Source organism: Azospirillum sp. (genome assembly GCF_050789165.1).
The window spans coordinates 1-52,606 of record NZ_JBOZRT010000093.1 but is presented as its reverse complement, the minus strand read 5'-3'; the positions used below and the strand labels follow the sequence as shown (position 1 = coordinate 52,606).

The 52,606-nt window shown below is 69.9% G+C and carries 59 protein-coding genes (1 of these 59 cut by a window edge); 33 read left to right on the top strand and 26 right to left on the bottom strand.

The window, feature by feature from the left end; all coding sequences use genetic code 11:
- The 9 genes from ACRWK7_RS20325 to mnhG all read left to right on the top strand — a co-directional run.
- Positions 1-136, top strand: the end of a protein-coding gene (locus tag ACRWK7_RS20325) for a universal stress protein (protein ID WP_431858095.1). Its footprint begins 719 nt before the window's first position; 136 of the gene's 855 nt are visible here — the last part of the coding sequence; the start codon falls outside the window, past its left edge; the stop codon is at positions 134-136.
- Positions 137-211: 75 nt separating this feature from the next.
- A complete protein-coding gene (locus tag ACRWK7_RS20320) occupies positions 212-388 on the top strand; it encodes a hypothetical protein (protein WP_431858094.1) in 177 nt (58 codons plus the stop codon).
- 51 nt (positions 389-439) lie between these two features.
- Complete coding sequence (locus ACRWK7_RS20315) at positions 440-928, top strand: PTS sugar transporter subunit IIA (protein WP_431858093.1); 489 nt, start codon at positions 440-442, stop codon at positions 926-928.
- A 46-nt stretch (positions 929-974) separates the two neighbouring features.
- Entirely contained in the window at positions 975-3,932 is a 2,958-nt protein-coding gene (locus ACRWK7_RS20310; RefSeq protein ID WP_431858092.1) for a monovalent cation/H+ antiporter subunit A, read from the top strand.
- Positions 3,932-4,276 (top strand): Na+/H+ antiporter subunit C, encoded by a 345-nt coding sequence (locus ACRWK7_RS20305; RefSeq protein ID WP_431858091.1) that lies wholly within the window; start codon positions 3,932-3,934, stop codon positions 4,274-4,276. The genes ACRWK7_RS20310 and ACRWK7_RS20305 overlap by 1 nt, the downstream gene beginning before the upstream one ends.
- Complete coding sequence (locus tag ACRWK7_RS20300) at positions 4,273-5,901, top strand: monovalent cation/H+ antiporter subunit D (protein WP_431858090.1); 1,629 nt, start codon at positions 4,273-4,275, stop codon at positions 5,899-5,901. The genes ACRWK7_RS20305 and ACRWK7_RS20300 overlap by 4 nt, the downstream gene beginning before the upstream one ends.
- Positions 5,898-6,386, top strand: a complete 489-nt coding sequence (locus ACRWK7_RS20295; protein ID WP_431858089.1) for a Na+/H+ antiporter subunit E — start codon at positions 5,898-5,900, stop codon at positions 6,384-6,386. Before ACRWK7_RS20300 ends, ACRWK7_RS20295 begins: the two co-directional genes overlap by 4 nt.
- Positions 6,383-6,664, top strand: a complete 282-nt coding sequence (locus ACRWK7_RS20290; RefSeq protein WP_431858088.1) for a K+/H+ antiporter subunit F — start codon at positions 6,383-6,385, stop codon at positions 6,662-6,664. The genes ACRWK7_RS20295 and ACRWK7_RS20290 overlap by 4 nt, the downstream gene beginning before the upstream one ends.
- A complete protein-coding gene (mnhG, locus tag ACRWK7_RS20285) occupies positions 6,661-7,005 on the top strand; it encodes a monovalent cation/H(+) antiporter subunit G (RefSeq protein WP_431858087.1) in 345 nt (114 codons plus the stop codon). Before ACRWK7_RS20290 ends, mnhG begins: the two co-directional genes overlap by 4 nt.
- Positions 7,006-7,068: 63 nt before the next feature.
- Here the strand turns inward: mnhG and rnk are convergent, their stop codons facing one another.
- Both rnk and ACRWK7_RS20275 read right to left on the bottom strand, forming a co-directional pair.
- The gene (gene rnk, locus ACRWK7_RS20280; protein WP_431858086.1) at positions 7,069-7,467 is read right to left on the bottom strand and encodes a nucleoside diphosphate kinase regulator; all 399 of its coding nucleotides are present in this window, start codon (positions 7,465-7,467) and stop codon (positions 7,069-7,071) included.
- A gap of 34 nt (positions 7,468-7,501) precedes the next feature.
- On the bottom strand, positions 7,502-7,894 hold the full coding sequence (locus tag ACRWK7_RS20275) for a GreA/GreB family elongation factor (RefSeq protein WP_431858085.1): 393 nt from the start codon (positions 7,892-7,894) through the stop codon (positions 7,502-7,504).
- A 293-nt stretch (positions 7,895-8,187) separates the two neighbouring features.
- Between ACRWK7_RS20275 and ACRWK7_RS20270 the strand changes: the two genes are divergently transcribed.
- The 5 genes from ACRWK7_RS20270 to ACRWK7_RS20250 all read left to right on the top strand — a co-directional run bounded on the left by ACRWK7_RS20270 (position 8,188) and on the right by ACRWK7_RS20250 (position 15,105).
- Complete coding sequence (locus tag ACRWK7_RS20270; protein WP_431858084.1) at positions 8,188-9,447, top strand: Glu/Leu/Phe/Val family dehydrogenase; 1,260 nt, start codon at positions 8,188-8,190, stop codon at positions 9,445-9,447.
- 118 nt (positions 9,448-9,565) lie between these two features.
- The gene (locus ACRWK7_RS20265) at positions 9,566-11,215 is read left to right on the top strand and encodes an ATP-binding protein (RefSeq protein ID WP_431858083.1); all 1,650 of its coding nucleotides are present in this window, start codon (positions 9,566-9,568) and stop codon (positions 11,213-11,215) included.
- Entirely contained in the window at positions 11,212-11,841 is a 630-nt protein-coding gene (locus ACRWK7_RS20260) for a response regulator transcription factor (protein ID WP_431858082.1), read from the top strand. Before ACRWK7_RS20265 ends, ACRWK7_RS20260 begins: the two co-directional genes overlap by 4 nt.
- A gap of 115 nt (positions 11,842-11,956) precedes the next feature.
- Complete coding sequence (locus ACRWK7_RS20255; RefSeq protein WP_431858081.1) at positions 11,957-13,999, top strand: hypothetical protein; 2,043 nt, start codon at positions 11,957-11,959, stop codon at positions 13,997-13,999.
- Between the two features lie 185 nt (positions 14,000-14,184).
- Positions 14,185-15,105, top strand: coding sequence for a L,D-transpeptidase family protein (locus tag ACRWK7_RS20250; RefSeq protein ID WP_431858080.1), 921 nt, complete (start codon positions 14,185-14,187; stop codon positions 15,103-15,105).
- A 22-nt stretch (positions 15,106-15,127) separates the two neighbouring features.
- On the opposite strand, the gene ACRWK7_RS20245 is transcribed toward ACRWK7_RS20250, so the two are convergent.
- Positions 15,128-15,367 (bottom strand): hypothetical protein, encoded by a 240-nt coding sequence (locus ACRWK7_RS20245; protein WP_431858079.1) that lies wholly within the window; start codon positions 15,365-15,367, stop codon positions 15,128-15,130.
- A gap of 201 nt (positions 15,368-15,568) precedes the next feature.
- Positions 15,569-17,257, bottom strand: a complete 1,689-nt coding sequence (glgP, locus tag ACRWK7_RS20240) for an alpha-glucan family phosphorylase (RefSeq protein ID WP_431858078.1) — start codon at positions 17,255-17,257, stop codon at positions 15,569-15,571.
- Between the two features lie 383 nt (positions 17,258-17,640).
- On the opposite strand from glgP, the gene ACRWK7_RS20235 reads away from it, so the two are divergent.
- The 4 genes from ACRWK7_RS20235 to ACRWK7_RS20220 all read left to right on the top strand — a co-directional run bounded on the left by ACRWK7_RS20235 (position 17,641) and on the right by ACRWK7_RS20220 (position 19,657).
- Entirely contained in the window at positions 17,641-18,483 is an 843-nt protein-coding gene (locus ACRWK7_RS20235; RefSeq protein WP_431858077.1) for a Crp/Fnr family transcriptional regulator, read from the top strand.
- Between the two features lie 69 nt (positions 18,484-18,552).
- A complete protein-coding gene (locus ACRWK7_RS20230; protein ID WP_431858076.1) occupies positions 18,553-18,828 on the top strand; it encodes a hypothetical protein in 276 nt (91 codons plus the stop codon).
- A 12-nt stretch (positions 18,829-18,840) separates the two neighbouring features.
- Positions 18,841-19,140, top strand: coding sequence for a c-type cytochrome (locus ACRWK7_RS20225; RefSeq protein ID WP_431858075.1), 300 nt, complete (start codon positions 18,841-18,843; stop codon positions 19,138-19,140).
- A gap of 94 nt (positions 19,141-19,234) precedes the next feature.
- A complete protein-coding gene (locus ACRWK7_RS20220; protein ID WP_431858074.1) occupies positions 19,235-19,657 on the top strand; it encodes a host attachment protein in 423 nt (140 codons plus the stop codon).
- Between the two features lie 57 nt (positions 19,658-19,714).
- On the opposite strand, the gene ACRWK7_RS20215 is transcribed toward ACRWK7_RS20220, so the two are convergent.
- Positions 19,715-20,110: a hypothetical protein gene (locus ACRWK7_RS20215; protein WP_431858073.1), complete on the bottom strand. Its 396-nt coding sequence runs from the start codon at positions 20,108-20,110 to the stop codon at positions 19,715-19,717.
- A gap of 2 nt (positions 20,111-20,112) precedes the next feature.
- Positions 20,113-21,825: a long-chain-fatty-acid--CoA ligase gene (locus ACRWK7_RS20210; protein WP_431858072.1), complete on the bottom strand. Its 1,713-nt coding sequence runs from the start codon at positions 21,823-21,825 to the stop codon at positions 20,113-20,115.
- 159 nt (positions 21,826-21,984) lie between these two features.
- On the opposite strand from ACRWK7_RS20210, the gene ACRWK7_RS20205 reads away from it, so the two are divergent.
- The 3 genes from ACRWK7_RS20205 to ACRWK7_RS20195 all read left to right on the top strand — a co-directional run bounded on the left by ACRWK7_RS20205 (position 21,985) and on the right by ACRWK7_RS20195 (position 23,941).
- Positions 21,985-22,566, top strand: a complete 582-nt coding sequence (locus ACRWK7_RS20205; protein ID WP_431858071.1) for an HPF/RaiA family ribosome-associated protein — start codon at positions 21,985-21,987, stop codon at positions 22,564-22,566.
- 19 nt (positions 22,567-22,585) lie between these two features.
- Positions 22,586-23,023, top strand: a complete 438-nt coding sequence (locus ACRWK7_RS20200; RefSeq protein WP_431858070.1) for a YbhB/YbcL family Raf kinase inhibitor-like protein — start codon at positions 22,586-22,588, stop codon at positions 23,021-23,023.
- A gap of 63 nt (positions 23,024-23,086) precedes the next feature.
- Complete coding sequence (locus ACRWK7_RS20195) at positions 23,087-23,941, top strand: fumarylacetoacetate hydrolase family protein (RefSeq protein WP_431858069.1); 855 nt, start codon at positions 23,087-23,089, stop codon at positions 23,939-23,941.
- Positions 23,942-24,004: 63 nt separating this feature from the next.
- Here ACRWK7_RS20195 and ACRWK7_RS20190 read toward each other — a convergent pair whose 3' ends face one another.
- Together ACRWK7_RS20190 and ACRWK7_RS20185 are read right to left on the bottom strand one after the other, a co-directional pair.
- A complete protein-coding gene (locus tag ACRWK7_RS20190; RefSeq protein ID WP_431858068.1) occupies positions 24,005-24,652 on the bottom strand; it encodes a hypothetical protein in 648 nt (215 codons plus the stop codon).
- Positions 24,653-24,806: 154 nt separating this feature from the next.
- Positions 24,807-25,538, bottom strand: coding sequence for a Crp/Fnr family transcriptional regulator (locus tag ACRWK7_RS20185; RefSeq protein ID WP_431858067.1), 732 nt, complete (start codon positions 25,536-25,538; stop codon positions 24,807-24,809).
- 227 nt (positions 25,539-25,765) lie between these two features.
- On the opposite strand from ACRWK7_RS20185, the gene ACRWK7_RS20180 reads away from it, so the two are divergent.
- Entirely contained in the window at positions 25,766-26,458 is a 693-nt protein-coding gene (locus tag ACRWK7_RS20180) for a PAS domain-containing protein (RefSeq protein WP_431858066.1), read from the top strand.
- A 4-nt stretch (positions 26,459-26,462) separates the two neighbouring features.
- Here ACRWK7_RS20180 and ACRWK7_RS20175 read toward each other — a convergent pair whose 3' ends face one another.
- Positions 26,463-26,999, bottom strand: coding sequence for a BCAM0308 family protein (locus tag ACRWK7_RS20175; protein ID WP_431858065.1), 537 nt, complete (start codon positions 26,997-26,999; stop codon positions 26,463-26,465).
- A gap of 283 nt (positions 27,000-27,282) precedes the next feature.
- Here ACRWK7_RS20175 and ACRWK7_RS20170 point away from each other — a divergent pair, with 283 nt between their 5' ends.
- Both ACRWK7_RS20170 and ACRWK7_RS20165 read left to right on the top strand, forming a co-directional pair.
- Positions 27,283-28,149, top strand: coding sequence for a universal stress protein (locus ACRWK7_RS20170; protein ID WP_431858064.1), 867 nt, complete (start codon positions 27,283-27,285; stop codon positions 28,147-28,149).
- A gap of 184 nt (positions 28,150-28,333) precedes the next feature.
- On the top strand, positions 28,334-28,780 hold the full coding sequence (locus ACRWK7_RS20165) for a c-type cytochrome (RefSeq protein ID WP_431858063.1): 447 nt from the start codon (positions 28,334-28,336) through the stop codon (positions 28,778-28,780).
- 154 nt (positions 28,781-28,934) lie between these two features.
- Here the strand turns inward: ACRWK7_RS20165 and ACRWK7_RS20160 are convergent, their stop codons facing one another.
- Complete coding sequence (locus ACRWK7_RS20160; RefSeq protein WP_431858062.1) at positions 28,935-30,791, bottom strand: PHA/PHB synthase family protein; 1,857 nt, start codon at positions 30,789-30,791, stop codon at positions 28,935-28,937.
- 150 nt (positions 30,792-30,941) lie between these two features.
- Between ACRWK7_RS20160 and ACRWK7_RS20155 the strand changes: the two genes are divergently transcribed.
- A complete protein-coding gene (locus ACRWK7_RS20155) occupies positions 30,942-31,391 on the top strand; it encodes a c-type cytochrome (protein WP_431858061.1) in 450 nt (149 codons plus the stop codon).
- 12 nt (positions 31,392-31,403) lie between these two features.
- On the opposite strand, the gene ACRWK7_RS20150 is transcribed toward ACRWK7_RS20155, so the two are convergent.
- The 3 genes from ACRWK7_RS20150 to ACRWK7_RS20140 are packed head-to-tail and all read right to left on the bottom strand — an operon-like array spanning position 31,404 to position 33,175.
- On the bottom strand, positions 31,404-32,057 hold the full coding sequence (locus tag ACRWK7_RS20150) for a phosphoribosyltransferase (protein ID WP_431858060.1): 654 nt from the start codon (positions 32,055-32,057) through the stop codon (positions 31,404-31,406).
- Positions 32,054-32,896: a trypsin-like peptidase domain-containing protein gene (locus ACRWK7_RS20145; RefSeq protein ID WP_431858059.1), complete on the bottom strand. Its 843-nt coding sequence runs from the start codon at positions 32,894-32,896 to the stop codon at positions 32,054-32,056. The genes ACRWK7_RS20150 and ACRWK7_RS20145 overlap by 4 nt, the downstream gene beginning before the upstream one ends.
- A 27-nt stretch (positions 32,897-32,923) precedes the next feature.
- Positions 32,924-33,175: a hypothetical protein gene (locus ACRWK7_RS20140; protein WP_431858058.1), complete on the bottom strand. Its 252-nt coding sequence runs from the start codon at positions 33,173-33,175 to the stop codon at positions 32,924-32,926.
- A gap of 164 nt (positions 33,176-33,339) precedes the next feature.
- Between ACRWK7_RS20140 and groL the strand changes: the two genes are divergently transcribed.
- Complete coding sequence (gene groL / locus ACRWK7_RS20135; protein WP_431858057.1) at positions 33,340-34,959, top strand: chaperonin GroEL; 1,620 nt, start codon at positions 33,340-33,342, stop codon at positions 34,957-34,959.
- A 17-nt stretch (positions 34,960-34,976) separates the two neighbouring features.
- Here the strand turns inward: groL and ACRWK7_RS20130 are convergent, their stop codons facing one another.
- The 5 genes from ACRWK7_RS20130 to ACRWK7_RS20110 form a co-directional block, all read right to left on the bottom strand.
- On the bottom strand, positions 34,977-35,963 hold the full coding sequence (locus ACRWK7_RS20130; protein WP_431858056.1) for a zinc-dependent alcohol dehydrogenase family protein: 987 nt from the start codon (positions 35,961-35,963) through the stop codon (positions 34,977-34,979).
- Between the two features lie 27 nt (positions 35,964-35,990).
- Positions 35,991-38,627, bottom strand: coding sequence for a cation-translocating P-type ATPase (locus tag ACRWK7_RS20125; protein ID WP_431858055.1), 2,637 nt, complete (start codon positions 38,625-38,627; stop codon positions 35,991-35,993).
- A gap of 42 nt (positions 38,628-38,669) precedes the next feature.
- A complete protein-coding gene (locus tag ACRWK7_RS20120; RefSeq protein ID WP_431858054.1) occupies positions 38,670-40,259 on the bottom strand; it encodes an MBL fold metallo-hydrolase in 1,590 nt (529 codons plus the stop codon).
- A 28-nt stretch (positions 40,260-40,287) separates the two neighbouring features.
- Entirely contained in the window at positions 40,288-41,781 is a 1,494-nt protein-coding gene (locus ACRWK7_RS20115) for a thymidine phosphorylase family protein (RefSeq protein WP_431858053.1), read from the bottom strand.
- Between the two features lie 178 nt (positions 41,782-41,959).
- Positions 41,960-42,274 carry a YgaP family membrane protein gene (locus tag ACRWK7_RS20110; RefSeq protein ID WP_431858052.1) on the bottom strand — a complete coding sequence of 105 codons (315 nt, stop codon included), beginning with the start codon at positions 42,272-42,274 and terminating at the stop codon, positions 41,960-41,962.
- 125 nt (positions 42,275-42,399) lie between these two features.
- Between ACRWK7_RS20110 and ACRWK7_RS20105 the strand changes: the two genes are divergently transcribed.
- Positions 42,400-42,675, top strand: coding sequence for a hypothetical protein (locus ACRWK7_RS20105; protein WP_431858051.1), 276 nt, complete (start codon positions 42,400-42,402; stop codon positions 42,673-42,675).
- Positions 42,676-42,765: 90 nt separating this feature from the next.
- Here the strand turns inward: ACRWK7_RS20105 and ACRWK7_RS20100 are convergent, their stop codons facing one another.
- The 5 genes from ACRWK7_RS20100 to ACRWK7_RS20080 all read right to left on the bottom strand — a co-directional run bounded on the left by ACRWK7_RS20100 (position 42,766) and on the right by ACRWK7_RS20080 (position 45,606).
- On the bottom strand, positions 42,766-43,557 hold the full coding sequence (locus ACRWK7_RS20100; protein WP_431858050.1) for a tellurite resistance TerB family protein: 792 nt from the start codon (positions 43,555-43,557) through the stop codon (positions 42,766-42,768).
- A 137-nt stretch (positions 43,558-43,694) separates the two neighbouring features.
- Positions 43,695-43,892 (bottom strand): hypothetical protein, encoded by a 198-nt coding sequence (locus ACRWK7_RS20095; RefSeq protein ID WP_431858049.1) that lies wholly within the window; start codon positions 43,890-43,892, stop codon positions 43,695-43,697.
- Between the two features lie 58 nt (positions 43,893-43,950).
- On the bottom strand, positions 43,951-44,211 hold the full coding sequence (locus ACRWK7_RS20090; RefSeq protein ID WP_431858048.1) for a GlsB/YeaQ/YmgE family stress response membrane protein: 261 nt from the start codon (positions 44,209-44,211) through the stop codon (positions 43,951-43,953).
- Between the two features lie 425 nt (positions 44,212-44,636).
- Positions 44,637-44,759, bottom strand: a complete 123-nt coding sequence (locus tag ACRWK7_RS20085; protein WP_431858047.1) for a hypothetical protein — start codon at positions 44,757-44,759, stop codon at positions 44,637-44,639.
- Between the two features lie 103 nt (positions 44,760-44,862).
- Positions 44,863-45,606 (bottom strand): phosphatase PAP2 family protein, encoded by a 744-nt coding sequence (locus ACRWK7_RS20080; RefSeq protein ID WP_431858046.1) that lies wholly within the window; start codon positions 45,604-45,606, stop codon positions 44,863-44,865.
- Positions 45,607-45,747: 141 nt separating this feature from the next.
- Between ACRWK7_RS20080 and ACRWK7_RS20075 the strand changes: the two genes are divergently transcribed.
- The 3 genes from ACRWK7_RS20075 to ACRWK7_RS20065 all read left to right on the top strand — a co-directional run bounded on the left by ACRWK7_RS20075 (position 45,748) and on the right by ACRWK7_RS20065 (position 47,344).
- Complete coding sequence (locus tag ACRWK7_RS20075; RefSeq protein WP_431858044.1) at positions 45,748-45,924, top strand: CsbD family protein; 177 nt, start codon at positions 45,748-45,750, stop codon at positions 45,922-45,924.
- A gap of 127 nt (positions 45,925-46,051) precedes the next feature.
- Positions 46,052-46,702 (top strand): DedA family protein, encoded by a 651-nt coding sequence (locus ACRWK7_RS20070; RefSeq protein ID WP_431858042.1) that lies wholly within the window; start codon positions 46,052-46,054, stop codon positions 46,700-46,702.
- 102 nt (positions 46,703-46,804) lie between these two features.
- On the top strand, positions 46,805-47,344 hold the full coding sequence (locus tag ACRWK7_RS20065) for a ComEA family DNA-binding protein (protein ID WP_431858041.1): 540 nt from the start codon (positions 46,805-46,807) through the stop codon (positions 47,342-47,344).
- A 268-nt stretch (positions 47,345-47,612) separates the two neighbouring features.
- Here ACRWK7_RS20065 and ACRWK7_RS20060 read toward each other — a convergent pair whose 3' ends face one another.
- Positions 47,613-48,896 carry an NAD(P)/FAD-dependent oxidoreductase gene (locus ACRWK7_RS20060; protein WP_431858040.1) on the bottom strand — a complete coding sequence of 428 codons (1,284 nt, stop codon included), beginning with the start codon at positions 48,894-48,896 and terminating at the stop codon, positions 47,613-47,615.
- Between the two features lie 142 nt (positions 48,897-49,038).
- Here ACRWK7_RS20060 and gcvA point away from each other — a divergent pair, with 142 nt between their 5' ends.
- Positions 49,039-49,929, top strand: a complete 891-nt coding sequence (gene gcvA / locus ACRWK7_RS20055; protein ID WP_431858039.1) for a transcriptional regulator GcvA — start codon at positions 49,039-49,041, stop codon at positions 49,927-49,929.
- Positions 49,930-49,941: 12 nt separating this feature from the next.
- Here gcvA and ACRWK7_RS20050 read toward each other — a convergent pair whose 3' ends face one another.
- The gene (locus tag ACRWK7_RS20050) at positions 49,942-50,220 is read right to left on the bottom strand and encodes a hypothetical protein (protein WP_431858038.1); all 279 of its coding nucleotides are present in this window, start codon (positions 50,218-50,220) and stop codon (positions 49,942-49,944) included.
- A gap of 184 nt (positions 50,221-50,404) precedes the next feature.
- Here ACRWK7_RS20050 and ACRWK7_RS20045 point away from each other — a divergent pair, with 184 nt between their 5' ends.
- Entirely contained in the window at positions 50,405-50,815 is a 411-nt protein-coding gene (locus ACRWK7_RS20045) for a hypothetical protein (RefSeq protein ID WP_431858037.1), read from the top strand.
- Between the two features lie 29 nt (positions 50,816-50,844).
- Here ACRWK7_RS20045 and ACRWK7_RS20040 read toward each other — a convergent pair whose 3' ends face one another.
- Positions 50,845-52,032 (bottom strand): GGDEF domain-containing protein, encoded by a 1,188-nt coding sequence (locus ACRWK7_RS20040; protein ID WP_431858036.1) that lies wholly within the window; start codon positions 52,030-52,032, stop codon positions 50,845-50,847.
- A 402-nt stretch (positions 52,033-52,434) separates the two neighbouring features.
- Between ACRWK7_RS20040 and ACRWK7_RS20035 the strand changes: the two genes are divergently transcribed.
- On the top strand, positions 52,435-52,606 hold a 172-nt coding region (locus ACRWK7_RS20035; RefSeq protein ID WP_431858275.1), incomplete at its 3' end, for a PAS domain S-box protein.

Sequence of the window (52,606 nt, the reverse complement as noted above, 5' to 3'; positions counted from 1 at the left end):
TCTGGTGGTGATGGGATCGGCGCGGCGCGACGGCCTGATGCGCACCCTGCTGGGCAGCGTCACCCAGGACGTGCTCGCGGACGTTCCCTGCGATGTCCTGATGGCGGGCGGTCCGGTCGAGGACGATGCGCGTTGAGGGGCGTGCCCCTATCCCCTTGGACGTCCCGTCTTGCACCCCAGTTTGCTTCCGTCACGGCCGGTCGCGTCGGCCATGGGCATGAACACCGGAGATGAAGCGATGGACATGGATTGTGAACGCTTGCCGGAGCGGGCGGCTGCGCCGTGCAACACCGTTTTCGAGCCGTTCGCCGGCAACGCCGCCGAGAAGACGGTCATGGGCGACGCACTGGCCATCCGGGAGCCGCCCGATGCCGGCGCAAGGGCCTGAAAGAGGGGCCCCAGTGGAAACCGCAGACAGTCCACCGCGATGGAGACGGGGATGAGCATCCCGGAGCTTTTTTCGACGGCCAACGTCCTTCTTGACGCCGAGGCGGGCAACAAGGCGGCCCTGCTCGACCTTCTGGCGGCGGAGGCCGGACATCGGCTCGGGCTTCCCCAGCAGGAGGTTCTCGGCGCGCTTCAGGCTCGGGAGAAGATCGGCTCCACGGCGCTTGGCCGCGGCGTTGCGCTTCCCCACGCCGAGATCCGCGATGCCCCGGCCCCGCTCGTGCTGTTCGCCCGGCTTCGCCGCGCCGTCAACTTCGACGCCCGCGACGAGGAGGCGGTCGATCTCGTCTTCCTGGTGCTCTGGCCCGCCGCAGCCCGCAAGGGCCTGCTGCCCACCATGTCGGAGATCTGTCGCGCCCTGCGCGAGCCGCAGACCCTGCGCCGGCTGCGCGCCGCGGAGACGCCGGAGGACGTGGTCCGGCTCGTGCTTCAGGCGGTTCCCCCCGACGCGGCCCGGGACGACGCGCTGGACGGGGAATGACCGCCGCCGACCGCCGCGCTGCAAAGACGATCAAGTGTAGAAACGTATGCCCGACGCCCTGCTGCTCCTGACCCTCGTCGGTCTTCCCTTCCTCAGCGCGATCGGCGCCGGGCTCCTGCCGACGCACGCGCGCAACGCCGCGGCGTGGCTGGCCGGCATGACCGCCGTGGCCGGGATCGCCCTGCTGTTGGCGGCTTACCCGACGGTGGAGGCGGGCGGCGTGCTCCGCCACGAGGTCGCCTGGATGCCGTCCCTCGGGCTCAATCTCGTCCTGAGGATGGACGGCTTCGCCTGGCTGTTCGCGGGGATGGTGTCCGGCGTCGGCGTGCTCGTGATCGTCTACGCGCGGTACTACATGTCGGCCGACGATCCGGTGCCGCGCTTCTTCGCCTTCCTGCTCGCCTTCATGGGCTCCATGACGGGCGTGGTCATCGCCGGCAACCTGATCCAGATCGCCTTCTTCTGGGAGCTGACCAGCCTCTTCTCCTTCCTGCTGATCGGCTATTGGCATCATCTGGCGGCGGCTCGTGACGGCGCGCGCATGGCGCTGACCATCACCGCCACCGGCGGGCTGTGCCTGTTCGCCGGCGTGCTGGTGCTCGGCCATATCGTCGGCAGCTACGACCTCGACGCCGTGCTGGCCGCGGGCGACCGGATCCGGGCCCACCCGCTCTATCTGCCGGCGCTGGTCCTCATCCTCCTGGGCGCCCTGACCAAGAGCGCGCAGTTCCCCTTCCACTTCTGGCTGCCGCACGCCATGGCGGCGCCCACCCCGGTTTCCGCCTACCTGCATTCGGCGACGCTGGTGAAGGCGGGGGTGTTCCTGATGGCGCGGCTCTGGCCGGTGCTGGCGGGGACCGACGCCTGGTTCTGGATCGTCGGCACGGCCGGCCTCGCCACGCTGCTGATCGGCGCCTACATCGCCATCTTCCAGCATGATCTGAAGGGCCTGCTGGCCTACTCGACCATCAGCCATCTCGGGCTGATCACGCTTCTGCTCGGCCTGAACAGCGAACTCGCCATGGTGGCGGCGATCTTTCACATCATCAACCATGCAACGTTCAAAGCGTCGCTGTTCATGGCCGCGGGCATCATCGACCACGAGACCGGCACGCGCGACATCCGGCGCCTGTCCGGCCTGAACCGCTTCATGCCGTTCACCGCGCGCCTCGCCATGGTCGCGGCGGCGGCCATGGCCGGCGTGCCGCTGCTCAACGGCTTCCTGTCCAAGGAGATGTTCTTCGCCGAGGCGCTGTCGGCCGAGGGGCCGCTGCCGTTGCTCCTCGACATCCTTCCGGTCGCGGCCACGGTGGCGAGCGCCTTCAGCGTGGCGTACTCGCTGCGCTTCATCCACGGCACCTTCTTCGGCCCCGACCCGGTGGACCTACCGCTCACGCCGCACGAGCCGCCGACGTGGATGCGTTTCCCGGTGGAGATCCTGGTGCTGGCCTGCATCATCGTCGGCCTCTTCCCGGCGGCCACCGTGGGGCCGTACCTGGACATGGCGGCGCACGCCGCGTTGGGGGCGGCCACGCCGGAGTACAGTCTCGCGGTCTGGCACGGCTTCAACCGTCCCCTGCTGATGAGCTTGGTCGCCCTGGTCGCCGGCGTCTCGCTCTACCTCCTGCTCCAGCAGCATCTGAAGAAGGGCATCGAGGGGGCGCCGTTGATCGGCAGCCTGCAAGGCCAGCGCATGTTCGAGCGGGCCATGGTCTTTCTGTCCTGGCGCCTGGCACGGACCCTCGAGGGGCTGTTCGGCACCCGCCGCCTGCAACCCCAGTTGCGGCTGGTGGTGAGCGTGGCGGTCCTGGCCGCGGGCTGGACCATCTATCTGCGCGGGCTCGGCCCCGGCAACCTCACCCCTTCCGGCATCGACCCCGTGCTTGCGCTGCTCTGGGCGATCGGTGCGGTCTGCGCCCTTGGCGCCGCGTCGCAGGCCAAGTACCACCGGCTCGCCGCCCTGATCCTGCTTGGCGGCACCGGGCTGGTCACCTGCGTGACCTTCGTCTGGTTCTCGGCACCCGACCTCGCCTTGACGCAGCTGCTGGTCGAGGTCGTCACCACCATTCTCCTCCTGCTCGGGCTGCGCTGGCTGCCCAAGCGCCTGGAAGTGCCCGGCGCGCGTCCGTCGGAGGTGATCACCACGACGCGCCGCCTGCGCGATCTCGGCATTGCCGTCACCGCCGGCGTCGGCATGGCGGGGCTGGCCTTCGGCGTGATGACCCGCTTCCCGCCCGAGATCCTGGCGGAGCACTTCCTGGAGCGCGCCTACACGGAAGGCGGAGGCACCAACGTCGTCAACGTCATTCTCGTGGACTTCCGCGGCTTCGACACGCTGGGCGAGATCACCGTGCTGGGGGTGGTGGCGCTCACCGCCTATGCGCTGTTGCGGCGCTTCCGCCCGGCGCCCGACAGCGTCGACGTCCCGGAGCAGCAGCGCGACCAGAGCGCTTATGACATCTCACGACCGGGACGGCGGGAGGGCGACACCGTTGCCGACTGGCTGCTGATCCCCTCGGTGATCGCGCGCTTGCTGTTCCCGGTGATCGGCTTGGTTGCGGTGTACCTGCTGCTGCGCGGCCACGACCTTCCCGGCGGAGGCTTCGCGGCGGGCCTGACCGCGTCGATCGCGCTGATCCTGCAGTACATGCTCGGGGGCACCCAGTGGGTCGAAGCGCGCCTGCGGGTGCTTCCGCTGCGCTGGATGGGCGTCGGTCTCCTGCTGGCCACGGGCACCGGCCTGGCCGCCTGGGCGTTCGGCCGGCCCTTCCTGACGTCCTATTTCGCCTACGCGAAGTTGCCCCTCATCGGTTCGATGCCGTTGGCGAGCGCCCTGGTCTTCGACATCGGCGTCTTCGCTCTGGTCGTCGGCGCCACGATGCTGACGCTGATCGCGCTCGCCCACCAATCCGTTCGCGGTCACCGCGCCGCCGCGCCACGCCCGTCCGACGAGCCCGCCGCCCCCGCGACGGCGCCAGCCGCGACCGCGATGGGAGACGACTGATGGAACTCATCCTCGCCCTTGGGATCGGCGTGCTGACGGGGTCGGGCGTGTGGCTGTTGCTGCGGCCACGGACCTTCCAGGTGATCGTCGGCCTCGCGTTGCTTTCCTACGCCGTCAATCTGTTCATCTTTTCGACGGGCGGGCTCCGCACGGGCGCCGCACCGGTGCTCGAACGCGGAGCGGTGGGCCACCTCGCCACCAACGCCGACCCGGTGCCCCAGGCGCTGGTGCTCACCGCCATCGTCATCAGCTTCGCCACCACGGCCCTGTTCCTTGTCCTGCTGCTCGCCGCGCGCGGCCTGACCGGGACCGACCACGTGGATGGCCGGGAGAAGGACCGATGACCGGCTGGATGGACCACCTGACGATCGCGCCGATCATCGTCCCGCTTCTGGTCGGGACGCTGTTGATGCTGATCGACGAGCGGCAGCGCACGCTCAAGGCCGTCCTCGGCGTCGCGTCGGCCCTGGCGATGCTCGTCCTCGCGATCCTTCTGCTGCGGCTGGCCGACGGCGTGCCCGTGGGCGGCAGCGGCGCCGCCGTGCGTGTGTACAGGCTGGGCGACTGGCCGTCGCTCTTCGGCATCGTGCTGGTGCTGGATCGTCTTTCCGCGCTGATGCTGCTGCTGACCGCCATCATCGGGCTTGCCGCGCTGGTGTTCTCGCTGGCGCGCTGGCAGCACGCGGGGGCGCATTTCCATTCGCTGTTCCAGTTCCAGATGATGGGGCTGAACGGCGCCTTCCTGACCGGCGATCTCTTCAACCTGTTCGTGTTCTTCGAGATCATGCTGGCCGCCTCGTACGGCTTGGCGCTGCACGGCTCCGGCCTGGCCCGCGTCCGGGCCGGGCTGCATTACCTCGTGATCAACCTTGCGGCCTCCCTGCTCTTCCTGATCGGGGTGAGCATCATCTACGGCGTCTCCGGCACGCTCAACATGGCCGAGCTGGCGAACCGCGTCGCGGTCGTCGCCGGCGAGGACCGGGCGTTGCTGGAGGCGGGCGCGGCGATCCTGGGCATCGCCTTCCTGATCAAGGCGGGCATGTGGCCTCTCGGCTTCTGGTTGCCGAACACCTACTCCACCGTCGGTGCGGCCTCCGCCGGCATCATGTCGATCCTCAGCAAGGTCGGCATCTACGCCGTGCTGCGGCTGTGGCTGCTGATGTTCGGCGAGAGCGCGGGGGCCTCGGCGGGCTTCGGCGGCCCATGGCTGCTGGTCGGCGGGCTCCTGACCATCGCCTTCGGGTCCGTGGCGGTGATGGCGACGCAGAACATGGCGCGGCTGGCCGGCGCGAGCGTGCTGGTCTCCTCCGGCACTCTGCTGGCCGCGGTGGGGGCGGGACAGGTCGCGGTCACCGGGGGCGCGTTGTTCTACCTGACCAGTTCCGTCCTGGGCATCGCCGGCTTCTTCCTGCTGATCGAACTGGTCGAACGCGGTCGCGAGGTCGGCGCCGACGTGCTGGCCGTGACGCGCGAGGCGTTCGGCGGGGACGAGGAAATGGATGAGGACGACGAGGTCGGCGTCCCCATTCCGGCGACGATGGCCATCCTCGGGGCCAGCTTCATCGCGTGCGCCGTTCTCCTGGCGGGGCTGCCGCCGCTGTCGGGATTCCTCGCCAAGTTCGCCATGCTCAGCCCCTTGCTGTCCCGGGGCGGCGCCGACGTGCCGGCGACGACCTGGGCGCTGGTGGCCGCGCTGGTCCTGTCCGGGTTGGCGACGGTCGTCGCTATGACCCGCACCGGCATCGACGTCTTCTGGGCGTCGCCGGAAGGCGCCGTCCCGCGGGTGCGCGTCGTCGAATTCGCTCCGGTCATGCTGCTCCTGGCGCTGTGCGTGGCGCTCTCCGTGCAGGCTGGACCGGTGATGCGCTACATGGAGGCCACGGCCCGGTCGATGCACGCGCCGCAAGGCTACGTCGGCGGCGTGATGCCGACGCCCTGGCCGTCGAACCCGGACGGAGGCAACCGATGACGCGCTGGCTGCCGTTTCCCCTTCTGACCGCGGCGCTGCTGGGCGTGTGGCTGATTCTGAACGAGAGCGTTTCGCCGGGCACGGTCATCCTGGGCTGCGCGCTGTCGGTCGGCGCCGTCCGTGTGCTGACGGCGCTCGACCCGCCCGAGGGCCGCTTCCGGCGGCCGCTGGTGGCGCTGACGCTCGCCCTGGTGGTCCTGGGCGACATCGTCCGTTCCAACATGGCGGTCGCCCGGATCATCCTGAACCCGGCGGCTGGGAACCGGACGCCGGGCTTCGTGCGCATTCCGCTCGATCTGCGCGCGCCCTATGGCTTGGCGACGCTCGCCTGCATCATCACGGCCACGCCCGGCACGATCTGGGTGGAGTACGAGTCCGCCGGGAACAGCGTCCTCCTCCACATCCTCGACCTGGTCGATGACCAGGTGTGGATCGACACCATCAAGGACCGTTACGAGAAGCGCCTGATGGAGGTGTTCGAATGATCACGGATGTCCTGGTCTGGTCCATCTTCCTGGCGCAGATCCTCCTGGTCCTCGCCATGGCCTGCGCGGTGTTCCGCATCCTGCGGGGGCCGCGGGCGCAGGACCGCGTGCTCGGGCTCGACACCCTGTACGTCAACGCCACGATGCTGCTGCTGATCTTCGGCATCCGCACGACGAGCACGCTGTATTTCGAGGCGGCCCTGATCATCGCCCTGCTCGGGTTCGTCTCGACGGCGGCGCTCGCAAAGTTCCTCATGCGCGGAGAGGTGATCGAATGACGCACTTTGCCGAACTCCCGTCGTGGGCAGCGCTGCTGACCGCGCTGCTCCTCGTGCTCGGCGCCGCCCTGGCGTTGATCGGTTCGTTCGGGTTGCTGCGCTTCGGCAGCTTCTACGAGCGAATCCACGCGCCGACGCTGGGCTCGACGCTGGGCGTCGGCTTCGTGCTGATCGCGTCGATGCTCTTCTTCTCCGTGCTGCAATCGCGGCCCGTGCTGCACGAGGTGCTGATCACGGCCCTGATGGTCGTCACGACCCCCATCACCCTGATGCTGCTGGCGCGTGCGGCGCTGTATCGCGACCGCACCGAAGGCAACGACGATGTGCCGCCGTCGGCGTGAGGACGCCCTTGGAGGCGCCCGGCAGGCTCGACGGCGGTTGTCCGGTGCGCGCCTCGTGCACGGTTAATGCACGCTCTCCACCTTCAGTTGGCGCCACGCTCCCATGCGGTTCTTCCAGCCGATGCTCTGGCCGGCGCGCAGGCCGACCAGCGCGGCGCCCACCGGCGTCATGATGGACAGCCGATAGTGCATCACGTCTTCCTCCATGGGCCACACCAGGGTGACGGTGTGCCGCTGCTTGGTGTCGCAGTCCACGAAGGTGACGCGCGAGCCGATGGTGACGGTGGCCGGCGGCAGGTCGTCGTCCGGCACCACGCAGGCGCGGTCCAGCTCGCGTTCCAGGAACTCCGCCAGTTCGGGCAGCCGGTTCCCGGCGGCGACGGCGAGTTCCGACAGCCGCTCCTGGACGGTGTGCGTCAACGTGATGGCCGGCAACTGGCCGTGGGACGGCGTTGTGGTCATGATCCAATCCTGTGGGCAAAGAAGGGGAGCCGGCTCAGGCCGGCAGAACGCGTGCGACCGAGAGCCAGCGTTGGGTTCCGTCCGCATCGACGTAGGGCATCCGGGCGCCTTCGCGCAGGCCGAGCAGCGCCACGCCGAGGGGTGAGGCGATGGTGATCCGCCCGTCCTCGGGCGCCTGGTCCGGATACGCCAGTTCGCCCCATTCGAACGGCATGCCGTCGGCACGGCGGAACAGGACGCGGCTGCGCATGCGCACGATCATCGGGGGCAGGTCGCCCTCGGGGCGGACGATGGCACGGTTCAACTCCCCGGACAGGAGCGCCGACACCTCGGGAGCCCGCGCGGCCAACCAGTCCACGGCCCGCAGCAGACGTCCGTAGTCCGAACGCCCGATCCAGATCAGTGGTCTGTCAGCTCCCTCGGTCATGGGCACATCCTCGACTGCGCGGCGGCTGCGGTGCAGGCCAGGGCGAAGTCTCGCCCACATGCACAGCCGGGCGCCATCCGTATGATTACGGAAAATAGGGCGCACGTCCTTCAGACAGAAAATATTATTCAATTCCAACGACTTGCGTCTGCTCCGTAATGTTACGGATATTACGGTCCGGAATTTTCCCGAGTACAAGAACGGCCCTATGCCTGAGGTGCGGCAAGCGGAACCTTCCCCATGCTTGCGGTCCGCCTTCGGCGCTCCTGACCGAGACGACAAGGGACGAAACGATGGACGATCTGCTTTCGGGGGCACTGAGCCGCCTGGACGAGGCCGCGAAGCATGTGGACGTGGATTCCGAGGTCCTTGAGAAGCTGAAATATCCCAAGGAAACCCTGAGCGTCCGCCTGTCCGTGCGCATGGACGACGGGTCGCGCCGTTCGTTTCCCGCCTGGCGCTGCCGCTACGACGACACCCGCGGCCCGACCAAGGGCGGCATCCGCTTCCATCCCAGCTCCAACGTGGAGGAGGTGACCACGCTGGCGTTCTGGATGACGTTCAAGTGCGCGGTGATGAACCTGCCCTACGGCGGCGGCAAGGGCGCGGTGAAGGTGGACCCGCACAGCCTCTCCAAGTCCGAGCTGGAGCGCCTGTCCCGGGCCTACGTGCAGGCCTTCGCCGGCATGATCGGGCCCGACCGCGACATCCCCGCCCCGGACGTCTACACCAACGCCATGATCATGGGATGGATGGCTGACGAGTACAGCTCCATCGTCCGCCAGCCGAGCCCGGCCGTCATCACCGGCAAGCCCCTGCCGCTCGGCGGCTCCCTGGGGCGCGACGACGCGACGGCGCGGGGCGGCTTCTACCTGCTCAAGCATCTGGAAGCCGACCTGGGCCTGGACGGCACGGCCAAGCGCGTGGTGGTCCAGGGCTACGGCAACGCGGGCTTCCACATCGCCCGGCTGCTGCACGCGGACGGCTATCGCATCGTCGGCCTGTCGGATTCGCGGGGGGCCATCGTCTGCGAGAACGGGCTGGACCCGCACGCGGTGCAGGCGGCGAAGGAACTCGGCGGCTCGGTGACCGCCTACACCGAGGGCGGTGCGCGCGCCGTGTCCGAGACGGACCTGCTGGGCACGCCCTGCGACGTGCTGGTCCCCGCGGCCCTGGAGGACCAGATCCACAAGGACAACGCCGGCCATATCAAGGCCCGCATCGTCCTTGAACTCGCCAACGGCCCGATCACCCCGGACGCCGACCGCATCCTGGAGAAGGCGGGCGTCATCGTCCTGCCCGACATCCTGGCGAACGCCGGCGGCGTGACGGTGTCCTACTTCGAGTGGGTGCAGAACCGCCAGGGCTACTACTGGAACCTGGAGGAGATCCACGACCGCCTCCGCGCGATCATGGAGACCGAAGGGCGCCGGGTGTGGAACATGCGCACGGGCAAGGGCATCTCCATGCGCACGGCGGCCTACGCCCACGCGCTGGAGCGGCTGTCGAGCGCCATCGCCGCGCACGGCACGCAGCCGTTCTTCATCGGCTGACCGGCACTGCCCTGGGAAGGGGGCCGACGGGCTCCCTTCCGTGCAGTGGGCGAGCGCCCCCGCGCGGCGGTATAGTCCAGGCCTGTCCACCCGTTCCGCCCGAAAGACCGTCCTGGAAATGCCCCTTCCGTTCGCCAGCAGAGCCCTGGGTGCGCCGTTCCCGGCCATGCCGACCGGCCGCGACATGCTCGTGCTGTCGGTCGCCTTCCTGGCGGCCTACCTGCCCATCGACTGGCTGACCTTCATTCACGCGCGGCCGAGCCTGAACATCACCCCGTGGAATCCGCCGGCCGGGCTGTACATGGCCCTGCTGCTGTGGGCCGGGGTGCGCGGCGCGCCGATGGTCTTCGCCATGCTGGTGCTGGCCGACGTGGTGGTGCGCGGGCACCCGGCGTCGACCGCGTCGCTGCTGCTCTCGAACCTCGTCATCGTCGCCGGGTACGGCGCCGCGGCCCACATCCTGCGCCACCGGGTGTCGATCGATCTGGCGCTGAACCGGGTGCGCGACGTCGGTCGGCTGGTCGGCGTCACCTTTCTGAGCGCCGCCGCGGTGGCGCCCGCCTTCGTCGGCGTGTTCGTCCTGGACGGCGCCCTCGCGGCGGCCGACCTGCCGATGCTGGCCTTCCAGTACTGGCTGGGCGACGTGATCGCCATCGCCGTGGTCACGCCGTTCCTGCTCCTCCTCTACGGGCCGGAGCGCACGCCCGCCTGGGGGCTGCCGACGGCGCCCTCCGCGGCCCAGACGGCCGCCATCGCGGCGGCCCTGGTGATCGTCTTCCTGCCCATCGGCACTGACCAGTTCAACCTGTTCTACGTCCTGTTCCTGCCCCTGGTCTGGGTCGCCGTCTCGCACGGGCTGTCGGGAGCGGTTCTGGCCGCCCTGACCATCCAGATCGGCCTGATCGCCGGCCTGCAGGTCATCGGGTTCCCCTTGCACGCCGTCGTCTATCACCAGACCCTGATGCTGGCGCTGGCCATCACCGCCCTGTTCCTCGGCGCCCTGGTCAGCGAGCGGCGCGCGGTCGAGGCGCGGCTGCGCGAGCACGAGGCCGAACTGGCCCACGCCGCCCGGCTGGCGGTGACCGGCGAGATGGCGTCCGCCCTGGCCCATGAACTGAATCAGCCGCTGCTGGCGGCCATCAGCTACGCGCGCGCCGCTCAGCGCGTGCTGGAGGGCAGCGACCTCCCACCGCGCGCCCAGGACCTCATCGACAAGGCGGTCGGTCAGGCGGAGCGGGCCGGCGAGGTCATCCGGGGCCTGCGCACCTTCCTGCGCAAGGGCACACCGCAGCTGGCGCCAGAGCCGGCGGCCGACGTGGTGCGCGAGGCCCTGGCGCTGGTGCGGGCGGATGCCTCCTACAACCGGGTGACGCTGCGGGTCGACATGGCCGAGCCGCTGCCGCCGGTTCTGTGCGACCGCGTCCAGATCGAGCAGGTGCTCCTCAACCTCGTGCACAACAGCATCGAAGCCATCGCCGCGGCTGGCAGCCCGGTCCGCGAGGTCATCCTGCGTGTCCGGGCCGAAGCTCCCGGCGGCCTCGTCTTCGAGGTCGAGGACACCGGCCCCGGCGTCGCCGCCGACATGGTCGAGCGCCTGTATTCCCCGTTCGCGACCACCAAGTCGGCGGGCATGGGCCTCGGCCTGCCGATCTGCCGCTCCATCGTCGAAGGGCATGGCGGCTGGCTGCGGCTGGCCCGCACCTCGGCGCGCGGCTCCGTCTTCCAGGTGTTCCTCCCCGTGGCATCGGAAAGCCCGTCCGCCCCATGACCGAAGCCACCGATCCCGCCGCCGTGGAGCCCGTCGTCTTCATCATCGACGACGACGAGGCCGTGCGCGATGCCCTGGCCGCCCTGATCGAAGTGGCCGGCCTGTCCGCGCGCACCTTCGCCAGCGCGCTGGAGTTCCTGCACCGCTACGGCCCGGAGCAGCCGGGCTGCGTCGTGGCCGATCTGCGCATGCCGTTCATGGACGGCCTGGAGCTTCAGGAGGAGCTGTCGCGGCGCGGCATCAGCCTTCCGCTCATCATCATCACCGCGCACGGCGAGGTGAGTTCCGCCGTCACCGCCCTGCGGGCCGGAGCGGTCGACTTCCTGGAGAAGCCGTTCGACGACGAAGTCTTCCTGCGCCGCGTGCACGAGGCCCTGCAGCGCGACATCAACCAGCGCCGCGACCGCTCCGCGGCAGCCTGCGCCCTGGCGAAGCTGTCGCGCCTGAGCCCCCGCGAACGCGACGTCGCCGGGCTGATGGTCGAAGGCTATGCCAACAAGGCGATTGCGAACCGTCTGGGCATCGGCGTCCGCACGGTGGAAACACACCGCGCGAACATCCTCAGCAAACTCGACATACGCACGGTCCCGGAACTCCTGCGTCTCTGGATGGCTTCGTCAGGGTAGCGGTGGGGGGCCGCAGGCGCCGCGCCCGGATTTTGACACAGCACGCCTCCGCCCGATCCCTTAGCCTCCCACAAAGAAGATCCAACAGGACGTTCAGGGGCGGTCGGGGGTTAGCATGCTGCGGCTCAGAACCAACGATGAGACGCTGCTGCCGGATTCCGCGGCGCTGGTCCCGGTGGATCCGGCGCTGCTCGACCGCCTGCGCCGTGCCGCCGCCGGCAACGCCCATGCGCCGGAGGGCGTCGTCCTGTCGGACGTCGCGCACCGGGAGGTCGTGGTGTCCGCGCAGCTGACCGTGGACGTGGCCTGGGTGACCGATGTGGAAACCCGCGCCGGGACGGTGACCCTCCGCGGCGCCACGCTCTGCCGGAACGTGGCCGAACTCGACGCGGTTCTGGCGCGCGATCTCGACGCGGAAACCGCGTCCGTCGAGGCCGCCCGCCGCCTCGCGGCCGTGATCGGCGTGCCGGAGCACGCCTTCGCCGAAGAGGACGCCCTGCCGACGGTGCCGTCCATGCGCGGCCCCTATTACGTGCATGAGGATTGCCGGGCCTGCCGTGGCGGCGGTGTGCGTGGCTGCGGCGGGTGCCGGGGCGGCAAGGTGCCGTGCCCCCAGTGCAATGGGGATCCGGCGGTTGGGTGCGACGCGTGCGGCGGCAAGGGGATGCAGGCCTGTCCGGCCTGCGCCGGCACCGCCGTCGTGGCGTGCGAGGACTGCGCCGGTGTCGGACGCTTCACCCACATCCATCGCCCGCGCTTGGTCGGCAGGCCATCGCGGAGCCTCGTGGTTCCGCCCGACGCGCCGGATACGGTGCAGGCGGCGCTCACCGCCGCGGGATACGAGCGCTTCGAGGAGGTTGCGGCGGTGCAGCCGTGGACCGTGCGGCATTCCGGCACGCAACTGCTGTACGAGCGCGTCGGCACGATGCCCGTGATCACCCTGTCCTGCGTGTGTGACGGTGTGGCCTTCGCGGTGGAGAGCGCCGGGCCGGAAGCCCGGGTGCCCGCCTTCCTCGACGGCGTGCTGGCGCCGGTCCTGGAGGGGATCGAGGCCGCCACCGCGACCGACGCCTTCGCCATCGCCCGGACGACGCGGGTGACCCGCGCCATCGCCGACGCAATTCTGGCCGGAACCGCGCTGGACCTGGACGCCATCGTCGCGGAGCACGGCCACTGCGTCAGCCGCACCGTGGTGGCGCGGGCCGCCCAGGCGCTCCAGCGCCGGTATGATGCCGTCCGCATCCACGCGATGCGGCGTGCGTGGCAGCAAGGGGCCGCGATCCTCGCGGCGGTCGTGCCTCTGGTGGCGGCCGTGGACCTGCCAGGGTTCTTGGCTGGCGCGACGGCGGAGGACCCCGCCCCGCTGACGCTGCGCCTGCTCTGGGACGTCGGCGTTCCCGCCCTGACCGGAGCCGCCGTCTGGCGCTTTGCGGGCAACCGGCTGCGGCAGGCGATGCGGGCGACCTTCGGCACCGCCCGTCCGGCGACCCAGGGGGCTTGGCCGCTTCTGGTCCTCGGCACCATGGCGGTGCTGCATCTGGGCGTGATGGGCGCGTGGCGCGGCGGCATCGCGACCGACCGGCTGGCCGAAGCGCCGGTCGCGGTCGAGGAGTCCGTCATCGGCGCGCCCGCCGCGCCGCCGCGCGTCCTGTCGCCGGCCGAACGCATCGCGGCGGCGCAGCGCGCCCTGGCCCGCCTCGGCCGCTATGAGGGCGCGATCGATGGCAAAATGGGGAGCGGGACGCGGAGCGGACTGGAGAGCCTCGCCGCGCTGGTGACGGAGGCGCCGGGCGACCCGCTCGATCTCGCGGTCGCCATCGCCTCCGATCGCATCGCGATCCGCCTCCGGACGCCCGAGCTGCTGGTCGGCGCGGGCTGGAGCAACGCCACCCGGCTGCGGCTGACAGCCGAGGATCAGGAGCGGATCGCCGCCGCTTTCCAGGGCGCCGTCGCCGCGGCCGGCGCGCCGCGGGACTGGACCTCGGAGGATGCGATGCGGTCCGGCGCGCTCACGGTGACCGGCCGGGTGGAGGATCCTGCAAAGCGGCAGCGCGCCTGCGCGTCGTTCACGCACGTCGTCACGACGGCGGCCGGTCGCGATGCCGGCACCCCGGCCCTGGCCTGCCACACGGGCGGGCGGTGGCTCCTGGAGGAATAGGGCGTTCCCCTCCGGTCCCGACGTCGGCACAATATCGGTCAGCAGCGAGGCGACGCGGGCCGTGGCGGCTGCGGCATTCTGGCGCAACCGGATGGTCTGCCGTGGGGACCGTGGAGAAGGGCGTATCATAGGGTATCGCTGGGTCCCGGCGCCGGCCGGCCCGGCAAACCCCACCGGGGTGCCCCATGCGCGCGAAGAGCCTTCTGCTGGCAGGCGTGCTCGCCGTGATCGGCTGGACCGGTGTTGCCGGCGCGCCCGCCGACGACGTGATCGGCGCGGTGCCGTTCGGCATCCATTTCACGGACCCTGACGACACGCTGCCGGACATCGCCGTGGCGTACGACCTCGGCTACACCGAGCTGGTGGTCGCCAATCCGCACGCCGACCCGTGGCTGCCGGGGGCGGGCACGCTGCTCTGGGTGCCCACCGCGCACGTGCTGCCCGACGCGCCGCGGCGGGGCATCGTCATCAACCTCGCCGAACAGCGCCTCTACGTCTTCCCGCCCGGCAAGCCGGCGATGACCTTTCCCATCGGCATCGGCACCGAAGGCGCCGGCATCCGCACCGGCCAGACCCGCGTGCGGGGTAAGCGCCCCAACCCCACCTGGGTTCCCACGGCGAGCGAACGGCAGGAAATGCCCGAGCTGCCGGCCTCGGTGCCGCCGGGGCCCGACAACCCGCTGGGCCCGCTGGCGCTGGACCTGGAGTGGACGAGCATCGTCATCCACGGCACCAACCGTCCCTACGGCATCGGACGGCGCGTCAGCCACGGCTGCTTCCGCCTGTACAACGAGGATATCCGGGTCCTGTACGCGCTGGTGCCGGTCGGCACGCCGGTCACGGTGGTGGACCAGCCCGCCAAGCTCGGCTGGCATGACGGCGACCTCTATCTGGAGGTGCACCCGACCGTCGCGCAGGCGGACGAGTTGGAGGAGCGGGGCAGCATCACGCCCGACGCGCTTCCCGGCCTCGACGAACGGATCCTGAAGGCGACCGGCGCGCGCGCCGCGGACGTCGATTGGGACGCCGTGCGCAAGAGCGAACGGGAGCGCACCGGGCTGCCGGTGCGCATCCTGTTCGGCACCCCCGCGACGCCGCCGGGGTGAGCCGGCGGCGCGTGGGCTGACGTCACTGCACCTTCCGTTGCGAGCGGGCGAACATGCGGTCGGCCTTCTCGCTGGCGGCCTTCGCTTCGGCGGCAGCCGACTGCGCGGCGGCGGCCGAACGCGCGGCCTCGGCCTTCGCGTCGCGGGCATCCGCCTGGGCCTGCTGGATCAGGGCCCGATCCTCCGGGCTCAGATGGGTGCTGCACCCTCCGAGCAGGACGGGAGCGGCGAGGGCGGTGAGGATGACGACGAGACGACGCATGCTACCCTCCATGAAGAAGGCCCGGTGCGTGCGGGTGTGTGATCGCCGTCGTGGGGACGGTGCGCGCGACCGGACCTGGGAAAGCGGTGATCGCCGTGCGCGGCTGCGGCCATGGTGCGCCCATGGTCGGCCGGGCGGCAAGGGTGGGCGGCGCGGCACGATGCCTCAGCGGGAATGGCCGGTGTGTCGTGCGGCATGGCCTCACCGCAGATAGGCTTCGGATGCGTAGCGGCGCATCATGCGCTGGCTGTTGAAGCACGATGCGATCTTGCTGATCGACTGCTTCATCATCCACGCCCAGCGGGTGCGGTCGCCGTGGTAGAGCGGCAGCACCCGCTGCTCGAGGGCCGCGTAGAGCTCCTCGGCGTCATCGTCGGCGGTGCCGAGATCGGCATCGCCGATCGCCCATCCGGTGGTTCCGTCGATGCACGCCTCGATCCACCACCCGTCGAGCACGCTGAGGTTCAGCACGCCGTTGAGGGCGGCCTTCATGCCGCTGGTGCCCGACGCCTCCAGCGGGGGTAGGGGCGTGTTCAGCCAGACGTCGCAGCCCGCGGTCAACAGCTTTGCCATCGCCATGTCGTAGTCGGGCAGGAACACCACCGGCACGATGTCCGCAAGCGCCGCCGCGTGCCTGTGGATGGCCTCGATGAGGCGCTTGCCGTCGTCGTCGTCCGGATGCGCCTTGCCGGCGACCAGCACCTGGAAGGGGTGGCGTCCGGCGAGCCGCCGCAGCCGGTCGGGATCGGTGAACAGCAGGTCCGGGCGTTTGTAGCCGGTCATCCGGCGGGCGAAGCCGAGGACGGGCGCATCGATGGACAGCGAGCATCCGCTCCACTCCCGCACGGCCGCGATCAGCGCCGCCTTGGCGGCCTGATGGGCGGCCCAGAGTTCCCCGTCGTCCAGCTGGTCGGCGCGCACCAGCAGCTCCGGTTCGTGCTGCCAGTTCGGCACGCAGCGCTGGAAGAGGGCGGCCATGCTCGGGCAGGTCCAGGTCTCGACGTGGACGCCGTTGGTGATGGCGTGGATGCGGAAGCCGGGATACATCCGTCGGGAGATCTCGGCGTGGCGCTTGGCCACGCCGTTGACGTAGCCGCTGAGCGCCAGCCCCAGCCGGGTCATGTTCAATCCATCGGTCCCCGCGAACGCGGCGAGGTCGGCGGTGTCCAGGAAGCCGGTGAGCACACGCTCCACGAGGTCATAGGGGAAGCGGTCGTGCCCGGCCTCGACCGGCGTGTGCGTGGTGAAGACGCAGCGTTCGCGCACCCACTCGGCGTCGTAGGAAGGCGCGCCGCCGTTGCCGTTGCGCGGCCGGCGGCGGGTGCGCAGCAGTTCCAGGGCGAGCAGGGCCGCGTGCCCCTCGTTCATGTGGAAGGTGCCGATCTCGAACCCCAGGGCGCGCAGCAGCCGCACGCCGCCGATGCCGAGGACGATCTCCTGACGCAGGCGGTGACCCTGGTCGCCGCCGTAGAGGACGCGGGTGACGGCGCGGTCCGCGTCGTCGTTCTCGTCGAGGTCGGTGTCGAGCAGGATGACGGGCACCGCGTAATCGGGGCCGCCGTGATGGATGTACAGCCAGGGGCGGACCCACACCTCCCGCCCGCCGATCTCGACGGCGACCTTCGCGCCCAGAGGCTGGGCCCAGCGCGCGGGCGTCCAGGGGTCGGGCTCCTCCGTCTGGCGCCCTTCCGCGTCGATGACCTGCTTCAGATAGCCGTCCTGGCTGAGCAGCGTGACGAAGACCACCGGCAGCTCCAGGTCGCTGCAGGACCGCATGGTGTCCCCGGCCAGGATGCCGAGCCCACCCGCGTAGGTGTGGATGGCGGGCTGGAGAGCGATCTCCATCGAGAAGTAGGCGATCTTGGTGCGGCGGATGAAGTCTTCGAGCATGGGGCGCCGTCCAATGGTCCAGTCGGTGACCACTGTGGGCGTCTCGGCGGTCGGGGCGTTAACCTGGATCAAGCGTGACGGGCACGCCGGCTCCCGGCGTGGATTGCACCAAAGGATGGCTATCCACGGCGGAATTCTTCGGATTGCTTAGTCAATTCAAGAGGCTGGGACCGGCGTTTCGCGGTCTACCCCCTATGAAGAATGGACGGCCGCGGCCACTCGCATCTAGAGTTTATTATATAAGACGGAGAAGATATTTTCCGGCTTCCACAGTCATTCATTGAAGCGTTGAAAGACACGGACGACGCAAGCCGTCGCTTCGGCCGGCGTCGTGCGGGGTCGTGAAAGCGTCACGCAACCACACAGCCGTCACGGGGGGAACCATGGCGGACGGACCCAAGCTGGTGTCGAGGGGCGCTGACCCTCTCCGGATCGATCATGCCTCGACGGGCGGTATGGTGGGAGCGGCGTCTTCGACGCCCTCCGGCGCATCGTGCGACCGTTGCGCGGTGCGGGGCCAAGGCGTTTGCTGGCGCTTGAGCGGGAAGGACTTTCAGCGTCTGTTCCCCTTCGGCACGCGGATCCAGGCCCGGCACGCCGGAACCGCGCTCTTCCATCAGGGGGAAGCGTTCGATTACGTGCTCATCGTGCGGAGCGGGTGGGTGGCGACCTACAAGGTTTTCGAGGACGGGCAGCGCCAGATCATCCGCTTCGCCCTGCCGGGGGACCTGGTGGGGTTCGAGGGCAATGCCGTCTCCGGCATGGCCTACGGGGCGGAGGCGATCACCGACGTGACGCTCTGCGGGATCAAGCGCTCGCTCTTCTTCCGGGTGTGCGCCGGGTCGCCGCAGCTCGCCATGAGTTTCGCCAGCACGCTCGCGCGCGAAGCGCTGTCGGCCTGGAACCACGTCGGCGCACTGGGCCAGCAGGGTGCGCTGGGACGGGTCGCCAACCTTCTGCTCGACCTGCACCGCCGTGTGGTGGTGCGCGAGGGATCGGAAGGGGGCGCCGTGCATCTTCCCATCAGCCAGATCCACATCGGCGACGCGACCGGCCTCACCTCCGTGCACGTCTGCCGCACGCTGAAGCTGATGCGGCAACAGGGGCTTCTGGACTTCCGGAAGGAACGGCTGATCCTGCTCGACCCGCAGCGGCTGGCGGAGATCGCGCAGCTCGATCCCGAGGTCACCTTCGAGGACCAGACCCCCACCTTCGTCGTCGTGTGACGGTTAATCCAGGTTAAGCCGTGCTCCCGACAAATCCCTAGAATATGGGGAAACGGGAGACGCACCATCATGATCACCATCGAAGACTGCATCGGCCTGAGCGGGCTGACGAAGGACGAGGTCGACGCGATCGCCGTGCACGAGCATCTGCCGGAGATCGTCGCCGCCGAGCTGGGCAGCTATCTGGTCGCCACCGACGCAGGGCAGGGCGAGATCCGCCGCATGATCGAGGACGACATCGCCGAGGCGAAGGCACACAGCCAGCATGAACGCGCTGCGGTGCTCAAGCTCGCCCTGTGCCACTTTCTGCAGGAGCACGCGGCCGCCCGGATCGTCAATCCCTGAACGGAGGGTGCCATGGCCGGGCGTTCGTTGCTCGTCATCGTTCTGCTTCTCTTGGCCGGCGCGGCCCGGGCGGGCGACCCCGCCGAGGGACGCCGGCTGGCGGAACGCTGGTGTTCGAACTGCCATGTGGTCGAGAGCCGGGGTGGAACGGACGCGGTTCCGACGCTGGACAGCATCGCCCGGGACCGGAGCCGCGGGCCCGAATGGGTGCGCCAGTGGCTGAGCGCACCGCACCCGCCGATGCCCGATCCCAACCTGACCGCCGCGGAGATCGAGGACGTGGTCGCCTACCTCGCGAGCCTGCCCCGGTAAGCCCCCAGTGGGCCGGCGTACGGGGACAGGGACCGGGGTGAGACAGGATGGTGCGCCCGTTGGTCCGGTGCTCCCGCATGATCGAGGACAGCCGATGCGCAGGCGCAAGATATGGATCGTGCTGGCCGGTGAGGCCGGTCTCCGCGTTCTCCAGCACAGGACGTGGTTGCCGGGCCGCTTCGACGAGCTGGCACGGGAGGAAACCGCAGCCGCGCGCCAGCCTGCGTGCGAGCTGGCGGTCGATGCCGCCGGGCAGGCTGGCGACGCATGCGCGTTCCGCCCTGCGGCGGTCGACCCGGGGGTCGAACGCGGCGTCGCCGATCTCGTCAACCAAGCCGCCGCGCAGGGGCTGTTCGACGGCCTCATGCTGGTGGCGCCGCCCCGCGCGCTCGGCGCTCTGCGGCGGGCGCTGGGGCCCGCCGCCGCCGGGCTGCTGATCCGGGAAGAGGGCAGGGATCTTCTCGATCTTCCGGAACACGCGCGGTCGGCCCGCCTGATGGCGATGCTGCGCCGGTAGAGCGCTTTCGGGATGGGGGCGCAGCCCCACTCGTTCCCCGGGGGAAAGGGCGAGGACCTATCCCTGTGGCTTCGCCGGAATGTCCGGGCGCCCGGCGATGTTGCCCTCCATCTCCTTGACCGTGTCTTCCACCTCGTGAATCGCCTGTTCGGCCCCCGCGGTGTGGCCGTGCGCCTGCTCGACCGAGCGGGACAGGCGGCCGAGTTGCTCGCCAAGCGTCGCGAGGTTGTGGCGCATGGTCTCCCGCGTCGCGGCCAGCTGGTCGCGGGCGGTGTTCGGCGTGGAGCCCCTGTGGCCGTAATGATGCTCGACCACCGTTGACAGCCAGCGCTCGACCCATTGGGGAACGGTGACGTGCTCGCCGGCGGCGATCTCGGTGATCCGCTGGACCAGCGCTCCCTTGGGATCGAGGCCCGGCAGAACCCATGCTGTGGAGGGTTTGGTGGCGTTCATGGTCATTTCCTGACGGGTGGCGCGTGCGCCTCGGCCGCGCCTTGCAGGTCGCGCTTGAGGATCTTGCCGAGGGTCGAGGTCGGCAGCACCGTCCGGAACTCGATCCTGGACGGCCGTTCGAACCGGGAGAGGCGGTGGCTCAGAAACGCGCGCAGATCCGGTTCGGTGAGCGCGGCGCCGGGGGCGCGGACGATGAACGCCTTGATCACCTTCCCGCGCACCGGATCGGGCTCTCCGACCACGGCCACGTCGCCGACCGCCGGATGCTCGCGGATCGCGGCTTCGACGACGCGCGGGTAGACGTGCTGTCCGCCGACGACGACGAGATCCTTCAGCCGGTCCACAATGTGCAGATAGCCATCCTCGTCGAGGAATCCGAGATCGCCGGTGTGGAGATGGCCGTCGGCCATGGCCCGGGCCGTCGCGCCGTCGTCGTTCCAATAGCCGGCCATGACCTGGGGGCCGCTCACGCAGATCTCTCCGACCCGGCCGGCCGGCTGCGGCGTTCGGCCGTCCTCCATGGACACGATGTCGATGAGCGTGCCCGGCAGCGGCAGTCCGGCGGAACCGGGTTTGGTGATGCCTTCATAGGGCGTGCAGGTGACGACGGGCGACGCTTCGGTCAGGCCGTAGCCTTCCACCAGCCGGCTGCCGGTCAGCGTCTGGAAGCGCTCCTGAACCAGTGGCGGCAGGCTGTCGCCGCCCGAGACGCAGAGCCGCAGCGACGACAAGTCGTAGCGACCCACCGTGGGGAAATCGATGATCGCCTGGAACAGGCGGGGGACTCCGGTCATCAGGCTCGGGCGCTTGTCCTGGATGGTGGCCAGGATCTCGCGGACATCGACCCGCGGCAGCAGAAGCAGCTCGGCGCCGAGCGCGATGGCGAAGTTCATCACCGCGGTCATGCCGAACACGTGAAAGAACGGCAGCACGGCGAGGAGACGTTCCCGTCCGGGCTCGGTCCCGGTGAACCATTCCTGGCATTGCCGGGCGTTCACGTAGAGCCCGCCGTGCGTGAGAAGCGTTCCCTTGGGCACGCCGGTGGTGCCGCCGGTGTACTGGATCACCGCCGGCGTCCGGGCCGGATCGACGGCAACCGGACGGTACCCGCCATCGTTGGCGAGCAGGGCGGAGAACGGGATGTGCCGTCCGTCGTCGGGAAAACGCGCGATCTCGTTGCGGTGGAGCAGGGGATACAGCCAGCTCTTCGGGAACGGCAGGCTCGCCGCCAGCGAGGCGACGACGATCAGGCACAGCCGCCCCGGCCATCCGACCGCCGCCAGCGTGTCGCGGAACCGCGGCATGTCGAGCGTGATCAGGACCTCCGTGCCGGAATCCACGATCTGCCGCTCGATCTCGCACTCGGCGCTCAACGGGTTGGCGTTGACCACCGTTCCGCCGGCCTTGAGGACGGCATAGAAGGCGATGACGTAGGTCGGGCAGTTGGGCAGCAGCAGCATGACCCGCGTATCCCTGCCGACGCCGAAGTCCTGAAGCCCCCTGGCGGCCCGCTCGATCAGCCGCAGCGTCTCGCCGTAACGGTGCCGCCGGCCGTAGAAGTCCATGCACGGCCGGTCCCCATAGGCCGCAGCCGCCTCGTCGATCAGAGCGGGCAGTGGCCGTGCGGGCGGCGGGCGATGCCAGTCCAGCCCCGGGGGATAGCTGTGTTCCCAGGGATAGGGGCTCGTTCCGGTGTCCACCGTGGTGCGCGTCATGGGCGTGGTTCCGCCGGCCAGACCGTCGGGTACAGCCTGACGGGCGCCGCCGCCGCGGCCCTTAACGCAGGTTAAGGCCCGCCGACGGAATCGCTCGTATCCGCTGGGACCGGCGCCACCGCGCCCGCCGATCACGACGCGCGCACCAGGGAGATGAACATGAAGCTGCCGCTGCAGATCTCCTTCCAGGGCATGGACCCCTCACCGGGGCTGGAGACGCTCATCCGCGAACACGCCGAGAAGCTGGATCGGTTTTGCGGCGACATCATGGGCTGCCACGTGGTGCTCTCCGCACCGCACCGCCACCAGCGCCATGGCAAGCTGTACGAGGTTACGATCGACCTGACCGTTCCGCAGGGCGAACTGGTGGTGTCCCGCTCCGGGCCTGCCGACCACGCGCACGAAGACGCGCGGGTCGCCGTGCGCGACGCGTTCGACGCCGTCCGGCGCGAACTGGAGGATTACGTCCGCCGTCGCCGCGGCGACGTGAAGCCCCACCACGGGCCGGCGCACGGAACCGTGATTCGCCTGTTCCCCGAACTGGGATACGGGTTCGTCCGGACCAGCGACGGGCAGGAGGTCTACTTCCACCGCAACGCGGTGGCCGACGACGGGTTCGAAACGCTCGGCGCAGGCCAGGAGGTGCGCCTCGTGATCGCCGAGCGGGAGAGCGCCCACGGCTGGCAGGCGAGCACCGTCACACCGGTCGGCAAGCATCACCCGGTGGATCCGGTGCCATGAGGAGCGCAGGAGGACGGCCATGCTGCACCTGACGAGCCCCGCCGTCGCGTCGGGCGGGCGGATTCCCGAGCGCCACACCTGCGACGGCAGGAACGAGGAACTGCCGCTCGTCTGGGGTGGCGTCCCGGCCGGGGCGAAGAGCCTGGCGCTGGTGTGCTCGGACCCCGACGCGCCGCGCGGCACCTTCCATCACTGGGCGGTCTACGACATTCCGCCCGATGCGATCGGGCTTCCGGCCCGTGGAGCGCACGAGGCGGTGAACGACTTCGGCCAGCCGGGATACGGCGGTCCCTGCCCGCCGCGGGGGCACGGGCCGCACCATTACCATTTCCGCCTCTACGCGCTCGACGTGCCGACCCTGTCGCTGGGACCGCGGACGCGTTGCGCCGACGTCGAGCAGGCGGCCCGCCGACACGCGATCGCCGAGGCCGACCTCGTCGCCCTCTACAGCCGCTGACCGGCGCCGTTTCGATGATCGAGGATGGGTGAGCGATCCTTGCCCGCGTGCGTGGAGGCGATCATGCATCTGCTGCGCTATGGCCCCGCCGGTGCCGAACGGCCGGGCCTGCTCTATCCCGGCTGGAGCGGGCGCATCCGCGACCTGTCCGGCGCCATCGACGACTTCGGCCCGATGACCCTGGACGACGAGACGCTGGACCGGCTGCGCGCCCTCGACGCCGAGGCCCTGCCGCTGGTGGAGGGAAGCCCGCGGATCGGCCCATGCGTCGGCGGCGTGGGCAAGATCATCGGCGTCGGGCTGAACTACGCGGAGCACGCCGCCGAACGCGGCATGCCGGTGCCGGACGAGCCCATCCTGTTCCTGAAGTCGGCGACCGCGGTCTGCGGCCCGAACGACGACCTGGTGCTGCCGCCGGGGGAGGTGCAGGTCGATTGGGGGTGCGAGCTGGGCATCGTGATCGGGCGTACCGGACACTACATCGACATCGACCGCGCCCTGCACCACGTCGCCGGCTACTGCGTGATCGATGACGTGACCGAGCGGGTGAGGCAATCGGCCGCGGAAGGCCAGTGGACGCGGGGAAAGTCGGCCGACACCTTCGCCCCCCTCGGGCCGTGGCTGGTGACCCGGGATGCGGTTCCGGAACCGCATGCGCTGCGCGTGTGGGCCCAGGTGAACGGGCACCGTTACCAGGACGGATCGACCGCGCAGATGGTGTTCGACGTTCCCTTCCTGGTCCACTGCATCAGCCAGGTCATGACACTGGTTCCGGGGGACGTGATCGCCACGGGGACGCCGGCGGGCGTCGGTCTGGCGCAGGATCCGCCCGTCTTCCTGCGACCGGGGGATGAACTGCGCGTCGGCATCGAAGGGCTGGGGGAGCAGGTCCAACGCGTCGTCGCGTGGCCGCGGTGAGGCGGCCGGTGGTGCGGTCGGCGCATGGATGCTGCCGTCTGGAAGCCCCAGGCGCCTTTGCGATCAGTCCTTCGCGCCGGTGTAGACGGATGCCAGGATGACCCGGTTGGACCGCGCGTCGCGCAGCTCGATGGAGAAGGGCACCTTGAGATCCCTGAGGGCCACCTCGAAGTGTGCAGCGGCCTCCTTGACCTTGTCTCGAAGGTCCGGTGTGGCGTGGACGCCCAGATCGGAGATGAAGCAGTACAGATCGAAGATCATGCCGGTCCCTTGTGAGTGCTGCGCCTTGGCATGCCCTTCGTGTCGCATGGAGGAATGAAGGATCATGCCGATGGCGCGCGCCGTGTCGTGCACTTCCCCGGTGTTCGGCAACACGCCGACCACGCCCTGCAAACCGACGCCGCCCCGCTGAATGACGGGGTCGTCCGGGGAAGAGAGGAGGACCGAGTGGACCCCGCTCTTGTCGTACAGTGTGCGTGCGAGCGCCGGCCCGCGTTCCCCCTCCGGCAGCGCCATGTCGACGACGGCGACCCCCGGCTTGTGCTCTTTGGCGAAGCGAACGGCGTCGCGTGTGTTGCTCACCACGCCCGCCACCTCATGGCCGGACGAGACGAGCACCTGCTGAAGCTGGAGAGCCGCCGGGAACGACGCCATCACCAGCAGCACGCCGCCGGACGAGGCCCCCGCGTGGAGTTTGGGTTTATTCGACATGCATTGCAGTGTGCGCCCTTCGCGGGCATTCGTCGGTTCTTCGACGTCACCAGTAGCAATATCCGGGTATTCCGGTCACGCTGAGCTTTGTCCGCGGAGAGATCGTATGTGCCGCTGCTGACCATATGTGTCCCGGCAGCGCCCATAGATGGATTCAGAGCAGAAGGACGCAATCTCGGATTTCGAGTGGAACATAGCAGCAGAACCCCTCGAGGGCTTCCCGGTCGTGGATGAACAGCACGTTGTTTCCGAGCGACACCAGCTCGCGCTCCCTCAACTCGATGAGGGAGCGGTTCACGTGGGTGCCCGACAGGCCAAGCGCGTCGGCGATGTGCTGGCGTTGAAGCGGGAAGTGCACCCAGGCGCCGTCGCCGAGGCCCAGCCGTCTCAGGCGGTCAAAAATGTCCAGCATCAGGTAGCCGATGCGCTGCGGCGCGGTCAGCCGGCCGAGCGCCGTCAGCCGTTCGTCGGCGCGCCGTTGCTCCAGCAGCAGCTTGCGGTTGAGCGCGCTGCACATCTCAGGGTGGCCGTCCAGGAAGGCCGGCAACGGCATGCCGTTCAGCACGCAGACCGTCACCGGCGTCAGGGAATGGACGCGGTGCTGCGTGCCTCCGGTCAGGGCCTTCTGCAGGCCCATGGTGTCGCCCGGCAGCAGGAAGTCCAGGATCTGGCGCGTGCCGTTCGGCAGCGACCGGTAGGAGAAGGCCCATCCTGCCTTGAGCGTGCACGGAGCGTCGCCGATGCGCTCCGACGGCACGATGTCGCACTTGGCCGGCAGGGAGACCTCGCTGCCTTTGAGGTGCGCGACGTCCGCCAGTTCGCGGTCGGTGAGCGGCCGGAACACCGCCTTTCCGCGCAGGTCGCATTTCGTGCAGGGCAGAGTCATGCCCACATTCGTTTCCCCCATTGGATGCGGCCCGGATTCCGAGCCGGCCGGAGACTACGGGCGAGCCCGGTGCGGGTCAAAACGAGCTTCGGAACACTCCATTCCGAATGGTGCAGAGAAGAGCATATGTCGTGTAGTGTAACATATGTTGCGGCGATTTCCCCCGATCCGGGGGCCGCCGCACGTTCGGAGGCCCCCATCTCCTTCGGCAAGGTGTTGAGCGAGGCATGGTCACGGCGGATGGCACCGGCGATGGAATGGATGGATCGGCGTTGCGCCTGCTGCTGGAGCGTCCCGAGCGCGCACCGGCCGGGCTGGCGCTGATCGCGGCGAAGGATTTCCGCCCGGTCTACACGAGCGCGGCGTACCACCGGATCATGGGCAAGCTTCCGCCCGCGCACGCGGCGCAGCGGCAGGCGTTGCTGGAACGATCCGTCAGCACCGGGCAGCCGGTTCGGCTGAACGGGCATGGCGGCGCCCCGGGCCTGCGCGTCCGTGGGGGATGGCTCGACATCGAGCACGCGCCGCTGCCGGGGGATCACGGCGTGCGGCTGGTGCTGGAACTGGTCGCCACCGCAGCACAGGATGAACGTCCACCGTCCATGGCGGCGGTGTACGCCTCCGACGGCACCTGTGCGTATCGAAGCCCGGTCTACGCCTCGTTGACCGGCGTGGACCATGGCGGCGGCGATCCTGTTCCGAGCCGGGCGGTTCATCCGGAGGACCGGGGGCGCGTCGAGGAGGGGTGGCGTCGGAGCCGGCTGATGAACACCCCGTTCCTCGCTCGCTACCGTCTGATGACGGCGCACGGACACCTCCACTGGTTTGCGGAACGCGCCGAGCCCGTCTACGAGGACCACACCCGGACCATCCGCTGGTACGGCGTCCTGATCGACGCCGAGCCGCCGGCGGCTGGGTGAAGCGTCAGTCGGCGTGCCAGCGGACCCGCGCGAAGTATTCGCCCTCGTCGTAGTGCAGGTCGAGGTCGCCGTGCCGGGTGCGGCGGAGCGCCTCGCCGATGCGGCGCGGAAGGTGGATGTCGGTCGTCGTCACCTCGATGCCGTCCGCGGTGTCGCGGATCTCCATGATCCGGTTCAGCGGGTGCTTCGATTTCTCGTGCTCCTCCTGGTGGCGGATGAGCGCCAGGAACTCCTCGCGGTGCCCGGCGACGTAGGAACCGGTCAGCGTCACCACGCCGGCGGGGCAGCGGTCGGCGATGCGTTCGCACGCCTGGCAGACGATCGGCTGCGCGCCGACGGGTGGCTGCCCCCACCGCCAGCGCCCGTCCTCGTAGACGGCGCGGCAGGTCGGGCAGACGGCGGGATCAGCCATCTTCTCGCGCCACTTGTAGGGGTCGTGGATGCGCTCCTGGATCAGGCGGTCGCGCCGTTCCGGGGTTGGACGGTGGTCCTGGTGTCCGCGCTGCATGGCGTCCTCCTTGATGCGGTCGCTCTGGAGCATTCTCGCGCATCCGGCCCGTTGCGCCTTAACCTGGATAAACGACGCCGATGTCGTTTTCCCCAATGGTGCCGGACGGTCAGGACGTCGTCCTGCACGCGGACCTCGACGTCCGTCCCGTCCATGCCCGGGGTCTCCAGGGTGATCCGGTCCTCCCTTTCCCGCTCGTCCACCTCCGCCGGGGGAATGATCGGCTCCACGGCAGGCGGACTTTAATCTGGATTAACGCCGGCGGCGCTTCTTCGGGGCACTCTGGATGCGAGCGTTCCGCACCCTGGAGGCCGTCATGGTCAAGCACATCCTGGTTCCCGTCGACGGTACGCCGTCGGACGAACGCGCGCTGGCGGCGGCGTTCGATCTCGCCGGCCTCTTCACCGCGCATGTCGATGTCCTGCACGCCCACCCCGACTCCCGCGAGAACCTGCGCCTGATCGGCGAGGGCTTCTCCGCGGAGATGCTCGACACCATGCTCGTGGAGGCCGAGCGCACGACGCGCGCGACCGCCGACCGCGCCCGCCACGCCTTCGACCACGCCGTCACCATGGCCGGCGCCGAGGTCGCCGAGCGGCGGCGGGACGGCGGCGGCGTCACCGCGTCGTGGCGGGAGGAGGTCGGCTGGCCCGCCGTGGCGGTCGCCGCCGCGGGGCGGCTCGCCGACCTCGTCCTCTTCGCGCAGGCCGCCGGGAACCCGCAGACCATGACGCTCCTCGAAGCCGCGCTGTTCGACACCGGCCGGCCGGTGCTGTTGACCTCGGCCGCGGCGGGGGTGGACGCGTACCGGTCGGTGGCGATCGGCTGGGACGGCAGCCTGCCGGCGGTGCGCGCGATCACCGCCGCGATGCCGTTCCTCCGGCGTGCCGCCGACGTCAGCATCCTCACGGTCGAGGAGGGCACCGAGCGGATGGCCGCCGCGCACGCCACACAGCTGGTCGAACACCTGGGCTGGCATGGCATCGACGCCGTGGTCCGTCCGGCGCCGCGGCAGGACCGCACGGTCGGCGAGGCGCTGGTCGCCGCGACGCTGGCGGCCCAGGCCGGCCTGCTGGTGATGGGCGGCTACGCCCATAGCCGGTTCCGCGAGATGATCCTGGGCGGCGCCACGCGCCACGTGCTGGGCACGCCGCTCGCCTGCTCGGTCCTCCTGGCCCATTGAGCGCGGCGGGAGGCGGCCATGGCACATGGCTGTGCATCTGCACGCCGATGGCGTAGGGCCGTACACGACGGCCGGGCAGATCGATGCGTGCATCGCCCAGGTGCGCCGTGCCGTGCGCGACCGCGTCGGATGATTCCGCACGTCCAAATTCAAACCATGCCAAATCCAAACCATGGAGGTCATCATGCGACACGTGTCCTACGCCGGCCGCTCCCTTACTGCTGCGGCCATGACGGTGGCGATCCTCGCGGCGGCCTCGCCGGCCCTGGCGCAATCCCAGAGCAAAAAGGACGAGCCCATCGGCCAGTCCTCGTTCATCGCCAACTGCGCCGTGTGCCATGGCCGGGAAGGAAAGGGCGACGGGCCCTATGCCGCGCTTCTCACCAAGAAGCCGGCGACGCTCACCACCATCCGCGAACGCAACAAGGGCATCTTTCCGCAGGAGTACGTGTACAAGCTGATCGACGGCCGCGAGATGATCTCGGCGCACGGCACCCGGGACATGCCGGTGTGGGGGGACGTCTTCCGTGAGCAGGCGGTTCAGGACTTCTGGCCTTGGGGCTCCGAGCACGTGGTGCGCGGCAAGATCCTGGAGCTGGTCTACTACGTGCAGTCCATCCAGGACAAATAGCTGAGGGCGGGCTTGGCCGGCGAATGGGCGTTCGGCTTGGCTAAGGTCTCCCGCGCCGGAGAGGTCGAGGTGCGGGCGCTGCGCGGCGCCGACCTCGACCGGACGGGCAGCGCAGACCCGCAGCCCCGGTCCAGCCAAAAGCCGATGGCAGGCGTCAAGGTTCGAGGACGTACTGCCCCGGGGCCGGGCAGAGCGGGGGATAGCCGCGCTCCGGAGCGCCCGGAGCAGCGGGGGCCGGGATCGCGTCCGGCGCGGACCGGTCTTCCAGCCAATCGACCCAGACCGGCCACCAGGATCCGGTGCGCGCAGGCGTGGTCGCCAGCCACGTGTCGGGATCGACGTAGCGGTCCTGTGGGCCGCGCTCGGTGATCCGGTATTCGCGGTCGGGACGGTCCGGCCCGGCGACGATGCCGGCGTTGTGCCCGCCGTCGGTCAGCAGGAAGGTCACCGCCGTGTCGCTGAGCAGGTGGATCTTGTACACCGAACGCCACGGCGCCACGTGGTCGCGCCGGGTGCCGACCGCGAAGACCGGCGCGCGGATGTCGGTGAGCGCGACGGCGCGCCCGTCCACCCGGTAGCGTCCCTCGGCCAGATCGTTGTTCAGCAGCAGCTGGCGCATGTACTCCGAATGCATCCGGTACGGCATGCGCGTGCCATCGGCGTTCCAGGCCATCAGGTCGGTCACCTCGGGGCGGTTGCCGCGCAGGTATTGCCGCACCAGCCGCGACCAGATCAGGTCATTGGAGCGCAGCATCTGGAAGGCGCCGGCCATCTGGGTGGTGTCCAGGTAGCCGCACTCCCACATCACGTCCTCCAGATAGGCGACCTGGCTTTCGTTGATGAACAGCATCAGCTCGCCGGCTTCCGTGAAATCGGTCTGCGCCGCCAGCAGCGTCACCGTCTTGAGTCGGTCGTCGCCGTCGCGCGCCATGGCGGTGGCGGCGATGGCCAGCAGGGTGCCGCCCAGGCAATAGCCGCAGGCGTGCACCGGCCGCCGGCCGCGCACCGCGTCGATGGCGTCCAGCGCCGCCATGACGCCGAGGCGGCGGTAGTCGTCCAGCCCGCAGTCGCGCTGTTCGGCGCCGGGGTTGCGCCAGGAGATGACGAAGACCGTGAAGCCCTGCGCGACCAGATGGCCGACCAGCGAGTTCTCGGGCGACAGGTCGAGGATGTAGTATTTCATGATCCACGCCGGGACGATCAGCACCGGCTCGGCGCGGACGGTTCCAGTGGTGGGGGCGTACTGGATCAGTTCCATCAGGTCGTTGCGGAAGATGACGCTGCCCGGCGTCACGGCGACGGTGCGGCCGACCTGGAAGGCGTCCATGCCCGGCATCGGCTGTCCGGTCATCACCCTCATCAGGTCCTCCGTCCAGTTCGCGGCGCCGTTCACCAGGCTCATGCCCTGGCTGGCGAAGGCCGCGCGCACGACCTCGGGGTTGGTTAGCGGGTTGTTGGACGGCGCGAACACGTCGAGGATCTGGCGCGCGACGAAGGGCACGATGCGCGCGTGCGAGCGTGTGACGCCCGGCACGTCCGTCGTGGCGTTGTGGACCCACTGCTGCAGCAGCAGGAAAGACTGGGCATAGAGGTTGAAGGGGACGTGCTGCCAATCCGCGTCAGAGAACCGCTGATCGTGCGGCAGCGGTTCGATGCAGGGCGGGCAGCGCGGGTCGACGGCCGCCGCCGTGGCGTAGGTGCACAGGCGCACCAGCTTGCGCATGGCCTTGTCGGCCAGGACCGCCTGCTTGCCCGGCGCGTTCCCCAGGTGCATGGCCCAATCGGCGAAGGCGAGCGCAATGGCGGCCGGCGAAATCGCCAGCGAAAACCGCCCCTGCCACGCGTGGACCAGCCGGTCGATGATCTCGCCCCGGATCGGCAGGTAGGGGAAGCTGTAAGCGGGGCTGGGCGCGCGGGCCGCCGTGTCGGACGGCTGACGCGTGGCCGGCGGAGTGCCGACGATCGCAGGCGCGGTCGCGCGCTTGCGCAGGGTCGCCCGTTGCATGGCCATGACGGCAGCCTCCCGCCGGAAACGCGTTGTCCGTCCACGGTCGCCGCCGGGCGGCGGGGGGACCTTAACCGAGGTTAATTCACGTCGTCGCAGGCGGGCTTTCAATCGGCATGGCCCACGGGGAAAACCCCTCGCATCCTGGAGGTCACCATGCATGACGCCCCGTTCACCGGCAGCCTGCCCGTTGCGGCGGTTGTGATCGCTACCACGCTCGCGGCGGCCTCTCCGGCCCTGGCGCAGTCGTCGGGCACGATGAAGGACGAGCCCATCGGGCGGTCCACCTTCATCCGGAACTGCGCGGCCTGTCACGGCATCGAGGGGAAGGGGGACGGCCCGCTGGCAGACTACCTCACCAAAAAGCCGGCGACCCTGACCACCATCCGGGAGCGCAACAAGGGCGTCTTTCCGCTGGAGTACATGGTCCGGGTGATCGACGGCCGGGAGGCGATCCCGATGCACGGCACGCGGGAGATGCCGGTGTGGGGCGACGTGTTCCTCAGGCAGTCGATCCAGGACTTCTGGCCCCGCGGCTCCGAGCAGGTGGTGCGGGGCAGGATCCTGGAGGTCGTCTTCTACGTCCAGTCGATCCAGGGCAAGTAGAGGCTTGCCGGATCACGGCCCAAGCCGGGCCGCGGCGGCGTCCAGCAACTCGATGACCTGGGCGTCGTCGAGCTGGGGGAAGTCCTGGTAGAACCGGCCGACTGCCCCGAAGAGGTCCGGCGCCATCAGGCAGACCACCTCATCGACATCGGCGCGCAGGCGCGCGATCACCTCCGGCGGCGCCACCGGCACCGCCAGCACCAGCCGGGCCGGCTGTGCTTTCCGGACGGACCGCAGGGCGGCGCGCATGGTGGCGCCGGTGGCGATCCCGTCGTCGATGACGATGGCGGTGCATCCGGCGATGGGCACGCGGTCGCGAGACCCGAGATACAGCGTGCGCCGCCGTGCGATCTCCTCGATCTGCCGGCCCGCTTCCGCCTTGAACCACGCCGGGGAGACGGCCTCGCCGATCTCCTCGTTGATCACCAGTTCCGGCGGATCGCCCTCGGCGATGGCGCCGGCCGCCAGCTCGGGCTGGAAGGGCGTTCCGATCTTGCGGACGAGCACCAGATCGAGCGGCGCGTGTAGCGCGGCCGCGACCGGATGGGCGACGGCCACGCCGCCGCGCGGCAGGGCGAGCACGACGGGGTGCAGGTCCTTGTAGCGCATCAGGCTGGCGGCCAGACGCCGGCCGGCGTCGGCGCGGTCGAGGAACGGAGGAGTCATGGGGAATCCTGCTCGGACTGGGTGGCGGTCTGGCGAAGGAACCGGTCGATGGTGCGCGTCGCCGGGGTGATCGGGATGGCGAAGCCGATGCCGCTGTTGCTGATGACGGATCCGATCAGGCTGTCGTTGATGCCGACCAGTTCGCCCCTGAGGTTCACCAGGGCTCCGCCCGAGTTGCCGGGGTTGATGGACGCGTCGGTCTGGATGAAGGCGCCGTCGGGCTCGGCGGGGTTCCGCACCCCCAGGCCGCTGACGATGCCGAGCGTCGCGGTCTGGGCGAGACCGAACGGGTTACCGATGGCGACGACGTAATCGCCCACGCGCAGGACGTCCGAGTTTCCCAGCGGAACCGCCACGAGGTTGCGCGCGTCGACCCGGACCACCGCGACGTCGCTGGCCGCGTCGGCACCGACCAGCCGGGCGGTGAGGCGCCGGGCGTCGGCCAGCGTGACGGTGATCGTGTCGGCACCATCGACGAGGTGGTGGGTGGTGAGGATGAGGCCGCCGGACGCGTCGATGACGATGCCGGAGCCCTGGCTGAGGAAGTGCCGCTCCTCCGGCTGCACGCGCTTGGGCAGGCCGAACATGCGGCGGAACTCGGGGTCGCGGACCATGGTCATCTCCTCGGCCGAGAGCTGCCCGCTCGCGGCGATGCTGACCACGCCCGGGAGCACCCGCTCCAGCATGGGGGCGAGCGTGGGCGTGCCGTCCCGCAGGTCGGTGCCCGCGCCGCTCCCCGGCCCGCCCAGGGCGCAGGCGCCGACGCCCAGCAGCACGGCCACTGCGCCGGCAATCCGTTGGGCCAGCCGCGCGAGTCGGCTTCCGGTTGATCGAAGCATGCGCTCGGCTCCCCCTGTGTGCCGCCGCTACCGCTCGGCCGGGAACTCGTCGTCGCCGATGAGGATGCGGTAGACCCGCTCGGCCCGGCCGCTCAGCGTGTGGCGGGCCTCCGCCACGGCGTCGTCGCTCAGGCTGTACCACGCGAAGGCCTCGGCCAGGTCTTCCGGACTGGCTCCCGTGTCCAGGATGGCGGCGACGCTGGCGGCGTCGATGCGGCCGACCGTCGCGACGACGTCGTCGTAGGTCAGCGGTCGGGAGGATGGAACGGACGTCGGCATGGCGGCCTCCACACGATGCTGGCCCCATTAGACATCGGTTCCGCGGAGGGCCGGTTAACCCAGGTTAAAGCGCCGCCGCCGGTCGGACCGAGAATCGTGAACGGAACCGTCTCGGCACGGGGATGGCCCGACCGCCCCGCCGCCGCAATCCGAGGGCAATGGCCATGACGAGCAAGGACGTGAGGTTTTCGGCGGACGCGCGAGCGCGGATGCTGAAAGGGGTCGATATCCTCGCCAACGCGGTCAAGGCGACGCTCGGCCCGAAGGGCCGCAACGTGCTGATCGAGCGGCCGTACGGGCCGCCGCGGATCTCCAAGGACGGCGTGACCGTCGCCAGGGAGATCGAACTGCCCGACCACTTCGAGAACATGGGCGCGCAGATGGTGCGCGAGGTCGCGGCCCGCACCAGCACCGAGGCGGGCGACGGCACCACCACCGCGACCATCCTCGCCCAGGCCATCGTGCACGAGGGGGCCAAGGCGGAGGCCGCCGGCATGAACCCCATGGACCTCAAGCGCGGCATCGACATGGCCGTGGAGGCGGTGGTCGGCGACCTCAAGACCCGCTCCAAGAAGGTCTCCACCTCCGAGGAGATCGCGCAGGTCGGCACCATTTCCGCCAACGGCGAGCGCGCCATCGGCGACATGCTGGCGCAGGCCATGGAGAAGGTCGGCCACGAGGGCGTCATCACGGTCGAGGAGGCCAAGGGAACGGCGACGGAGCTGGACGTCGTCGAGGGCATGCAGTTCGACCGCGGCTACGTCAGCCCCTACTTCGTCACCAACGCCGAGCGGATGATCGTGGAGCTGGAGGACCCGTACGTCCTGCTCCATGAAAAGAGGCTGTCCGGTCTGCAGGTGCTGCTGCCAGTGCTGGAAAGCGTGGTGCAGGCCGGCCGGCCGCTGCTGATCGTCGCCGAGGAGGTCGAGGGCGAGGCGCTCGCGGCCCTGGTGGTGAACAAGCTGCGCGGGGGGCTCAAGGTCTGCGCCGTCAAGGCGCCGGGCTTCGGCGACCGGCGCCGGGCGATGCTCGAGGACATGGTGGCTCTGACCGGCGGCGTGCTGATCTCCGAGGAACTCGGCGTCAAGCTCGACGCGGTCACCATCGACATGCTGGGCCAGGCCCGGCGCGTGCGGGTCGATAAGGAGACGACGACCATCATCGACGGTGCCGGGGCGCGGGCGGACATCGAGGCCCGTTGCGCGCAGATCCGGCGGCAGATCGAGGACGCGACGTCGGATTACGACCGCGAGACGCTGCAGGCGCGGCTGGCCAAGCTGGTTGGCGGCGTCGCGGTGATCCGGGTCGGCGGGGCGACCGAAACCGAGGTCAAGGAGCGCAAGGACCGGGTGGACGACGCCATGCACGCCACCCGCGCCGCGGTGGAGGAGGGCATCCTGCCCGGCGGCGGCGTTGCCCTGCTCTATGCCCTGCGGGCGCTCAAGGGGATGGCGCCGGCCAACGACGACCAGCGCGTCGGCATCGACATCGTCCGCCGCGCGCTGGAAATGCCGGCCCGCCACATCGCCGCCAACGCCGGGTTGGACAGCTCCGTCATCATCGGCCGCCTGCTGGCGCAGGACGATCCGAACTTCGGCTACGACGCCCAGACGGGCACGTTCGGCGACCTCGTCAAAGCGGGCATCATCGATCCCACGAAGGTGGTCCGCATCGCGCTCCAGGACGCCGCGTCGGTGGCCGGGCTGCTGATCACCACAGAGGTGATGATCGCGGAGAGGCCGGAGGTCAAAGCCACGGCTCCTACCGCCGAGATGGAATACTGAGCGCCGGTCCCGCCGCGTCACGACATGGTCAGCACCGCCGCTCCGGCCAGCTGGCCGCGGCGCAGCCGCTCCACCGCCTCGTTGGCCTGGGCGAGCGGGAACGCCGTGGTGGTCGTGCGCACCGGGATCCGCGGAGCGAGCGCCAAGAACTCCTCGCCGTCGCGGCGCGTCAGGTTGGCGACCGAGCGCACCACCCGCTCGCCCCACAGCAGCTCGTAGGGGAAGGTGGGAATGTCGCTCATGTGGATGCCGGCGCACACCACGGTGCCACCCTTGGCCGTCGCCTTCAGCGCGGTCGGCACCAGCGCGCCCACGGGAGCGAACAGCAGCGCGGCGTCCAGCAGCTCGGGCGGCGCTTCGTCGGAGCCGCCCGCCCAGGCGGCCCCCAGGGAGCGGGCGAGCGCTTGCGCCTCGGCATCGCCCGGACGTGTGAAGGCGTAGACGGTGCGGCCTTGGTGGCGCGCCACCTGCGCCACGATGTGCGCCGCCGCACCGAAGCCGTACAGCCCCAGCCGCTCCGCTTGCCCGGCCATGCGCAACGCGCGGTAGCCGATCAGCCCGGCGCACATCAGCGGCGCCGCTTCCTCGTCCGAATAGGACGGATCGATGGGGAAGACGTAGCGCGCGTCCGCGACCGTCAGCTCCGCGTACCCGCCGTTGACCTGATAGCCGGTGTAGCGCGCCCGGTCGCACAGGTTCTCGCGGCCGGATCGGCAGTAGGCGCATTCCCCGCAGCTCCAGGCCAGCCAGGGCACGCCGACCCGGTCGCCGGCGCGCAGGTGTTCCACGCCCGGTCCGGCGGCGAGCACGGTGCCGATGATCTCGTGCCCGGGGACCAGCGGCAGGGCAGGGTGGGGCAGTTCGCCGTCGATGACGTGCAGGTCGGTCCGGCAGACCGCGCAGGCGTGCACCTTGATGAGCACCTGATGCGGCCCCGGTTCCGGGTCGGGCAGGGTGCACGCCACGAGGAGGGTGTTCGGTCGGGTGAGCACCATGGCTTTCATCGCGGAACCTCCTTGTGAACGTCCCCATCACACCCTGCGGGGCGTCTCCCGGGAAGGCGCAACCGGTGCCGGCACGGCATGCCGGCGGCGCGCCAGCCACTTGCGCACCTCGTCCGCCGCCGTCATCGCCGCCACCACGGGCAGCGGCGCCAGCCACGCCCAGCCCGGCAACGGTGCGGTGGCGAACAGCAGATTGCCGGGCGGCGTGTAGACGACGCCGAGGATCAGCGCCGCCTCGACGGCTACGGCCAGCGGGATGAGCCGGTTGCGCGGCGCCGCCGGATCGAACGCGGACTCGTGGTCGCTGCGGCACAGGAAGACGTTGGCGGCCTGCGCCACCACGATGGCGGCGAGGCAGGCCGCGGTCGCCGTGCGGTACAGCGGATCGTGCGCCGCCAGTTCCTCGCCCCAGGTCCAGCCGCCGGCGTGCAGTATGGCGAAGTAGGCGGTCATGGCCGCTCCCGCCTCGAACAGGCCGAGGAAGAGATAGGCGCGCGCCAGCAGCCCCCAGGTCAGCAGCCTCTCGCTGCGTGGTCGTGGCGGCCGGTCCATCACGTCGCGGTGCGGCGGCTCCGCACCCAGCGCCAGCGCCGGCAGCATGTCGGTGCCGAGATCCACCGCCAGGATCTGCACCACCGTCAGCGGCAGCGGGATGCCGAACAGCACGAAGGCGAGGTACGGCACGATCTCCGGAATGTTGGAGGTGAGGATGTAGGTCATGAAGCGGCGGATGTTGGCGAACACCGCCCGCCCCTCCTCGACCGCGTGCACGATGCTGGCGAAGTTGTCGTCGAGCAGCACCATGTCCGCCGCCTCGCGCGCCACGTCGGTGCCGCCGCGGCCCATCGCCACGCCGATGTCGCCCTGCTTGAGCGCCGGGGCGTCGTTCACCCCGTCGCCGGTGACCGCCACCACCTCGCCACGCCGCTGCAACGCCTGGACGACGCGCAGCTTCTGGTCGGCGCCGATGCGGGCGAAGACGATCTCCTCGGCGTCCAGCGCCAGCAGCAGGTGGCTGTCGGACAGGACGCGCAGCCGGTCGCCGGTGATCACCTCCGGCTCGGGGCCGCGTACCAGCCCGACCTCGCGGGCGATGGCGAGGGCGGTGTGCGGATGGTCGCCGGTGATCATGATGACGCGGATGCCTGCGGCGTGCGCCCGCGCGATGGCTGCCGGCACCTCGGGCCGGGGCGGATCCTCCAGCCCGACCACACCGGCCAGCACCAGCGCGCGCTCCGGATCGGCGTCGTCGGGATCCTCGCGCCACGCCAGCGCCAGCACGCGCAACCCCCGGTCGGCCATCGCCTCCTGCACCTTCAGCAGCTCGGCGCGGCCGGCATCGTCCAGCGGCGCACTGCCGTCGGCTGTGGCGCGCGCGACGCACAGCGGCAGCACAGTCTCCACCGCGCCCTTGGTGTAGACGACGCGTCCGGCCGGGGTGTCGTGCAGGGTGGACAGGCGCTTGCGCTCGGTGTCGAACGGCACCTCGCCGGCCAGCGGGTGGACGGTGCCCGGCCCGGCGTGCTCGACCAGCGCCACCTCCATGGGATCGCCGAGCCAGCCGGTATCGGACCGCTTCAGCGTGTGGCAGTGCCGTTCCACCACGGCGATGGCTTCGGCGACCCCATGCGCGGCCCGCACGCTCATGCGGTTGAGCGTCAGCGTGCCGGTCTTGTCGGTGCAGATCACGGTGGCCGAGCCCAGGGTCTCGACCGCCGGAAGATGGCGGATCAGCACGTTGCGCCGGGCCATGCGGCGCGCCCCCATGGCCAGCGCCAGCGTCACGGTCGGCAGCAGGCCCTCCGGCACGTTGGCGACAATGATGCCGATGCCGAAGACGATGGCCGACAGCAACGGCAGGCCGGCCTGCACCCCCACCACGAAGAACGCCGTGCCCAGCGCGATCGCCAGCACGGCGATGATGCGGCTGACCAATGCGATCTCGTGCAGCAGGGGCGAGCGCTCGCGCTCCTCCCCCTGGGTCAGGCTGGCGATGCGGCCGAATTCGGTGTGGGCGCCGGTGCCGTAGACCACGGCGCGCCCCTCGCCGGTGGTGATGGCGGTGCCGGCCAGCACGAGGTTGCGCGCCTGGAGCGGGTCGTGCTCGTCCGTCGGAGCGGCGTCGCGGAACACCGGCAGGGATTCGCCCGTCAGCGTCGAGGCGTCGAGGCGCAGCCCCTGCGCCTCGATCAGCCGGGCATCGGCCGGCACGCGGTCGCCCTCCGCCAGCAGCATCACGTCGCCTGGCACGAGGTCGGCGGCGTCGACCAGGGAGATCGCGCCGCCGCGCAACGTCTTCACCCGCTGCGGCAGCAGTCTGGCCAGCGCCGCCAGTTCGCGCTCCGCCTTGTAGTCCTGCCAGAAGCTGAACAGGCCATTGACCAGGATGACGCCGACGACGGCGCCGGCCAGCACGCCCATGCCCTCGCCGGGCTGGCGCAACTCGGCCACCAGGGCCAACGCCGCGGCCAACCACAGCAGCAGCGCGAAGAAATGCGTGAAGGAGCGCAGGAACCGTACGGTCAGGGACTGGCGCTCTGCCGGTTCGAGCGCGTTCGGACCGAACTTGCCCAGCCTCCGGGCCGCCTCCCGCGGCGTCAGGCCGCCCGGCCCGCTGCGCAGGCCCGACAACGCCGCCTCGGCGGACAGGTTCTGGATGCGCATGGCTGACCTCGCGGTCCGAGTGCGTGTTCGCGCCGAGGCCGGCTACGGCGCGTCCGTGCCACCGCCCAGCACCGAGCGTACCTGCGCCAGGATGCGGTCGCGGGTGGCGTCGTCCGGCGCGGTGTCGAGGGTGTGCGCGAGCGACAGCACCGTTTCGGCATAGCGGTTGTGCCAATCGCTGGTTGCCGCGACGGCCGACGCGGGCAGGCGGGCCGGGGCCTCGGTGATCGCGTGGGGACGGCGGGCGGTGAGGTCGACCGTCTCGTCGAGGTCCGGGATGGCAATGCCGTCCGCATCCCAACCCTGCGCGATCAAGGCGTCGCGGATGGCGGCGCGCGCCGGCCCCTCGCCATGCACCAGGAAAGTGCCTTGCCCCACGCCGCCCCGCGCCGCCGCCCAGGCCAGCAGGCCGGAGCGGTCGGCGTGACCGGAATAGACGTCGAGCGAACGGATCCGGGCACGGACCTCCACTTCCTCGCCGTGAATGCGCACGCGCTTCACTCCGTTCAGGAGCATGCGGCCGAGCGTCCCCGGCGCCTGGTAGCCGACCAGCAGCACCGTGCACCGGGAATGCCAGAGCTGGTTCTTCAGGTGGTGGCGGATGCGCCCGGCGTCGCACATGCCGCTGGCGGCCATGATGATGGCGCCGCCGGCCAGGGCATTGAGGCGCTTGCTCTGCTCCACGCTTTCCACGATGTGCAGGTTGGGGCGGGCGAACGGGTCGGCGCCGCCGTTCAGACCGCGCAGGTGCCGGCTGAAAACGCCGGTCACCGCGCTCGCCAGCGGCGAGTCGAGGAACACGTCGGCCGGCGGAAGCCGCCCCTGGTCGAACAGGCTGTTCAGGTCGTACAGCAGCTCCTGCGTACGCTCCACGGCAAACACCGGGATCAGCAGGTTGCCGCCGGCGTCGAGCGCCGCGCGCACTTCGTTGCGCAGAAGTGTCTGCCGCGCCTCCTCGTCCACATCGGCCCGCTCGCGGTCGCCGTAGGTGGTCTCCAGCACCAGCCAGTCCGGCCGGGTCGGTCCCTCGGCGTCGGCATGGAAGCGCTTGCCGCCCGGCCCGACGTCACCGGAGAACAGCACGCGCACAGCGCCCTTCCCCTCTCTGATCTCGACCTCCACCGACGCCGAGCCGAGGAGATGGCCGGCCTGCCAGAAGCGGGCCCGGACGCCCGGGATCACGTCGATCCAGTCGTCGTAGTCGGCCGGCTTCAGGCGGGCCAGGGTGCGCGCGGCGTCCTCGCGGGTGTAGATCGGCTGCACCGTCGGGCGGCCCCGCTGCCGGTTGCGGCGGTTCAGGTGATCGACCTCGACCTCCTGGATGTAGGCGCTGTCCGGCAGCATGAATTCCAGCAGGTCCACCGTCGCGGGCGTGGCGTGGATGCGGCCGCGGAAGCCGAGCTTCACCAGCTTCGGCAGCAGCCCCGAGTGGTCGATGTGGGCGTGGGTGAGGAGCACCGCGCGGATGCGCGCCGGGTCGAACGGGAACGGCCGGTAGTTCAGCTCCCGCACGGTCTTGGTGCCCTGGAACAGGCCGCACTCCACCAGCACCTCGCCGTGTGGGGTGCGCAGGCGGAAGCAGGAGCCGGTGACCGTGCCGGCGGCGCCGTGGAACGTCAGTGAAAGCGCCATGGCGGTCCTCACTTTCTGCGGCGGCGGTTCAGGGATGACCGAGGCCGACGCCGCTGTTCTCCTCGGCGAACGCGCGGGCGAACGCGAGGTTGGCGTTGGTGTCGGCGTGGATGCGGTAGAGCGGTTCGCCACGGCGCACCCGGCCGCCGGTCTTGTGCAGCAGGTCGATCCCGGCGCCCTTGTCGTTTGGAGCGCCGGCCAGCCGCGCGATGCGGGCGATGCGATAGCAATCGATGGTGGTCACCGTCCCGTCGGCCGCGGCGGGCACCTCGTGCACCAGCGTGCCGAGTGCGCTGCGGGCCGGCGGCGGTCCCTGCATGGCCATGATGCGCTCCATGGTGGCCATCGCCATTCCCGATTCCAGCAGCTCGCGGGCGCGCCGGCCACCGGCGCCGCCGCGCACCGCCGGGTCGAACTCCAGGATGCGGCCGGCGAGGTGCAGCGCCCGCTCCCGCAGATCGGCCGGAGCGTCGGGAGCCCCGCGCAGCACGGCCATCACGTCGCGCGCTTCCAGGACCGGCCCGATGCCGCAGCCGACCGGCTGCGATCCCTCGGTCAGGGCGACCTCCATCACCAGGCCAAGCTGGTCGCCGACATGCTCGAACAGCTTGCGCAGGCGCACGGCCTCGCCGACCGAGCGCACCTTCGCGGTCGGGCCGACGGGAAGGTCGATCAGCAGGTGCGTGGACCCGGCCGCCAGCTTCTTCGACAGGATGGACGCGACGAGCTGCTCGCGCGTGTCGATGGACAGCGGCCGTTCGACGGAGATCAGCACGTCGTCGGCCGGGGACAGGTTGACGTGCCCGCCCCAGACGAGGCACCCCTTGACCTCGCGCACCATCTCCTGCATGCGCTCCATGGGGACGTCGACGTTGGCCAGGACCTCCATGGTATCGGCCGTGCCGGCCGGCGAGGTGATGGCGCGCGACGATGTCTTGGGGATGGCCAGCCCGTGCGCGGCGACGATGGGCACCACGATCATCGAGGTGCGGTTGCCCGGAATGCCGCCGATGCAATGCTTGTCCACGACGGGGCATTGGTCGCTCCACACCAGGCGGGTGCCGGCGGCGACCATCGCGCGGGTCATGCCTAGCACCTCCTCCGTGGTCATGAAGCTCGCGCAGGCGATCAGGAAGGCGGCGATTTCGATCTTGGAGTAACGGTTCTCCGCCACGTCCCGGATGATGGCCGCCAGTTGGCTGTCCGACAACGCCGCGCCATCGATTTTCGCCCGGACAAGGTCGAAGCTGCGGGGAGGCTTCGGTGGCACGAGCCGCACCTGCGCTCCCTCGGCCACGCCCAACTGGCGGAAGGCGGACGTCGACAAGCCGATCTCGTCCGGCTTGAGGATCCCCACGTCGTCAACGACGTTCAGTGTCGCCAACAGGGAGCGGCCATTGCTGCGTACCTCCACACGGGCCAAGCCGAGGAAGTCGTCCACCCGATACTTGGTGCAGTGGCGATGAAGAAAGGCCACGTTCTCACGGAGCGTATCGATCGCCAGAAAACGCAGGGTAAGCATAGCGTTACTCTACGCCCGATTGTCAGGAGGAGTGATGCTCAGGCGATGCTCCAGCCCCCACGAATCAGCATGCAGGCGCGCAGCGCCCGCCGCCGGACGCACGCTGCGCGCTTTGGCATGCTTCGCTATCGGTCGGTGCTGCCCGTGGGGCAGGGGGAGCGTGATCGGGCAGCAGCCTTCAGGCTGGCCGCCGGGGGCCGGTGTCGTCGGTGCGCATGTGGAGCAGGGTATAGGCCGGGCACCAGCCGACCGCCGCGGTGATGAGCGGGACCAGCCCGACGAGGCCAAGCCACCGCCACGCGCCATCAACGGTGACCAGGACGCCGAGCAGCGCCAAGCCGATCGTGGCGCGTGCGATACGATCGGTCGAACTCATGTTGCGTGTCATGGGAGCCTCCGTGCCGGGTCGCCCGCCTATCCTGAAGGCCAGTACGGTGGCCGCCTTAACCTGGATAAAGGCGCCTTCCGGGCCGGTGGCGATGATCGCCGCCATGGACACAGCAGGCGGGAGGGCTCGGGAGGCCGGCATGAAGCACGGCACCGTCCGCACGCTCCCGCAGCGCATCGCCATCGATGCGCCGGCCTGGGCCGCAACGGGCCTGTAAGGAGGATCGGACGATGACGGATATGGAAGGCGAGCTGCAGCGGGAGCGGATCGAGCACCAGATCGTGGCCGACGCTTTGGCTTCGGTCCGGCTGTTCCACACCCTCTACGGCCACGGCGAGCAGGCGAGGGAGTGGATCGCCGAGCTGTCCCGGAGGCTCTTGAGGATGGGGTGCGAGAAGCCGGCGGCGGACGGAGCATCGATTCTCGCCACGACCGCCGATGCGATCGCAAAGGCCTATCTCGGTCGATCGGCTCAGGAACTCGAGTGGCCCGAGGCCGGACGGTAGTCCCGGCACCAAGAAGGAGCGCCGGTCCACGCCGGCGCTCCTTCTTGGCCCGATCGGGGCGACGATCTTGCGACGAAGCCCTGCTCGACCTCACGCCGCCCGATGGATCTGCTGGAGCCGCTGCGGATCGATCTGGAGCCGCGAGGCGAGGTACTGGAGATACGAGCGCTCCGTCGCGGAATCCTGGTCGATCGCCATCTGCGAGGCCATGTACACCTGCTCGGCGGTCTGTGGATCACGGACCGACTGGAGCAGGGTGTCGAGCGACTGCGGGTGATTGAGTTCGTTCTCGACGACACGCCTCTCGTCGGGACCGGCCCCCGCCTCATCCAGCGCCGAGAGGATGCGCTGACGCTCGTCCTGGCTGATCTGGCCATCGGCGTTGGCGGCCGCGATCATGGCGCGGATGAGCAGGAGCGCACGCTGGTCTTCCATGGCGAGGGAGGGGTAAGCGCCCTCGGTGTCGCTGCTTGCCTGTGGCGCACTGCGGTTCTGGAACACCTGCGACAGCCGGTCCCCCAGCGAGCCGCCTGCGTTTCCACCCCCGCCGAAGATGCTGCCCAGGATCCCGCCGCTTTGCTGGCTGCCCCAAGGGCTGCCGCTCGGCGGGGATGATTGCGGCGCGTCCTGACCGGAGGACTGCATGTTCTTCTGGCGCTCCTGGAACGCCTTATAGGCCAGATAGGCCAGCGCACCCAATCCGGCGACGGGGCCGACGCCGAGTCCAGGGCTGCTCCCGCCGCTGTAGGCGTCGTCGCCTGCCGATCCCCCGAAGGCGCCCATGTTGCTGGCCACCGATCCGATGTCGTTCATGCCCAGGCTGCTGCGCCCACCCATCCCAGTGGCGAGCATGGTGCCCAAAACACTCTGAAGGTCCGCCATCGCCGAACTCCTTGCTGTGCGTTGTGCCTCGATGTTGCCAACAGTGGCGGCGACGGATAGGCACCCAAGCGGCGCTTGCTGCGACCGAACACCGCACCACCGCTCCCCGCCATCGGCAAGGACACGCTGAACCCGCATCAGGTCCCTGGATCCGCGTCCGGCGGCTCGATGACCAGAAGGTCGGTCTCGACCCGCAGAAACGAGCCGACTTCCACCCGGCCGTCCGCAATGGCGTCGTTGAGCATGACCTGTGCGTCAGCCAGCGTCACCGGCTCGCCCTCGTGGAAGGTCTGCCCATCGGCGTGGCAGATCAGAGGATAGGTCGCCGTGTTCATGAGGAGCCGCCCGCTCTCCGCCGCTCAGGCACGGCGGAGAGCCCGGATGCTGCCGCCGTCATGCCACCGTCCGGCGGCCAGCGACCGCGTGGTAGATCCACAGCACGACGACCGCGCCGATGACGGCGACGAGCAGGCTCCAGATGTTGAACCCGGTCACCCCGGCTCCGCCCAGCGCGTTCATGATGAAGCCACCGACCACCGCGCCCACGATGCCGAGCACGATGTCCAGGACCACCCCTTCACCGGTTCCGCTCACCATCTTCGAGGCGATGAACCCGGCGATCAGGCCCAACACGATCCATGCGATGATACCCATGACCACACCTCTTGTTCCTGTTGGAAGGCGGGGCGGTGGAACGACGTGGGTCCAGAGCCGCTCCATCAGCCCCTTCGTTCGCTCGCATCACATCAGTGAGGTCGCCGACGGGGATTCTTGTCGCCGCCGCCGCCGCCGTCGGCCGCACTCCTTTGCCCAGGCGTCGCGCTGCCTCGCGCTCCCGTGCGCGCGGCCGACATTTCGATCATGAGGCGGTGCAGTACGGCGCGGTGCTCACCCGACCACCAGCGCCCGTCCGAGTTCCAATCGTCTTGTTTCATGTCAGTCCTCGTTGTCGAGGCCGACCGCTTGGGCTCTCCCCGCCCCAGGCTCAGCAGCCGCAGCCACGTGGTTCAACGTGTGGTGCGGGACGGGCGATGAAGCAGGCATCCCGTCCCGTCGGTGTATATCGGCGCGTTCGTACGTCAGCGCGCCTTCATGTGGAGCGTGTTCATCGGTGGCACGACGTCCTTCGCGCTCACATCGACGACTTCGCCGACGTCGAACTCCGCAAATGAGTCGCTGCCCGCAGCCATCAGGGTCTTCATCCTGGAACCTCCCTGCTGGGTCCACTCCAGGGAGGTAAACGGCACGCGGGGCAAAGCCTTCCCCCGCTACCCCCTATGCGCAAGGCCAGGCGGTGACAGCCTCTCAGTCCGGTTCCTTCCGGCCCTCGCGCTCCACGTCCCCGCGGCGCTGGAGCCACAGCGCCACCAGCCACCACAGCGTCGCCCACGTCGCCCCGACGCACCATCCGGCGAGCACGTCGGTCGGCCAATGGACGCCGAGATAGACCCGACTGCCGCCAACGAGGAAGGTCACGATGATAGCAACGGCGATCAGGTATGCCTTCACCCGGCGGCTCGATTCGACGCGGATCAGCAGGGCGCCGAGCGTCAGGTAGGTAAGCGCCGACAGCATGGCGTGGCCGCTCGGGAAGGAAGCCGTGTAGACGGGGACGGCGTGCGGGACGAGTTCGGGCCGGGCACGCTCGAAGACATGCTTCAGGACTGCGCTCAGGAGCATCCCGCCGCCGATCGAGGCGAAAACCAGGAGAGCCGCCGCGCGCTTGCGGACCATCATCAGGTAACCGATAACCGCCAGCGTGATCAGCGTGAGGATCGCGTGGCTGCCCAGGCTGGTGACGTCGCGGGCCATTTCCTCGACCCAGCCGGGTCCGATCGGGTCGGAGAGGTCGGCGGGATTGCGCAGGGCAAGCAGCACGGCGCGGTCGAAGGCCCCCGTGTCGCCTTCGAGAACCTCCTCGGCCAGTTTGCCGAAGGCCAGCAGGCCACCGGCGACGAGGAGAACGGCGAGGAGGGGCCAGATCTCCCGCCGCGCCAACCCGAGCCAACGCTCCCAGCGCATGTGCGGTTTCAGGCGGTCCGGAACCATGGTCAGGGCCTCGCCCCGGTTCGAACGTTGGGGGAAGAATGACCCGCCGCTGGTCCGAGTGACCGGGTTCGCCAAGCAGGCCAAGCGCAACGATCGGCCGCGGCGTTGGTTGAACCCGGAACCACAGCTGAGGAGGGCACGATGGACAAGGACCGCATGGAAGGCTCGGGCAAGAAGCTCAAGGGCGACCTCAAGCAGACCGCCGGGGACGTTACCGGCGACCAGAAGATGAAGTCCGAGGGTGCCATGGACAAGGCCAAGGGCAAGGTCCAGAACGCCGTTGGCGGCATCAAGGATGCGCTGAAGGGCGACAAGTAGCCCGACCACGATGAGGGCGGCCCATCGGCCGCCCTCAGTGCGCCGGATGGAAGGGTTCTGAAAAACACCGACCGAGTTGGACGAAACGACCGCCATCTTCGCCAAATCGAAAGGCAGGCAGGGGGGTATGCTGGGCTTCTACCACTACGACCTGACCAGCCTGCTGGAAAGTTACGGTTACTGGGCGGTCACCCTCCTGATCGGCGTTGAGAGTACGGGCATTCCGGTTCCCGGCGAGACGATGCTGCTCACCGCGGCCATCTTCGCGGGTACCACACACCGGCTCGACATCGGCCTCGTCATTGCCGCGGCGTCGGTTGGAGCGGTTGCCGGGGACAACATCGGCTACTGGGCCGGACGGGAGTTCGGATACCGGCTGTTGCTCCGGCACGGGAAACGCGTGGGCCTCAACCAATCCCGCATCAGGCTCGGGCGCTATCTGTTCCTCCGCCACGGCGGCAAAGTCGTTTTCTGGGGCCGGTTCGTCGCTGTGTTGCGGACCTGGGCCGCCTTTCTGGCAGGCGCCAACGGCATGCCCTGGTCCAGCTTCCTGCTGTTCAACTGTGCCGGAGGCGTCATCTGGGCCACCGTGTTCGGGTTGGGCGGCTACCTGCTGGGCGATGCCTTCCATCGGTTCGTCGGACCGGCGAGTACGCTCGTCATGGTGATCGCCGGTATCGCCATCGCCGCCGCCGTCCTGTTCCTGAAGCACCGCGAGAAGCAGTGGCTCGCCAAGGCTGAGGCGGCGTTGCCGGGACCACTCGATACAGCGGAATGATGGCGGCGTTACCCGCGGCCCTCCGATCTCTGCCCAGCCGGTGTGGACCTTAGCATGGTCCCGGCTGTTTAAGAGCGGGGAACCATTCCGGAGGGAACCATCATGGCCGTTCTCGCCCGTATCACAGCCGCCCTCATCCTTGGCCTCGCCCTGGCAAGCCCGTCGTGGGCGCAACCGGCGCAATCCGGCAAGCCGCCGGCCGCGGCACCAGCGGCGAACCAGAACGCCAAGCCTGCCGCCCCAACGGCGTCCAACCAGAATACCAAGGCGGCCGCCGCTCCCTTGGTTGACGTCAACTCCGCGTCGGCCAAGGACCTGATCGCCGCGCTGCCCGGTATCGGTGACGCGCGCGCCGAAGCCATCGTGAAGAACCGGCCGTACATCGAGAAGCAGGATCTCGTCAAAAAAGCCAGCATCCCGCAATCGGTGTTCGACGACATCAAGGACAAGGTGGCATTGGTCGACATCAACAAGGCGACGCCGGACCAGATGAAGGCCATCCTCACCGGGATCGGCGACGTGCGCTCGCAGGATATCGCCAAGCACCGCCCGTACAAGACCCGGGATGATCTGGTCAAGAAGGGCGTCCTGACGCAAGGTGTCTACGACGGTCTCAAGGACCAGATCGTCGCGGGTAAGTAGGCGCCCCGGGCGCCTTGTTGGCGAGAGGGGCCACGCCGAGAAGTGGCCGGGAGGAGGTTGGCCTGACGTTGCCCCGGCTCAGAGGCGGGGTTGGGTTTCGAGCGCCATTAATTTCCATAATGAATGTTATGCGACCTTTGGGGTGCGCTTCTCTTTTCATAGCAATGCGTTCTGCTGAAGTCCCGCGCCGAGCTGCCGAAGATCCGCAGCTTCCAGAACTGGCTGTTCTCGGAGCTGGAGCGCAACGCGCACGCCTGAAGCGGGCGGGTCAGAAGCGGGCGCCGGCCAGATGGGCCAGCTGCGCGCCGGCCTCGTAATAGAGTTCCTTCGCGGCGCGGTGGCGCGCGGGCATCGGATCGCTCACGGGCAGCGGGAGCCCGCTTTCCGGCAGGGAGCCGAGCAGCAGCTGGGCCAGACACCGCCCGAACACCGTCCCCGGAGCGATACCGCGCCCGTTGTAGCCGCTGAACGAGACGACCTGCCGGCCGAGGCGGTGGAAGCGCGGCGCATGGTCCGCGGTCATCCCGATCTGGCCGTACCACTCCGTCTCGAACGCGACGCCGCGGAGCTGCGGGAACAGCTTCGCCAGGGCGCGGCGGCCCCAGTCGCGGTGAATCGCGCGGCCCGACCCGCGCAACGCGCCGACGCTGCCGAACACGAGGCGGCCCTGCCGGTCGAGGCGGAAGGAGCTCAGGACCTCGCGGGTGTCCCAGGCCCCCTGCCGTTCCGGAAGGATGGAGCGCGCGAGATCCTCCCCGAGCGGTTGGGTTGCGAGGTTGAAGTACGGCAGGTGGACCAGTTCGCTCCGCACCTCCGGCCAGACCGCGCTGGTGTAGGCGTTGGTCGCCACGATCACCCACGCGGCGCGCACCGTGCCCCCCGGCGTCCGCAGCCGCCACGCCGCCCCTTCGTCGCTGACCGCCACCACCGGGCTGGCCGTGTGGATCGCCGCCCCGGCGGCGATGGCCGCAGCCGCCAGCCCGCGGGCATAGGCCAGCGGCTGGATGGTGCCGGCGCGCTCGTCGAGGAGGGAGCCCGCGTACCCGGTCGTTCCGGTCCGGCGGGCCGTTTCCTCCGCGCCGAGCAGGTGGACCGGCGCCCCCCTCGCCCGCCATTGGCGCACGCGTTCCCGGAGTTCATCGAGCCCGCCGCGCCCGACCGCGCAGTGCAGCGTGCCGCGCCGCACCGCCTCGCAGGCGATCCCGTGCCGCTCGACGAGGTCGAAGACGGCGCTTGGCGCGTCGCCCAGCAGGTCGAGGAGCCGCTGTCCGTGGGTGGCGCCGAGCAGCCGGGGAAGTTCGTCCGGCATGATCCACAGGCCGGCGTTGACGAGACCGACGTTGCGGCCGGAGCCGCCGTAGCCGATCTCGACGCCCTCCAGCACCGCGACCTTGGCGCCGGCCTCCGCCAGATGGAGCGCCGCCGACAGCCCGGTGAAACCGGCGCCGACGACCGCGACGTCCACGGCCACCTCGCCGGCGAGCGGCGCCGTGACCGGAGCGGGCGGAGCGGAACGCTCCCACAATCCGTGCGTCCGTGGATCGTTCTGCATGCGGCGGCACTCCGGTTCCAGCGCGCTCATGTCATGAGCAGGCGGCATCATGTTCGCCGGTCGCTATCGTTGATTCAAACGACATTGGGTTGTAACGTCATGATCGTTTGGAATGATGTATGGGACGCGGAGGAGCCGTGCCATGGCGATCGTGCGCCGGTTCCTGCCCTCGATGTCGCTGCTGGCCGCGTTCGAGGCGGCGGCGCGTCACCAGAGCTTCACCGCGGCGGCGGCCGAGCTGAACCTGACGCAGAGCGCCGTCAGCCGCCAGATCCGGGCGCTTGAGGATGTCCTCGGGGCCGAGCTGTTCCTGCGCGAACGGCAGACCGTACGCCTGACCTTTGCGGGCGAAACCTACGCCCGGCAGGTGCGCGAGGCCTTGCAGCACATCGCGGCGGCGACCCTGAACTTCCGCGCCAACCCCCGCGGCGGCACCCTCAACCTCGCGATCCTGCCGACGTTCGGCACGCGCTGGCTGGCGCCCAGACTGCCCGGCTTCCTGGCCGAACATCCGGGAATCACGGTCAACCTGACCACCCGGCTGGCCCCCTTCGACTTCCAGCTGGATCAGCTGGACGCCGCCATCCATTTCGGTGCGCCGGACTGGCCCGGTGCGGAGCTCGACCGGCTCATGGGCGAGATGGTGGTCCCGGCGTGCAGCCCGGGGCTGTTGACCAGCCGCCGGTTCGCGACCCCCGCGGATCTGCTCGACGCACCCCTCCTGCACTTGGTGTCCCGGCCCGACGCCTGGGAGCGCTGGTTCGAGGTCATGGGCGTGCCGGCGCACGGCGTGCGCGGCATGCTGATCGACCAGTTCGCCACCGCCGCGCAGGCGGCGGCGGCCGGACTGGGGGTGGCGCTCCTGCCGAAGTTCCTGATCGGGGCCGAACTGGCGCGCGGCGATCTGGTGGAGGTCTTCGACCATCCGGTGGAAAGCCCGGGCCACTATTATCTGGCATGGCCGGGCAAGCGCGAGTCCTACCCTCCCCTGCAGGCGTTCCGCGGCTGGCTGCGCAGCGTCATCAACCCATAGCGTCCACCCCCCTCAGAGGAACCCGTCGCTGCCCCCTGCCCCGCCGGGCGGCCGACCGGCACCGGGATCCTCCGGCGGCGGCGGATCCTTCGGCGCGAACGGATCCTCGCCCCTCGGTTTCGGAAGGGACGTGACGGGCCGGCGGTTGGGGGCGTTGGGGCAGGCCACGTAGTCGTTCTGTTCGGCGTTGGTCAGCCCGGCGCCGCGGCCCACCTTCTTCCTCAGCTCGTCGCAGCGGTCGGCGTCCACCGACGCGACCGGCAACAGAAGAGCCGCGGTGAGGACGCCCATCGCAAGGCACGTACCGGCATGCCGCACACCCGCTGAAGCCATATCGATCACCCTGCCGCCGCTACAGGGAGGATGGTTCGCGCCGCCCGTGCGGCAACGCGCCGGGTGCGGAATGAAAACCGGAGGGCGCACGTTCGTCTCGGCATGAGGGCATGCCGCCCTCGCTTCAGAAGGAACGTCGGCGATGTCTGGCCGTGGTGGTGTTGCGCTTGGTGCTCTGAAAGCGGTTGTCCTGGGCGCGCTGGTTTCCGGAGCGTTGCTGGCCGGGACCGTCGGGCCGGCCGCGGCGCATGACGAAGACGGTCCCTCGTGGCGCCATGAGCACGGCGAGCGCGGCGGTTGGCGCGACGAGGCGCGCCGGCAGGAGGAATGGCGCGAGCGTCAGATCCGCGAAGAGCGCGAGGCCCGCCGCGAGGACCGGGAGCGCGCCCGCGAAGCCTGGCGCCGGGAACGGTGGCGGGAGCGCCATGAATGGGCCACGGGCGCCGCGTACGGCGAACCGCCGGCGGTCGTGTATGCGCCGTCGCCGGGGGTGGTCTACTCCCCTCCCCCGCGCAGCGGCTTCGAGTTCTCGGTGAACATCCCGATCCGCTGAGTAGGAGGGCCAGGGGGCGGCCGGCCGGGCTAGTCGGACGCGAGGTCGAGCCGCCCCCCTGCCCCGTCGTACACCTCGACGCGGTCGCGGCCCTTCGCCTTGGCGCGGTAGAGCGCGGCGTCGGCCTCGGCGACCATGGCGTCGAAACTCTCCGTCGCGGGGGAACTTTCCGTCACCCCGATGCTCACGGTGGTGGCGATCCGATGGCCGCCGTGCTCCACCGTCAGGTCGCGCAAGCCGCTGCGCAGCCGCTCGGCAACCGCGCGCGCATCGTCGCGGCCGGTGTCCGGCAGCAGGACGCAGAACTCCTCTCCTCCGTAGCGGGCGAACAGGTCGCCCTGGCGCAGCGCGTCCCGGGCGAAGGCCGCGAAGGCGCGCAGCATCTGGTCGCCGGCTTGGTGGCCGAAGCTGTCGTTGATGTGCTTGAAGTGATCGATGTCGAGCAGAAGCAGCGAGAACCGCGGGCCGCCGCGCCGCAGCCGGGCGAAGATGCCGTCCGCCATGTCGAGAAAGGCCCGGCGGCCGAGCGTGCCGGTCAGCGTGTCATAGGTCGCGAGATGACGCAGGTCGGCCTGCAGCCGCTCCGTCGTCATGATGAGAAAGCCGATGCCGACGGCCAGGGCGACCATGGGCGCCTCCAGGAACGTCCAGGTCTGGATGGCGGTCGGCTCCAGCAGCGGCGGCTGCGCCCCAGTCTGCAGCGTGAGCGCCGCGCGGACCATGTAGAACGCCGCATGGGCCGCGAAAACGCCGCCCGTCACGCCGGTGATCGTGCGCGGCGCCCCACGGGCGGCCCGCAGCAGGTCGAGCGCGCTGACCACGGCGAGACCGACGCTGTAGAGCGAACCGACGACGACCCGCGCCGCCATGTCCGGATGCAGGGTGCTGAAGGCGAGGATGCCCAGCAGCATCGCGCCGTACGCCGCCGCCAGCGCGCGCCGGGGGGCCGGCAGGCCGAGGAAGGAGCGGATGCCCAGCCAGATCACCGCCGGCGTGGCGCCGACCAGCGCGTTGCTGGCAACCAGTTCGAGGGTGGAGGGCGCCGGACCACGCAGGGCGGTCATCACCAGGCCCGCCGCCAGCAGCAGGTAGGCGAACGCCCACTGGCGCAGGGCCGTGATTCCGCGGTTGACCCGCCACGTCAGGAACAGCGCCATTCCCATCATCGCCGAGAGCAGCAGCGAGACGACGAGCAGCGTTCGGATGTCGAGAATCATGGGGACGCGGAGCGGATCGGCGGAGGGGGGCCGCTGGCATACCACGGTGCTCCCTGCGGGTGCGAGCGATCACACGGTGACAATGCGTCGATTCCGGGGGACTCCGGCGGGGTGGCCCGTGCCGGCGCCGTGGCTGTTTGCTGCTCACAATGCTGAATGTTTCGGCGTCGTCAGGCGGATAAGCCTGTAATTTTATTATGGTTATCTGCGCGTGCGGCGTCCGTGAGCCCGGCCTTTTGGGGAATGCCGTGCCGACGCCTGTGCCGCGCCCGCATGGCACGGTTCTTGATCTTCCGGATGCGTGCCGTGCCTGGAACGGCGTCAAGCGTGGAGCGTGTCTTCCGTGAGATCAGCATGCTGATTGCAAAGGGATTGCCTGTGACGGCAAGTGGGGACGGCTCCATGAGTGCAGACACCGAGGCCCAGTACCGCAGCATCTTCGAGAACGCCGTCGAGGGGATCTACCAGACCACCATCGATGGCCGCTACCTGCGGGTGAACCCGTCGCTGGCGCGGATCTACGGCTACGACTCGGTGGACGCGCTGATCGGGAACCTGACCGACATCGCCGGGC

Excerpts from the sequence above, each read along its gene's own strand:
- ACRWK7_RS20320 (WP_431858094.1), top strand. The coding sequence starts at position 212 with ATGGGCATGAACACCGGAGATGAAGCGATGGACATGGATTGTGAACGC.
- ACRWK7_RS20315 (WP_431858093.1), top strand. The coding sequence starts at position 440 with ATGAGCATCCCGGAGCTTTTTTCGACGGCCAACGTCCTTCTTGACGCC.
- ACRWK7_RS20310 (WP_431858092.1), top strand. The coding sequence starts at position 975 with ATGCCCGACGCCCTGCTGCTCCTGACCCTCGTCGGTCTTCCCTTCCTC.
- ACRWK7_RS20305 (WP_431858091.1), top strand. The coding sequence starts at position 3,932 with ATGGAACTCATCCTCGCCCTTGGGATCGGCGTGCTGACGGGGTCGGGC.
- ACRWK7_RS20300 (WP_431858090.1), top strand. The coding sequence starts at position 4,273 with ATGACCGGCTGGATGGACCACCTGACGATCGCGCCGATCATCGTCCCG.
- ACRWK7_RS20295 (WP_431858089.1), top strand. The coding sequence starts at position 5,898 with ATGACGCGCTGGCTGCCGTTTCCCCTTCTGACCGCGGCGCTGCTGGGC.
- ACRWK7_RS20290 (WP_431858088.1), top strand. The coding sequence starts at position 6,383 with ATGATCACGGATGTCCTGGTCTGGTCCATCTTCCTGGCGCAGATCCTC.
- mnhG (WP_431858087.1), top strand. The coding sequence starts at position 6,661 with ATGACGCACTTTGCCGAACTCCCGTCGTGGGCAGCGCTGCTGACCGCG.
- rnk (WP_431858086.1), bottom strand. The coding sequence starts at position 7,467 with ATGACCACAACGCCGTCCCACGGCCAGTTGCCGGCCATCACGTTGACG.
- ACRWK7_RS20275 (WP_431858085.1), bottom strand. The coding sequence starts at position 7,894 with ATGACCGAGGGAGCTGACAGACCACTGATCTGGATCGGGCGTTCGGAC.
- ACRWK7_RS20270 (WP_431858084.1), top strand. The coding sequence starts at position 8,188 with ATGGACGATCTGCTTTCGGGGGCACTGAGCCGCCTGGACGAGGCCGCG.
- ACRWK7_RS20265 (WP_431858083.1), top strand. The coding sequence starts at position 9,566 with ATGCCCCTTCCGTTCGCCAGCAGAGCCCTGGGTGCGCCGTTCCCGGCC.
- ACRWK7_RS20260 (WP_431858082.1), top strand. The coding sequence starts at position 11,212 with ATGACCGAAGCCACCGATCCCGCCGCCGTGGAGCCCGTCGTCTTCATC.
- ACRWK7_RS20255 (WP_431858081.1), top strand. The coding sequence starts at position 11,957 with ATGCTGCGGCTCAGAACCAACGATGAGACGCTGCTGCCGGATTCCGCG.
- ACRWK7_RS20250 (WP_431858080.1), top strand. The coding sequence starts at position 14,185 with ATGCGCGCGAAGAGCCTTCTGCTGGCAGGCGTGCTCGCCGTGATCGGC.
- ACRWK7_RS20245 (WP_431858079.1), bottom strand. The coding sequence starts at position 15,367 with ATGCGTCGTCTCGTCGTCATCCTCACCGCCCTCGCCGCTCCCGTCCTG.
- glgP (WP_431858078.1), bottom strand. The coding sequence starts at position 17,257 with ATGCTCGAAGACTTCATCCGCCGCACCAAGATCGCCTACTTCTCGATG.
- ACRWK7_RS20235 (WP_431858077.1), top strand. The coding sequence starts at position 17,641 with ATGGCGGACGGACCCAAGCTGGTGTCGAGGGGCGCTGACCCTCTCCGG.
- ACRWK7_RS20230 (WP_431858076.1), top strand. The coding sequence starts at position 18,553 with ATGATCACCATCGAAGACTGCATCGGCCTGAGCGGGCTGACGAAGGAC.
- ACRWK7_RS20225 (WP_431858075.1), top strand. The coding sequence starts at position 18,841 with ATGGCCGGGCGTTCGTTGCTCGTCATCGTTCTGCTTCTCTTGGCCGGC.
- ACRWK7_RS20220 (WP_431858074.1), top strand. The coding sequence starts at position 19,235 with ATGCGCAGGCGCAAGATATGGATCGTGCTGGCCGGTGAGGCCGGTCTC.
- ACRWK7_RS20215 (WP_431858073.1), bottom strand. The coding sequence starts at position 20,110 with ATGAACGCCACCAAACCCTCCACAGCATGGGTTCTGCCGGGCCTCGAT.
- ACRWK7_RS20210 (WP_431858072.1), bottom strand. The coding sequence starts at position 21,825 with ATGACGCGCACCACGGTGGACACCGGAACGAGCCCCTATCCCTGGGAA.
- ACRWK7_RS20205 (WP_431858071.1), top strand. The coding sequence starts at position 21,985 with ATGAAGCTGCCGCTGCAGATCTCCTTCCAGGGCATGGACCCCTCACCG.
- ACRWK7_RS20200 (WP_431858070.1), top strand. The coding sequence starts at position 22,586 with ATGCTGCACCTGACGAGCCCCGCCGTCGCGTCGGGCGGGCGGATTCCC.
- ACRWK7_RS20195 (WP_431858069.1), top strand. The coding sequence starts at position 23,087 with ATGCATCTGCTGCGCTATGGCCCCGCCGGTGCCGAACGGCCGGGCCTG.
- ACRWK7_RS20190 (WP_431858068.1), bottom strand. The coding sequence starts at position 24,652 with ATGTCGAATAAACCCAAACTCCACGCGGGGGCCTCGTCCGGCGGCGTG.
- ACRWK7_RS20185 (WP_431858067.1), bottom strand. The coding sequence starts at position 25,538 with ATGACTCTGCCCTGCACGAAATGCGACCTGCGCGGAAAGGCGGTGTTC.
- ACRWK7_RS20180 (WP_431858066.1), top strand. The coding sequence starts at position 25,766 with ATGGTCACGGCGGATGGCACCGGCGATGGAATGGATGGATCGGCGTTG.
- ACRWK7_RS20175 (WP_431858065.1), bottom strand. The coding sequence starts at position 26,999 with ATGCTCCAGAGCGACCGCATCAAGGAGGACGCCATGCAGCGCGGACAC.
- ACRWK7_RS20170 (WP_431858064.1), top strand. The coding sequence starts at position 27,283 with ATGGTCAAGCACATCCTGGTTCCCGTCGACGGTACGCCGTCGGACGAA.
- ACRWK7_RS20165 (WP_431858063.1), top strand. The coding sequence starts at position 28,334 with ATGCGACACGTGTCCTACGCCGGCCGCTCCCTTACTGCTGCGGCCATG.
- ACRWK7_RS20160 (WP_431858062.1), bottom strand. The coding sequence starts at position 30,791 with ATGGCCATGCAACGGGCGACCCTGCGCAAGCGCGCGACCGCGCCTGCG.
- ACRWK7_RS20155 (WP_431858061.1), top strand. The coding sequence starts at position 30,942 with ATGCATGACGCCCCGTTCACCGGCAGCCTGCCCGTTGCGGCGGTTGTG.
- ACRWK7_RS20150 (WP_431858060.1), bottom strand. The coding sequence starts at position 32,057 with ATGACTCCTCCGTTCCTCGACCGCGCCGACGCCGGCCGGCGTCTGGCC.
- ACRWK7_RS20145 (WP_431858059.1), bottom strand. The coding sequence starts at position 32,896 with ATGCTTCGATCAACCGGAAGCCGACTCGCGCGGCTGGCCCAACGGATT.
- ACRWK7_RS20140 (WP_431858058.1), bottom strand. The coding sequence starts at position 33,175 with ATGCCGACGTCCGTTCCATCCTCCCGACCGCTGACCTACGACGACGTC.
- groL (WP_431858057.1), top strand. The coding sequence starts at position 33,340 with ATGACGAGCAAGGACGTGAGGTTTTCGGCGGACGCGCGAGCGCGGATG.
- ACRWK7_RS20130 (WP_431858056.1), bottom strand. The coding sequence starts at position 35,963 with ATGAAAGCCATGGTGCTCACCCGACCGAACACCCTCCTCGTGGCGTGC.
- ACRWK7_RS20125 (WP_431858055.1), bottom strand. The coding sequence starts at position 38,627 with ATGCGCATCCAGAACCTGTCCGCCGAGGCGGCGTTGTCGGGCCTGCGC.
- ACRWK7_RS20120 (WP_431858054.1), bottom strand. The coding sequence starts at position 40,259 with ATGGCGCTTTCACTGACGTTCCACGGCGCCGCCGGCACGGTCACCGGC.
- ACRWK7_RS20115 (WP_431858053.1), bottom strand. The coding sequence starts at position 41,781 with ATGCTTACCCTGCGTTTTCTGGCGATCGATACGCTCCGTGAGAACGTG.
- ACRWK7_RS20110 (WP_431858052.1), bottom strand. The coding sequence starts at position 42,274 with ATGGCGGCGATCATCGCCACCGGCCCGGAAGGCGCCTTTATCCAGGTT.
- ACRWK7_RS20105 (WP_431858051.1), top strand. The coding sequence starts at position 42,400 with ATGACGGATATGGAAGGCGAGCTGCAGCGGGAGCGGATCGAGCACCAG.
- ACRWK7_RS20100 (WP_431858050.1), bottom strand. The coding sequence starts at position 43,557 with ATGGCGGACCTTCAGAGTGTTTTGGGCACCATGCTCGCCACTGGGATG.
- ACRWK7_RS20095 (WP_431858049.1), bottom strand. The coding sequence starts at position 43,892 with ATGAACACGGCGACCTATCCTCTGATCTGCCACGCCGATGGGCAGACC.
- ACRWK7_RS20090 (WP_431858048.1), bottom strand. The coding sequence starts at position 44,211 with ATGGGTATCATCGCATGGATCGTGTTGGGCCTGATCGCCGGGTTCATC.
- ACRWK7_RS20085 (WP_431858047.1), bottom strand. The coding sequence starts at position 44,759 with ATGAAGACCCTGATGGCTGCGGGCAGCGACTCATTTGCGGAGTTCGAC.
- ACRWK7_RS20080 (WP_431858046.1), bottom strand. The coding sequence starts at position 45,606 with ATGGTTCCGGACCGCCTGAAACCGCACATGCGCTGGGAGCGTTGGCTC.
- ACRWK7_RS20075 (WP_431858044.1), top strand. The coding sequence starts at position 45,748 with ATGGACAAGGACCGCATGGAAGGCTCGGGCAAGAAGCTCAAGGGCGAC.
- ACRWK7_RS20070 (WP_431858042.1), top strand. The coding sequence starts at position 46,052 with ATGCTGGGCTTCTACCACTACGACCTGACCAGCCTGCTGGAAAGTTAC.
- ACRWK7_RS20065 (WP_431858041.1), top strand. The coding sequence starts at position 46,805 with ATGGCCGTTCTCGCCCGTATCACAGCCGCCCTCATCCTTGGCCTCGCC.
- ACRWK7_RS20060 (WP_431858040.1), bottom strand. The coding sequence starts at position 48,896 with ATGCAGAACGATCCACGGACGCACGGATTGTGGGAGCGTTCCGCTCCG.
- gcvA (WP_431858039.1), top strand. The coding sequence starts at position 49,039 with ATGGCGATCGTGCGCCGGTTCCTGCCCTCGATGTCGCTGCTGGCCGCG.
- ACRWK7_RS20050 (WP_431858038.1), bottom strand. The coding sequence starts at position 50,220 with ATGGGCGTCCTCACCGCGGCTCTTCTGTTGCCGGTCGCGTCGGTGGAC.
- ACRWK7_RS20045 (WP_431858037.1), top strand. The coding sequence starts at position 50,405 with ATGTCTGGCCGTGGTGGTGTTGCGCTTGGTGCTCTGAAAGCGGTTGTC.
- ACRWK7_RS20040 (WP_431858036.1), bottom strand. The coding sequence starts at position 52,032 with ATGATTCTCGACATCCGAACGCTGCTCGTCGTCTCGCTGCTGCTCTCG.